Source organism: Glycomyces xiaoerkulensis (assembly GCF_002798405.1).
GTDB classification, from domain to species: Bacteria; Actinomycetota; Actinomycetes; order Mycobacteriales; family Micromonosporaceae; genus Glycomyces; species Glycomyces xiaoerkulensis.
Window position 1 is genome coordinate 111,660 of the sequence record NZ_PGGV01000004.1, and the last position, 56,423, is coordinate 168,082.

A 56,423-nucleotide genomic window follows, 5' to 3' on the forward strand; every position below is an offset into this window, starting at 1 on the left:
TGGCGATGCCGCCGATCGCCCAGCCGGCCTCGGAGGTGCGGACGGCGTTCTTGGGGACCGAGTCGGTGGTCATGATCGCGGTGGCGGCGTCCTCGCCGCCGGTCTCGGCGAGCGCGTCGGCCGCGGTGTCGACCCCCGGCAGGAGCCGGTCCATCGCGAGCCGCTCGCCGATGAGCCCGGTGGAGCAGACGGCGACCTCGACGGCGCCGCAGCCGAGGGCGGCGGCGGTCTTCTCGGCGGTGGCGTGGGTGTCCTGGAAGCCCTCGGGCCCGGTGCAGGCGTTGGCGCCGCCGGAGTTGAGGACGACCGCTTTGAGGCGGCCGTAGGTGAGGACCTGCTGGGACCACTTGACCGGGGCGGCCTTGACGCGGTTGCCGGTGAACCGGCCGGCGGCGACCTGCGAGGGGCCGTCGTTGACGACCAGGGCGAGGTCGGACTTGCCCGAGCCCTTGAGCCCGGCGGTGACGCCGGAGGCCCGGAAGCCCTTCGGAGTCGTGACGGTCATGCGTTTACTCCTGTTTGGGGCGAGGCGAGCGAAGCGAGCCGGCGGGTGGGGCGACGGGTGCGGGCGTCATGGGGCCACCCCGTTCACGGTCAGGCCGGTCGCCTCGGGCAGGCCGAGCATGAGGTTGGCGCACTGGACGACCTGCCCGGCCGCGCCCTTGCCGAGGTTGTCGACCGCGGAGACGACGATGATGCGGCCCGAGTCGAGGTCGACGCCGCCCTGGAGGTGGGCGGCGTTGGTGCCGTAGGTGGCGCCGGTGGCCGGCCAGGCGCCCTCGGGCAGGAGGTGGACGAAGTGCTCGCCGTCGTAGGCCTTGGCGAGGACGTCGCGGACGTCGGCGGCGGTGGCGGCCGCGGCGGGCTTGGCGGTGACGGTGGCGATGATGCCGCGCGGCATGGGCGCCAGCAGAGGGGTCATCGACACGCCGGTGGCGCCGGTGGCCTGCTTGATCTCGGGCACGTGCTGGTGGGCGCCGGTCTTGTAGGGGCTCATCGAGCCCATCACCTCGGTCGCCAGCAGGCGCTTCTTCGGCGAGTTGCCGGCGCCGGAGGTGCCGGAGGCGGCCACGACGACCACGTCGTCGGCCTCGGCGAGCCCCGATTCGACGAGAGGTCGCAGGGCCAGGGTGACCGACACGGCGTAGCAGCCGGTGGCGGCGACCCGGTCCGAGGCGGCGATGGCCTCGCGCTGTCCGGGCAGTTCGGGCAGCCCGTAGGTCCAGGATCCGGCGTGGGGGCCGCCGTAGTAGGCCTCCCAGGCGGCGGCGTCGTCGAGCCGGTGGTCGGCGCCGAGGTCGACGATCTTGGTCCCGGTCGGCAGTTCGGCGGCCAGCGCGGCCGACTGGCCGTGCGGGAGGGTCATGACGACCAGGTCGGCGCCGGCCAGGCGCTCCGGAGCGTTCTCGCAGAAGCGCCGGTCGGCGTAGGCGGTGAGGTGGGGGTGGACGGCGGTGATCGGTTCACCGGCCTGGCTGTGGGCGCCGGCGGCCGCCACCTCGAGCTGGGGGTGGTCTGCGAGCATCCGCAGCACCTCGCCGCCCGCGTAGCCGCTGGCTCCTGCCACGGCGACCTGGTACGTCACGGGAAACCTCCGAACTGAATGACTATGCATATCACTGTATCAGCATTCAGTCCGGGGCGAGGCGGCGATTCCGGTTTGTGGGACGAGCCACTGCCCTGCTCGTTCGCGGAGGCGGAGCGGAGACCGGCATGATGGTCCGATGGGCGGAGAGGAACGGGCGCCGCAGGCGCCGTCGTGGGAGTCGTATTCGGGTGCGATGCGCGCGTTCGTGCTGGGCAATGAGCTGCTGGCGTTCGCGCTGGAGCTGGCGGTCTTCGCGTTCGCGGCCTGGTGGGCGCTCTCGCTCGACCTCGGCTTGGGGGCCAGGCTCGCGATCGGTGTCGCGGCGTTCCTGGCGATCGCCGCGTTCTGGGGCGCCTTCGCCGCGCCGAAGGCACCGGTTCGGCTGCCGGTGTACGGCGTCCTCCTGGTCAAGGCGGTGGTCTTCGGCGCGGGCGCGCTCGCGTTGTGGGCGGTCGGTCAGCCGACCGCGGCCGCGGCTTTCGGCGTCCTGGTGGTGGCGAACACCGGACTGGTCACCGCGATACGAGCCGGACGATCTCGGTAGGTTCGGGGGTCGGCCAGGTGTCGGGGTCGGACATCTCCGAGACGAACGGGACCCAGACCGAGAGGACGAAGACCATGTACAGGATCCAGAAGACGATGGAGGCCAAGCCGATCCAGCCGAGGACGATCCCGGCCACCGCGAAGCCGCGTCCTTGCTCGCCGCGCTCCTCGATCTGGCGCTTGGCGATGTACCCGAAGATGAGGGCGAGGACGCCGATCGGGTTGCAGGCGCCGACGATGCCGACCACCAGCGCGGCGATCGACATGCCGTTGGTGGGCGGGGACGGCGGCGGGTACGGGTAGGCGTACGGCGGCGGATAGGGCGGGGGTGCGCCGGGCGGCTGCTGGGGCGGTTGCGGGGGCGGTTCGGGCGTCGACATGCGGGCTGCTCCGATCGTCGGACTGAAGTCGGTTCAACCTAGTATCCCGCTTGCGGTCCGGCTGCGTCAGTCCGTGCCGGGCCCCGGTCGGCGCGTCGGGCCCGTTCGCGTCCGAGCAGAGGGTTGAAGCCCCACCAGCAGAGCATCGCCGTGCCCACACCGACGGCGGCCCCGGCGGCGGTGTCGGTCGGCCAGTGGGCGTGGAGCCAGGTGCGCGACCACATCATCCCCAGTACGAGCAGCCCGGCGACCGGCCACCACCAGTGGGCGCCGACGGGGACGGCGATCACGGTGAAGGCCACGACGACCGCGGCCATCCAGGCCGAGTGCCCGGACGGGAACGCCAGCGAGGCGACCGCGGCGGCGTTCTCGGGCGGGCGCTCACGGCCGCCGAAGAGCTTGAGCAGGTCGATGAGGACGCCGGAGGCTGTGGCGGCGGCGACGGCGAACAGCGCCGACCACCAGCGGCGCATCGCGACCAGGAGGACGGCGAGCGCGAGTACGGCGATCGTCCCCGGCCGGGCGCCGACCCGGTCGAACAGCACGGCGGCGTTCCACAGGAGACCGTCGTGCGAGCCGTCCGTCAGGCGCAGCCAGGCGTCGTCCAGCGGTTGGAACGGCGGGTCCGGATCGTTCCGGATCCACCAGGCGACCGCGGCCGGGCCCAGGACGAGCAGCGCGGCGATCGGCAGCGTCGCCGCGGGCTTCGGGAACGGCCGGGGCACCGCGGAGGCTTCCTAGACCGCCGAGACGGCGGTGGATATGGCGACGATCGCGGCGATGATGTACAGGGCCCAGAAGATGGTGAAGCCGACCGAGACCCAGCCGAGGACGCGGCCGGCCTTGGCGAGCGGGCGGCCGATGCCCTGGCCGGCCTCGATCTGCCGCTGGGCGGTCTTGCCGAAGGCCAGACCCATGATCCCCAGCGGCGAGGTCATGAAGATCAGGCCGCACACCATGGCGGCGACGGCCTTGCCGTTGATCTCGACGCCGGTCTGGTACGGCGGGTAGGGCGGCGGCATGCCCGGTTGGGGCGGCGGGGGATACGCGCCGGGGGCGGCCTGCCCCGGCGGGGGCTGCATCGGCGGCGGTTGCGGGGCATACGGGTCCGGTGAGGACATGGCGTTCTCCGTTGGTGTCGCGGGTGTGCGGGCCTTCGCATCGTAGACGCCCGGTCCGACCGCGGCGGCGGTGCGGTCAGCACAGGAACCAGCAGTCGTCGGTGGGTTCTTCGCCGGGTTCGTCCGAGGTCTCCTCCTCGGTCGGCTCCTCGCTGGGTTCGTCGGGCGACTCGCTGGTCGCTTCGGGAGGATCGCTCGGCTCCTCCGAGGGCTCCTCGCTGGCGGGCTCTTCGGACGACGGCTCCTCGCTCGGCGACGGGGCGGGGTCCTCGCCGTCGCCGGCTGCGCCCTCCCACGGTTCGGGGCGGTAGTCCTTCACGTCGACGGCGGTGTCGACGACCCGGCGCCACACCGGTACGCCGGCGGTGTCGGCCACCTCGGAGGATCCGGCGTCGGCGACCCAAGCCGCGACGCTGAGCTGCGGAATGGCGCCAACGTACCACGACTGGGGCGGTTCCTCGGGCCAGGAGCCGGAGAGCCCGAAGAAGTCGCGGCCCGCTATCGCGTCGCCGTGGCCGAGGCCGATGTACTGGAGGTCGCGGGCGGTGTCGGTGGCGATCGCCTGCTCGGTGCGGATGCCCTCGTCGGGTTGCAGGGTGCCGCCGTCGGGGCCGAGGACCCGGTCGACCAGGTGCGGCCGGGCGCGCAGGCCGTTGCCCGCGATGGTGGCGTAGGCGGCTGCCATGTCGAGCACGCTGACGGGGTAGCGCCCGAACTCGGTGGGCTCGAACGCCTCGGGGTCGACCTCCTCGGCGAACCGGTGGACGTTGCCGTCGCCGTCGGTGAGCGCGGTGATGCCCAGGTCGATCGCGGTCTCGATGACGGCTTCGGTGCCGTAGTGCTCGGCGACGGCACCGATCGCGGCCGTGCGCGACCGGCGGACCGCGTCGGCGAGGGTGACTTCGCCGCCGCCGTCGGGCCAGGTCGAATCGATCGAGGCGCCGTGCTCGATGGCGGTGGCGGCGGTGACCATGTCGAACACCGAGGCGGGCGGATGCGGGGCGGCCTGGCCGACCTGGTCGGTGCCGGTGTCGTCGTGGGCGCCGTGGTAGACGAGGATCGCGCCGCTGCCGGGTTCCACCGCGACCACGCCCGCGGAGGAGCCGGCCTCTTCGGCGGCCCGCTGGAGGCGACGGTCGAGGGTGAGGACGACCCGGACGGCGTCCGGGTCGTCGGCGGCGTCGTAGAGCCGCTCGGGGGTGAGGCCGTATCGGCGCTCGAGTTCGGTGTGGATCCGCTCGACCAGGCCGGGGTGGCGCTCGGCGAAGTCGTCGGGCACGGTCTCGCCCCCGGCGTACCGCAGCGGCCCTTCCCGATCCCCGCCGGCTTCGGTGACCGGCTCGTCGGCGCCGAAGCGCTCGGCGCCGAGCACGATGCCGACGGCCAGGACCAGGCCGACGGCGGCTGCGACGGTGTAGTGCAGTCGCCCGACTCCGGCCGGGGCCCAGGGGAGGCCGCCGTCGGCGCGGTGGCGGCCGCCGGGGCCGACCGATCCGTGGCGGTGGCTGCGGAGTCGGCCGCCGGTGCGCCGCTGCGCTGCGCTGACGCGAGGGGTACTCCCGTATTCCACATGCGTACCTTAAAAGGCGCGTACCACCCGGCGGCACCCGGTATCCGCATTCCACCCGATTCGCTTCTAATAGGATGGGCCGGTGGGGACCCGCCCCGACCGGCCCGTACCGGATGCAATCGGTCACTCGCGGAGGGTCGCCCCGAAACGCTCAGCCGCGACCGCGACGGCGCCGTCGCGCACCGCGACGCCCTCCTCGTTGGTCAGCGTCCTGTCGGCCGCGCGCAGTTCCAGCTTGAACGCGAGCGACTTGCGGTCCGCACCGAGTTTGGCGTCGCGGTAGACGTCGAACAGCCGCAGGGACTCCAGCAGCGCCCCCGCCCCCTCGCGCAGCGCGCCCTCGACCTCGCCGGCCGGGACGGACTCGGACACGACCAGGGCCACGTCGATGAGCGTCGCCGGGTAATGCGAGATCACCGGCGCCGCGGCCGTCTCCGGCAGCGGTATCGCCGACAGGTCCAGCTCCATCGCCGCGGTCCGCTTCGGCAGCCCGAGCGCCTCGCAGACCTCCGGGTGCAGCTCCCCGGCGTGGCCGACGACCCGCTCGTCGACGGTCAGTTCGGCGCAGCGGCCCGGGTGCCACGGCGCGGACTCGCCCTGGACGACCGCGAGCGACGCCCCGGCGGCCTCGGCGACGGTCTCGGCCGCCTCGATCGCGTCGGCCCAGTCCACCGCGCGCCCGGAGCCGTCGACGCCGTCCGGCTCGGCCCGGCCGCACAGCATCGCCGCCACGTGGCGCGGCTGCTCGGGCAGGCGCCGCACGGCCTCGGCGATCGAGGCGTCGTCGGGCCGGCGGGCGACCGGCAGATCGACCACGGGCCGCTCCGCCCAGCCCTCCGGCGGCCGGAAGACCAGGCCCTCCTCGAACACCGCCAGGTCCCTCACGCCGCGGGCCAGGTTGGTCCTGACCGCACCCACCAGACTCGCCAGCACCGAGGTGCGCAGCAGCGGAGCGGCCTCGTCGAGCGGATTGAGCACCGCCACGGCGTCGCGCCGCTCGTCCTTCTCGGCATAGCCGAGCTCGTCGAACCGCTCGCGGCCGACGAACGGGAACGTGTAGGTCTCGACGTAGCCGTGGTCGGCCAGCGCGCGGGCGACGCGGCGCCGCCGCCGCTGGGAGGCGGTCAGGCCGGTCCCGGCCAGGGCGCGCGGGATGCTGGAGGGGATCCGGGCGTAGCCGTCCAACCGCGCGACCTCCTCGACCAGGTCCGCCGGGTCGGTCAGGTCCGGGCGCCAGGTGGCGGGCGTGACGGTGAGCCGCTCGGCTCCGCCCTCGACCGCGCAGCCGGCGGCCTCGAGCATCGCCACCACGGTGCCGCGGTCGTACTCGACGCCGACGGTCGCCGACGGCAGGCCCACCGGCAGCTCGATCGGTTCGACCGGTCGCCGGCGGTCGATGTCGGCGACCTCGTCGGCGAGGGTGCCGCCGCCGTATTCGACCAGCAGGTCGGCCGCGCGCTGCGCCGCGATCAGGCTCAGGGCGGGGTCGGCGCCGCGCTCGTAGCGCTTGGCGGCCTCACTGGTCAGTTTGTGGCGCCGCGAGGTCCGTGCGATCGAGACCGGATCCCAGTGGGCGGCCTCGACCAGGACGTTGCCGGTCCCGGGTCCGACCTCGGAGGTCTGGCCGCCCATGACGCCGGCCAGGGAGATCGGGCCGGTGTCGTCGCAGATGACCATGTCCTCGGCGTCGAGGGTGCGCTCGACGCCGTCGAGCGTGGTCAGCTTCTCGGCGGCCGCCGCCCGGCGCACGACCAGGCCGCCTTCGAGGCGGTCGAGGTCGAACGCGTGGAGCGGGTGGCCCAGTTCGAGCATCAGGTAGTTGGTGACGTCGACCGCCAGGCCGAGCGGGCGCATCCCGGCGTGGGTGAGCCGGCGGGCCATCCACTCCGGGGCGGGCGCGTTCGCGTCGACGCCGCGGACGGCGCGGAGGGTGAAGCGGGTGCAGCCGTCGGTGTCGACCCGGATCGGGTGCGGCTCCTTCGCCGTGGCCGCCGGCTCGGCGGCCTTCCCGGCCGGGTCGGTGAAGGCGGTGCCGAGCCGGTGGGCGACCTCGCGGGCGACGCCGCGGATCGAGAAGCAGTAGCCCATGTCGGGGGTGATCGCCAGCTCGAACACGACGTCGTCGAGGCCGACCGCGGGCCGGGCGTCGGCGCCGACGGTGCCCTCGGTCAGGACCATGATGCCCTCGTGGTCGTCGGAGACGCCCAGTTCGCGGGCCGAGCAGATCATGCCGTCCGACAGCCGCCCGTAGGTCTTGCGGGAGCCGATGGCGAACCCGCCGGGCAGGACCGCTCCGGGCAGTGCGACGGCGACGAGGTCGCCCTCGGCGAAGTTGGTGGCGCCGCAGATGATCGAGCGGGGCTCGTCCTCGCCGACCTCCACGTGGCAGTGGCGGATCGGCTTTTTGAATTCGGTGAGTTCCTCGACCGAGGCGACCTTGCCGACCACGAGCGGGCCTTCGACCTGCTCGCGCAGGTCGTGGACCTCCTCGACTTCGAGTCCGGCGTCGACCAGGGCCTGGTCGAGCCGCTCGACGGTCACGTCCTCGGGTAGGGCGGCGTATTCGCCGAGCCAGGAGACTGGGATCCGCATCCGTTTATTCCTCCACTCGCAGTCCGGCGGGGAAGCGGACGTCCCCGTCGGTCATGTCCCGCATGTCGGTGATGCCGTGGCGCAGCATCAGCGCGCGCTCGACGCCCATGCCGAAGGCGAAGCCCGAGTAGACCTCGGGGTCGATGCCGCAGGCGCGCAGCACCCGCGGGTTGACCATGCCGCAGCCGCCCCACTCGATCCAGCGGGCCCCGTCCTTGTGGGCCGAGAACCAGACGTCGACCTCGGCGCTCGGCTCGGTGAACGGGAAGTAGGACGGGCGCAGCCGGGTGACCGCGTCGGGGCCGAACACCGACTTGGCGAAGTGGTCGAGGGTGCCTTTGAGGTCGGCCATGGTGATGCCCCGGTCGACCACCAGGCCCTCGGTCTGGTGGAACACCGGCGAGTGGGTGGCGTCGAGCTCGTCGGTGCGGTAGACGCGGCCGGGCGCGACGGTGTAGATGGGCGGCTCCCGGCGGAGCATGGTGTGGATCTGGACGGTCGAGGTGTGGGTGCGCAGCACCATGCCCGAGCCGCCGCCCCCGTCGCCGCCGGCCAGGTGGAAGGTGTCCATCATGGTCCGGGCCGGGTGGTCGGGGTGGATGTTGAGCGCATCGAAGTTGAACCATTCCAGTTCGACCTCGGGGCCCTCGCCGATCTCGTAGCCCATCGCGACGAACAGGTCGGCGATGCGGTCCATCTGGACGCTGATCGGGTGGCGGGCGCCGACGCGGCGGCGGGGCGTGCGGGCGGTGACGTCGACGGTCTCCTCGCGGAGGATCCGCGCGGCCTCCTCGGCCTCCAGCGCGGCCCTGCGGGCCTCGAAGACGGCGGTGATCTCGGCGCGGGCGGCGTTGACGTTGCGGCCGGCCTCACCGCGCTCGGGGCCCGGCAGCGATCCGATCGCGCGGCGGGCCAAGGAGACCGGCGCCTTGTCGCCGAGGCAGGCGGACTTGGCCGCGGCCAGCTCCGCCGGCGTGGAGGCGCCCTCGATGGCGCTGGTCGCTTCTTTGACGGCCCTGGTCAGGGCCTCGGGCTGGAGCAGGCCAGCCGGACTGTCGTTCTCGTTGCTCATTCGTTCTCTCCTGGCGGGACCGTAAGGAGTGTAGGGAAGCCGTGCGGCTCTGCCGCAGCCCGCCAGGGAGTGTGTGGGCCTCTAGCGCCACAGCCCGCACCCGGCGGGCCGGCTAAATGCGCGAAGACCGTGGGACATGCCCCGATCATAGCGACCGTCCGCGGGCGGCCGCACCCCGCTCACGGGGCGGACCGCCGACGCGCGGCGCTCGCGTACAGGCACACACCGGCGGCCACGGCGAGGTTCAGGCTCTCGGCCCGGCCCCACATGGGGACGCCGACCCGGCGGTGCGCCCGGACCTGGGTCGGCTCGTCCAGGCCGTGGGCCTCGGAGCCGAACAGCCACACCGTCGGCGCGTCGAGATCCCCGGCCGCGCTCAGCGCGAACAGGTCCTCCCCGCCTGCGGCGGCCGCGAGGATCTGGGCGTGGTCGAACACGTCCAGCAGCTCGGCGGTGTCGGCGCCGCGGACGACCGGCAGATGGAACAGGCTCCCGGACGAGGCGCGCACGCACTTGCCGTTGTACGGGTCGACCGAGCCGGTGCCGAACACCACGCAGTCGGCCCCGGCCGCGTCGGCGGCGCGCAGCACGGTCCCGGCGTTGCCGGGGTCGGTGACGCCGTGGAGCACCGCCACCAGGTTCGCCTCCGGCGGGAGCCGCTGGTCGCCGAACCGGCAGGCGGCGACCAGGCCCTGCGGGGTGACCGTCTCGGCCAGCGCGGCGAGCGCGTCGTCGGCGACCGGGTGGACGTGGGCGCCGGCGGCGATCGCGTCGTCGATCAGGTCGCTGTGCCGGGTGTCGGCCTCGATGTCGTAGAACAGGTCCTCCACCGCGCCCGCGCCGACCGCCTCGCGGACGGCCTGCGGGCCTTCGGCGAGGAAGCGGCGGGCTTTGTCGCGGCCGCGGCGGCGCTGGAGCTTCCTGGCAGCGACAACCCGGGACGATCGCGGTGTGAGCGCGTCCGTCCCGGGTGCCTCGGATGCCATCTAGCGCTCGGCGGGAGCGTTGACGTCCTCGGGGAGGGCCGACTTGGCGACCTCGACCAGGGAGGTGAACGCCCCCGGGTCGTTGACGGCGAGGTCGGCGAGGATCTTGCGGTCCACCTCTACCTCGGCGAGCTTCAGGCCCTGCATGAACCGGTTGTAGCTGATGCCGTTGGTGCGGGCGGCCGCGTTGATGCGGGTGATCCACAGCTTGCGGAACTCGCGCTTGCGGGTCTTGCGGTCCCGGTAGGAGTAGGTGTACGAGTGCAGTAGCTGCTCTTTGGCCTTGCGGTACAGGCGGGAGCGCTGGCCCCGGTACCCCTTGGCTTCTTCGAGTATGGTGCGACGCTTCTTCTTGGCGTTCACCGAACGCTTGACGCGTGCCACAGTTATGTCTCCTTGCGGTTAAGCGGTCTGGGTCAACGAACGGCGCCTAGCGGCCGAGCAGCTTCCGGGTCTGCTTCTGGTCGGCCTTGGCCACCTCGGTGCGGCCTTCGATGCTGCGCTTGCGCTTGGAGCTCTTGTGCTCCAGGAGGTGGTTCTTGTTGGCCTGCCGGCGCATCAGCTTGCCGGAGCCGGTGACCTTGAACCGCTTCTTGGCTCCGCTGTGGGACTTCATCTTCGACATAGTGGTTCTCCTAGTTGTCAATGCCGCACTTCCAGCGGGCGCTCCTGCGCCCGCTCGAACGCGGTGTACGGGCGGTCCGGGCCTACTCCGCGGTCGCCTGTTCGGCGGCTCGGTCGCGGCCGCCCTTGCGGCCGCCGCCCTTGGCATCGCCCTTCGGGCGATGGGGCGCCACCACCATGACCATGTTGCGGCCGTCCTGCTTCGGGGCCGATTCCACCGACCCGAGGTCGGCGATCTCCTCGGCGAGCTTGTCGAGCAGGCGCCGGCCCAGTTCGGGGCGGGACTGCTCGCGGCCGCGGAACATGATGGTGACCTTGACCTTGTCCCCGGCCTTGAGGAACCGCACGATGTGACCCTTCTTGGTCTCGTAGTCGTGCGTGTCGATCTTCGGCCGGAGCTTCATTTCCTTGATGACCGTCTGCTGCTGGTTGCGGCGCGAAGCACGGGCCTTCTGAGCCGACTCGTACTTGAACTTGCCGTAGTCCATGAGCTTGCAGACCGGCGGTCGGGCGGTGGGCGCAACCTCGACCAGATCCATGTCGACGTCGGCGGCCAGCTGCTGGGCCTTGTCGATCGGAACGATGCCGACCTGCTCGCCCTGCGGGCCGACCAGGCGCACTTCGCGTGCCCGGATCTGGTCGTTAACGCGCAAATCGCTGATGGGGCCTCCTTGATTGCGATTCTCGCCGGTGCTGGAGAGCATCGGCGCCCCTAGTTGGTTCCTTGTTCTCAACGCGGCGGCGCCTTCGGCGCTTCCACGATGCGGGGCCCCAGTTCCCAATAAAAAAGCCTCGGCTGCAGCAGCCAAGGCCCATTCCATGACACGACGGACTCCGGGGAGCGCCGTGTGCGACCCGTTCGCCGGTGAGGCTGCGGGTGGGAGCTGGGCTCCGCTTTCGGTGCGCCGCTCTGGGCGCGCACACCCGGCAAGTATAGCCGCACGCATCGGGCGGGGTCGAATCCAGGCCCCTTTTATGACCTGCGCGACTGCTCCAGCAGTGCGCGCAGGTGCCTGATCGCCTCGGCGGCCCGCTCCTTGTCGGTGATCTGGACGGCCATGATCGAGATCTCGTCGTCGTCGGCCAGCTCCATGATCGCCCACTGCATCCGGTCCGGCAGGGAGAGGTCGACCACGACCTCCCAGGGCAGCCGGTGGGTCGACACCACGTTGCGGACCTCGATGCCGTCGGCGTCGGCGCGGACCCGCAGGCGCAGGAAACTCAGGATGACGCCGGCCCCGACCAGGCCGATCCCGACCATCGCGACCTGGTCGGCCACGGTGAGCGTGCCGCCTTCGGGACTCCGGGTGCCGAGGGTGAACGACAGGCCGAAGGTGGTCCCGGCGAACAGGACCGCACCGACCCAGGCCCCGATGCGTGATTTGCGCGGTTTGTAGTCGATCGGGCCGACCTCGGTCATGGGCTTCTCCCGTACGGCGTTCATGCATCTCCCCTATGGCAGCTGGTCGATCTCGAGACCCGAGTCGAATGCCAGCAGAGTCTTGGGTTCCCCGGTGACGATGGGCCACCCGGGGCGCTTCAGGCCGCACCAGGCGACGTGCCCGGCGGCGACGTTGCCGTGCTGCCGGGAGCGCGACAGCATCAGGCCCACGTCCCGGGCGGTCTTCTTGTCCAGGTCCATGATCACCGTCACCGGGAGCCCGAGCAGCACCAGCAGGGCGTCGCGGTCGCGGCGGCGGGCCTGGGCCCACGCCTCGGCCAGCGCGCCCGAAGGGATGGCGAGCACCACGTTCTGCTCCAGCGCTGTGAACACCACGGCCTGCGGGTAGGGCATGGAGGTGGCGAACCCGACGATGGCCGACACGTCCAGTATCCGGCCACCGATCACCGCTTGGCCTCCCCTTGGTCGTCGGGCACGCCGAGGACCTCGCGGGCCCACGCCAGGTGCTCGGCGCTGGGGGCCTGGCCCTTGCGTTCGAACAGGTCCTGGAGCTCGGTGAGGGATCGGTCGCGCTCGAGCCGCTCGGCGACCGCTTCGACGACGTAGTCGGACACCGAGTCGGCCCGGCCGATGGCGACCAGGCGGCGGATCTGCTCGACCTGCTCGGACGGGAGGGAGACGCTCGAACGCCCCGGGCCCGGCTCCGCGCCGGGAGGCGGGTTGAGCGAGGAATTGGCGCGGTCGGTCACGGTCCCAGATTAACGGCACCGGGCGGCCGCCCGGCAGCCGACATGACCGTCCGGGGCCCCCGGCGCTCGCGGTACCGTCGTGGGAAAGCTTGCAACCCGAGCCGGAGAGAAGGACTTGCGATGGCCCAGAAGAAGTCGGGCGAGCGGCCGCACGACCCCCAGTTCCCGCAGAAGTTCCTGGAGTTCATGCGCTCGGGTTGGGGTCCGTCGCATCTGGAGGTCGCGGAACTGGAGCAGGCCCCCTACCACGCTCGCCGGCGCGAGGCGCTCTCGGCGGCTTTCCCCGGCGAGACGGTCGTGGTGCCCACCGGCGAGGAGAAGGTGCGCGCCAACGACACGTTCTTCCGCTTCCGGGCCGGCTCGGACTTCGCCTGGCTGACCGGCGACCTCGACCCCGAAGGGGTGCTGGTGCTGCACCCGAGCGGGTCGGGCCACGAGGCGGTCCTCTACCGGCGACCCCGCAAGGGCGCCGAGTCCGACGAGTACTTCCGCTCGGCCAAGTACGGCGAGCTGTGGATCGGGCGCCAGCGCTCGCTCGAGGAGACGGCCGTCCGGTTGGGGATCGAGTGCCGCGACATCGACCGGCTCGAGGCCGCGCTCGCGGGCGTGGGGCGCTCCAAGGTGCGCCTGCTGCGCGGGTTCTCGGCGGCGATGGACGCCCGCTTCGAGGCCGAGGAGGCCCAGGCCGGCGAGGACGGCCGGCCGCTCCTCACCCGCGACCGGGAACTGGCCGCCGTGCTGGCGGAACTGCGCCTGACCAAGGACGCCTGGGAGCTGGCCCAGCTTCAGGGGGCGGTCGACTCGACCGTGCGCGGGTTCGAAGACGTCGCGCGGATCCTGCCGGCGGGCGGTTCGATCCCCGAGCGGCTGATCGAGGGCGTGTTCGGCACCCGGGCGCGGGTGGAGGGCAACGGGATCGGCTACGACTCCATCGTGGGCGCCGGTTCCCACGCGACCACCCTGCACTGGATCACCAACGACGGGCGCACCACGCCGGGCGAGCTGATCCTGATGGACATGGGCGTGGAGAACGACCAGCTCTACACCGCCGACGTCACCCGCACGCTGCCGGTGTCCGGCTCGTTCACACCGCTGCAGCGCCAGGTCTACGACATCGTGCACGCCTCCCAGCAGGCGGGCATGGACGTCGTCAAGCCGGGCGTGGAGTTCCGGGAGATCCACCAGACCTGCATGCGGGTGCTGGCCGAGGGCCTGCGGGACCTCGGTGTACTGCCGGTGCCGGTCGAGGAGGCGCTGGCGAAGGACTCGCTGGTCTACCGGCGCTGGACGCTGCACGGCTTCGGTCACATGCTGGGGCTCGACGTGCACGACTGCGCCGCCTCCCGGCCCGAGCACTACTACCGGGGCCGGGTCGAGGAGGACTACGTCCTGACCGTCGAGCCGGGGCTGTACTTCCAGGCGAACGACGAGCTGGTGCCCGAGGAGCTGCGCGGGGTGGGCGTCCGCATCGAGGACGACGTGCGGGTGACCGCCGAAGGATGCGAGAATCTCTCGGCAGGGCTGCCGCGCTCGGCCGAGGAGGTCGAAACCTGGCTGGCCGCCCAGCGCGAGGCCGGTCCGCGGCCGGCCACGGAGTCCTGACGGCGCTGCGCCTGGCCGGGTCCGGCCGCTCGCACCGCCCCGGTGCAGGGCGGGCGGAGCCTACGCGTATAGTCCGATTTAAGGCTTATATCCACCGCACCGGGCCGGCGGCGGCGATCAACACCGCACACCAACCGCCCGCCGCCGCCGGCCGCTAAATCCGAAGTTCGCGCGCACCCGAACGATATAGGCCGACCAGTCCCGCCCTCCTGGAACAAAGTGGTACGCTGAGAAGCATTAACAAGACGGACGTACTGTTTATTTGTTGGAATCTCGGTCGCGGCCTGTGCCGCCGCTCCCCTCTCGGCCGACCTCCGGCGCCGACCGCCGGCATTGCGGCAGACTGAGTCCGACAGACGAATTCAGAACCGGGAGTTACACAAGTGGTGAGTACGGACTCCTTCGGCGCCCGCGAGACACTGCGGGTCGGCGATGACGAATACGACATCTACCGCATCGACAAGGTCGACGGCCACGACCGCCTGCCTTACAGCCTCAAGGTCCTGCTGGAGAACCTGCTGCGCAACGAGGACGGCGCCAACATCACCGCCGACCACATCCGCGCCCTCGGCGCCTGGGACGCGGCCGCCAAACCCAGCACCGAGATCCAGTTCACGCCCGCGCGCGTCATCATGCAGGACTTCACCGGAGTCCCGTGCGTGGTCGACCTGGCCACCATGCGCGAGGCCGTCCGCGACCTCGGCGGCGACCCGGCCAAGGTCAACCCGCTAGCTCCCGCCGAACTGGTCATCGACCACTCGGTGATCGTCGACTACTTCGGCCACCCCGACTCCTTCAAACGCAACGTCGAACGCGAGTACCAGCGCAACCGCGAGCGCTACCAGTTCCTGCGCTGGGGCCAGACCGCCTTCGACGAATTCAAGGTCGTCCCGCCCGGCACCGGCATCGTCCACCAGGTCAACATCGAGCACCTGGCGCGCGTGGTCATGGTCCGCGACGGGGCCGCCTACCCCGACACCTGCGTGGGCACCGACTCCCACACCACCATGGAGAACGGCATCGGCGTCCTCGGATGGGGCGTCGGCGGCATCGAGGCCGAGGCGGCCATGCTCGGCCAGCCGATCTCGATGCTCATCCCCCGCGTACTCGGCTTCAAGCTCACCGGCGACCTGCCCGCCGGGGCCACCGCCACCGACCTGGTCCTCACCATCACCGAAACGCTCCGCGAACACGGCGTCGTCGGCAAGTTCGTCGAGTTCTACGGCGACGGCGTCGCCAGCGTCCCCGTCGCCGACCGCGCCACGCTCGGCAACATGAGCCCCGAATTCGGCTCCACCTGCGCGATCTTCCCGATCGACGAGCGCACCATCGAGTACCTGCGCCTCACCGGCCGCAGCGAAGAGCAGATCTCCCTGGTCGAGACCTACGCCAAGACCCAGGGCATCTGGCACGACCCGAGCCGCGAGGCCGCCTACTCCGAATACCTCGAACTCGACCTGTCGACCGTGGTGCCCTCCATCGCCGGCCCCAAGCGCCCGCAGGACCGCATCAAGCTCGACGAGGCCGACTACCGGTGGCGCCGCGACGTGGCCAACTACGTCACCACCGACGAAGGCAGCGTCGAGTCCTTCCCGGCCTCCGACTCGCCCGCCGAAACGCCCAACGGCGCCCGGCCGCACAACCCGCAACCGGTCAAGAGCGAAACCGGCGACTTCGAGGTCGACCACGGCGCGGTCGTCATCGCCGCGATCACCTCCTGCACCAACACCTCCAACCCGTACGTCATGGTCGGCGCCGCCATGCTGGCCAAGAACGCCGTCGAGGCCGGACTGGACGTCAAGCCGTGGGTCAAGACCTCCCTCGCGCCCGGCTCGCAGGTCGTCACCGGCTACCTCCAGCGCGCCGGGCTGACCAGCTACCTCGACAAACTCGGATTCAACCTGGTCGGCTACGGCTGCACCACCTGCATCGGCAACTCCGGCCCGCTCCCCGACGAGATCTCCCGGGCCGTCCACGACGGCGACCTGGCCGTCACCAGCGTCCTGTCGGGCAACCGCAACTTCGAGGGCCGCATCAACCCCGAAGTCAAGATGAACTACCTGGCCAGCCCGCCGCTGGTGGTCGCCTACGCGCTGGCCGGCACCATGGACCTCAACCTCACCACCGATCCGCTCGGCAAGGGCCACGACGGCCGCGACGTGTACATGCGCGACATCTGGCCCGACCAGGAGGACATCCGCAGCGTCGTCGACTCCAACATCGGCCGGGAGATGTTCCTGGAGGAGTACGCCTCGGTCTTCGAAGGCGACGACACCTGGAAGAGCCTGCCGATCCCGACCGGCGACACCTTCGAATGGGACGACGCCTCCACCTACGCGCGCAAGGCCCCGTACTTCGACGGGATGCCGGCCCGCCCGGCCCCGGTCGAGGACGTCCAGGGCGCGCGCGTGCTGGCCAAGCTCGGGGACTCGGTCACGACCGACCACATCTCCCCCGCCGGCGCGATCAAGGCCGACTCCCCCGCCGGCGACTACCTGAAGTCCCAGGGCGTGGGCCCTGCCGACTTCAACTCCTACGGCTCGCGGCGCGGCAACCACGAGGTCATGGTGCGCGGCACCTTCGCCAACATCCGGCTGCGCAACCAGCTCGCCCCCGGCACCGAGGGCGGCTGGACCCGCGACTTCACCCGGCCCGACGGCCCGGTGACGACCATCTACGACGCCGCCCAGCACTACGCCGCGGAGGGCACGCCGCTGGTGGTCCTGGCGGGCACCGAGTACGGCACCGGATCCAGCCGGGACTGGGCCGCCAAGGGCACGCGCCTGCTGGGCGTCAAGGCCGTCATCGCCGAGTCCTACGAGCGCATCCACCGCTCGAACCTGATCGGCATGGGCGTGCTGCCGCTCCAGTTCCCCGAGGGCGAGTCGCACCAGAGCCTGGCCCTGACCGGCGAGGAGACGATCTCGATCAGCGGCATCGCCGCGATCAACGACGGCATCCCCGAGACGGTGAGCGTCACCGCCACCGCTCCGGACGGGACCGAGACGGCCTTCCAGGCCGTCGTCCGCCTGGACACCCCGGGCGAAGCCGAGTACTACCGCAACGGCGGCATCCTCCAGTACGTCCTGCGGGGCCTGCTCGCCGATTGACCGACGAGCGGAGAGGGGCGGGCCGCGGCCCGCCCCTCTCCGCACCCGGACGGCGACCGGTTCGGGCCGCCCTCCGATGATGCGAGAATTCCGCAATGACGAACGAACCGAGCGAAGCGGAGACGGCGCATCGCGCGGGCCTGGCCGCCGATCTTCGGAGACTGGGGCTCGAACCGGGCGACGCCGTGATGATCCATGCGGCGTTCAGCGGCGTCGGAACGGTCTTGGGCGGACCCGACGCTCTGGTCGACGCCGTGTTCGACGTGATCGGGACCGAGGGCACGCTGCTGAGCTACCAGGACTGGGAGCTCAACGTGGACGTCTGGGACGAGCGCGGCCGGGTGCGCGAGGCCTACCGTCCCCATATGCCGCCGTTCGATCCGGCGACGGCCCGCCCCTCGCGCGACCACGGCATCCTCGCGGCCACGATCGGCACGCGGCCGGGCGTGCGCCGGAGTGGCAATCCCGGGGCGTGCGTCGCGGCCGTCGGCGCCCGCGCCGAAGCGTTCACCGCCGACCACCCGCTCGATTTCGGCTACGGCGAGGACTCCCCGTTCGCCCGCCTCGTCGCGTCCGGCGGGCGCGTCCTGATGGTGGGTGCGCCGCTCGACACGATGACGCTGCTGCACCACGCCGAGCACCTGGCCGACCTGCCCGGCAAGCGGCGGATCCGTATCGAGTATCCGCTGGCCGCGCCAACCGGCACCGAATGGCGGCTGGTCGAGGAGTTCGACACCGGCGCACCGGTGGTGGACGGACCGCCGGAGGACTACTTCGGACTGATCGTGCGCGACCACCTCGCAACGGGAGCCGGACACCAGGGCACGGTCGGCCGGGCCGAGTCGGTGCTCGTCGACGCGGCCGCGATTACCGGATTCGCAGTCTCCTGGCTCGAGGAGCGGTACGGACGATTACGGACCGCGGTGAACGGGCTCACCGCCCGGAATCGGCACGGCGACGCGGTGGTTGAACGTGGCATGGTGCGCGAGGTCGAGGTGGTCGTGGTCGGGGCCGGTCAGTCCGGACTCTCGGCCGCCCACTTCCTGCGCAAGCACTTCGAGCCGCTGACCGGGTTCGTCGTGCTCGACCACGCGCCGCGACCCGGCGGCGCCTGGCAGTTCCGCTGGCCGACGCTGACCTTCGAGACGGTCAACGGCGTCTACCGGCTTCCCGGCCTGGCGGTGCCCGAGCCCGACCGGGCCACTCCGGTCGCCGAGGTCATCCCCGACTACTTCGCCGACTACGAACGGGCCTTCGACCTGCGGGTCCAGCGTCCGGTGTCGGTGCGGGCGGTGCGGCCGCTGCCCGACAAGCGCCTCGAGGTCGAGACCGACCGGGGCGCGTGGGTCGCGCGGGCCCTGGTCAACGCCACCGGGACCTGGGAGCGGCCGTTCCGGCCGCGCTACCCCGGACAGGAGACGTTCCGGGGCCGCCAGTTGCACACCGCCCGGTACCGGGGCCCGTGGGAGTTCGAGGGCCGCCGCGTCGTGGTCGTCGGCGGCGGCGTCTCCGGCTTCCAGCACGTGATGGAGATCGACCCGTTCGCGGCCGAGACGCACTGGGTGACCCGGCGTCCGCCCGAATGGCGCGAGGGCACGTTCACTCCCGAATACGGCCGCGAGGTGGTCGCGAGGGTCGAGGAGCGCGTGCGGCAGGGGAAGCGGCCCGAGAGCGTCATCAGCGCCACCGGCATCCCGCTCACCCCGGAGATCCGGGCCGCCCGCGAAGCCGGGGTCCTGGACCGGCTGCCGATGTTCGACCGGATCGAGCCCGACGGCGTGGCCTGGGACGACGGACGGTTCGTCGCCGCCGACGCCATCGTGTGGGCGACGGGCTTCCGCGCCGCGCTCGACCACCTGGCGCCGCTGCGACTGCGCGGTCCGGGCGGCGGCATCGCCATGGACGGGACCGAGGTGGCCGCCGATCCGCGGATCCACCTGGTCGGCTACGGCCCCTCGGCGAGCACCATCGGCGCCAACCGCGCCGGGCGGTCCGCGGTGCGCCGGATCCGGGAGCTGCTGGCTACCTGAATCCGACCAGGGCCTGGACCGGCCAATGGTCCGAGGGGACCCTGCCGTCCTTGCTGTAGGTGTTGACCGCAGCCCGGTAGGCCTTGACGCGCGGGCCGACGAGGATCCAGTCGATGCGCCCGGTGCCCGCGACCGGGTCGGGCCGCCAGTGGTTGAACGTCCCCCAGGCGGGGGTGAGCCGTTCGTCCGCGGTGTTCCAGGCGTCGGACAGCCCGGCGTCGGTGAAGATGCGGTGGACCCGCGACCCCTCGCTGCGGTTGAAGTCGCCGGCCACGATCACCGGATCTCCGAAGCCGCCGATGACGCCGAGGTTGAGCTTCGCGCCCTTGCGCCGGGACCGCTCGGAGCGGTGGTCGAGGTGGTTGTCGACCACGTAGAAGGTGCGCCCGGTGCGGAGGTCGACGAAGCGGACCCAGGTGAGCATCCGGACGGTGCGGTTGCCCCAGCTTCGGGAGCCGATCAGGTACGGGCGGCGCGAGAGCCACAGGTGGTCGTACTCGAGCGGGGACAGGCGGCGCGCGTCCCAGTACACGGCGGTCGATTCGCTGCGGCTGCCGCCCCTGCGTCCAAGGTGGACCCAGTCGTAGCCGTCCAGGTCGGATTTGAGCTCGAGGAGTTGGCGGAAGCGGCCCTCCTGCGTGCACAGCACGGTCGGCCGCTCGCGATCGAGGAGCGCGGCGACGAGCGGGCGGCGCTCGGCCCACGAGTGCGGCCCCCTGCCCGAGGCCGAACGGAGGTTGTAGGTCATCACGTGGATCCGCGGCCCGCGGGCCGCACCGATGAGCGGCATGTCGCGGTCCGGTTCGGGTTGACCGTCCAAGGCGACCATGGTGCGACGATAGCCGCTGCGGGGCCGTGCGCGGGTCCGAACGGCGGCGAGGGCCGCGGGAGGTGAGAAGCCCGCGGCCCCATCGGTGTACTGCCGGATTCAAATTAGCATAGGCTAACCTAACCTATGCGCGGGGGTCACCAGCGCAGGAAACCGCCGACGCCTTCGGCCTTCTCCGGCAGGCGCACCCCGTCACAGAGGATCGACACCGCCGCGTCCGAGGCCAGCCCCATCTCGATCATCTGCTCCCCCAGCTCGGCCTCGGACAGTGCCGTGGCCACCTCGGGTTCGCTCTGCGGCACCCCGTCGGCGAGGACCGAGCCCGGCGGGATGCGCTCGCCGCTCCACACCGAGTCGCGTTCCAGCACCAGCCGGTCGACCCGCCCGGCCTGGAGCGCCTCGACGGTCGGGGTCGAGCCGAACGAGGCCTTCGGCGGGGCCTCGGCGAATTCGGCGGCGAGCCGCTCGTCGCGGCGGCGCCGGGCGGCGGCCATCTCCGGCTTCAGGGTCTGCTGGATCTGGGCCGGCGTGGCCTGGCCCAGCACCCGCTGGGAGGGGACGACCTCGTTCTTGAGGGAGTTGCTGAGTGATTTGGAGGTGGCGTCGACCAGTTCGGGCTCGCCGGCGACGAGCAGCATCTCCCAGCCGAACGTCGCGACGTGCGTCTCCAGAGTGGTGTGCGCGGCGGCCAGGAAGCGGTTGAGGTGCTCGGCGAGGCGGAAGTCGAACAGGTCCCGCTGCGAGGACGAGGACTGCCCTTCCCGCTTGCCCCAGGCGCTCTTCTGCGTGGCCGGGCCGGCGAACTCGCGCCACTCCTCGGTTCGCGGCTCGAAGGCGAGGCCCGATATCTCCTCGCAGAGGCCGAAGCGGGAGTCGAGGATGCGCATCCCGTGGCCGTCGACGACGGCGATCCCGGTGGGCGAGCCCTCGGCCCAGGCGGCGAACATGGGCGCGATGTGCGAGCGGGGCGCGAGCGCGACCCGGTCGGTCAGCGGCGTCTGCATCTCGACGCTGAAGGTCTCGCCGTCGCTGAGAGGGACGAACAGTGCGCGGCCGACGCCCGGCGAACCGGGGCGGACGAGATGTTCGATCTCGAGGGCGAGCTCGTGGAGCCGACGCTCCAGAATGCTCCGCGTGCGGCCGTCGACCGATTCGAGCAGCAGGCGGAGCCCCTGTTCGAGCCGTTTCTTCCACGGGGGCTGCGATCCCGTCTGCCGAGGGTCGGCGTTGACGTACAGGGAGAGCACGCCGGTTTCGTCACGCAGGTTGACCAGGCGGATCTGCGTCTCGCGGTCCATCGGCATGGCGGCCTCCTCCCATCGATGAGCGGCATTCGACCCAGGATAAGTCCGCCGGAGGCCGCTCGGGAAGGATTCGGCCGCTCGCCCGGTTACGGGGTGCAGCCGTCGGGACCGCAGGCCTCGGACCCGGCGTCGCCGGCGATCGAGGTGAGCTTGGGTTCCCTTTCGCCCCAAGCCGTTTCGAGGATCTCTGCGAACAGTTCGGTGGGTTGGGCGCCGGAGATGCCGTACTTGCCGTCGACGACGAAGAACGGGACGCCGCGGGCCCCGAGCCGGGCGGCCTCGGCCTCGTCGCCGCGGACGGCGTCGGCGTAGGCATCGGGATCGTCGAGCACGGCGACCACATCGGCCTGTTCGAGCCCGGCTCCGACGGCGACCCGGACGATCCGGTCCCGTTCGAACAGCGAGGTCTCCTCGGCGAAGTTGGCGGCATAGAAGGCGCGCCAGACCTCGGCCTCGAGGCCCTTGTCGGCCGCCAGGTGGAGCAGGCGGTGCAGGTCGAAGGTGTTGCCGGTGTCGCGGCCCTCGGTCCGGTAGTCGAGGCCCTCAGCGGCGGCGAGTTCGCCGAGCCGCCGCTCGTTGGCCTGGGCGTTCTCGGCGGTGATGCCGTACTTGGAAGCGAGCATGGAGATGACGTCGGTGGTCTCCCCCGGCGGGGCGGTGGGGTCGAGCTCGAAGGAGCGGTGCCGCACCTCGATGTCGTCTGCATGGGCGAACGCCTGCGCGGCCTTGTCGAAGCGGGCCTTGCCGACGTAGCACCAGGGGCAGGCGACGTCCGACCAGATGTCGATGCGCATTTTCTCAGTCACGCGTCATGCAACGCATGAACGCTCAATTGAATTCCGGGGCTCATCGCGTGGCGATCAGGCGCCGGACCGGGACGGCGAAATCGACGCCGAACCGAGCGCAGAGCCGGAGCCACCGCCGCGCCGCCCGCAGGCGGCCTCCCGATATCCCGGGCAGGTAGAGCGACCACAGGAACAGATCGGCTTCCTCCGGGCCGCGCAGCCGGAACGAGAAGCGCCGCCGCTCGTCGGCGACCAGCGTGAGACCCGCCAGCCCGAATACCGTCGAAGCCTGCCGCAGGATGCGGTCGTTCGGGTACGAAAGCGACCGCCCGAGCGCGGCCACGAGCCCGCCGACCGGCACCCGATCGGTCCACCGCAGTGGTCCGGCGGCGGGCACGATCGCCGCGAAGCGCCCACCGGTCCGCAGGACCCGGGCGACTTCCATCAGGACCGACTCCAACTGCTCGACCACCTGCAGCGCCATGGAGCACACCACCGACCCGGCGGAGGCGTCCTCCAGCGGCAGTTTCTGAGCCGGTGCCAGGGTGGCCGAGGCGCCGCGCTTGCGGGCCAGCGCCAGTTCGGCCTCGGAAACATCGAACCCGAGATATCCTCTTGTGCTGGCATGGGTCCGCATCGGTGCGCTGCCGCAGGCCACATCCACGATCGGCCCGTCCCCCACACTCCCGCCGAGCCACTCGTACGGGTTCTGCCCGCCGTCGAAGCAGCGCGCGAGCACCCGCTCGGTGACCCCGGGCCGCTCCGAATGGAACCGGCCCAGATACCCGGACCAATCTCCCACCATCCCGCCAGGTTACGGCCACCCCTCGCAGCCCAACCCCCTGGACTCGCACCAAAGCCAACGTTCGGGTACCCTTTTTGACGCTCGGCGCGCCCACCGGCGCGCCCCGGGGTGCTTAGCTCAGCGGTAGAGCGCTGCCCTTACAAGGCAGATGTCACTGGTTCGAACCCAGTAGCGCCCACCAGCATAGAGACCCCGGGCGGAAAATCCGCCAGGGTCTTCGGTCGCCATATCAGGGCCGTGACTGGTGCAACTCGCCTTCAGGAGGTCCTCCCCGAACGCCCTCTCGAGTAGTCATGCCGGTGGGCGTCGGCGATACTGTGAGCGTGGAGTACGTGTCCAAAGCGCCGCGACAGCCGTTGGACGGACTGATCGACGACCTTTACTACCTGGAGGGTGCGCCGCCGTACGCCCGGCTGACGCTGCCTCCGGCACCGTCGGCGCTGCTCATCGTCAACCTCGGGGCACCGTTTCTCATCCGCGCCGGCACCGGTATCGAGGCCGCCGAGTACGCCGACGGCTGCGTGGCCACCATGCCCACCCGCGCATGGGAGTTCGGCTACCCACTCCGGACCCGGTCGGTCGGTGTGCACTTCAAGCCGTGGGGGCTGGCGCCGTTCCTGCCGACGCCCGCGGCGGAGCTGCGAGACCGGCCGGTGTCGGTAGAGCAGGTCTGGGGTCGGTCCGCCATTGCTGAGCTGCGAGACCGGCTGGCCACGGCGGGCGGACCGCACGAGATGCTGACCCTGATCGAGGAGGAGCTCAGGCGACGGCTGTGCGAGACCGCCGATCTGGGGCTGGTCCGCCATACGAGCAGTGTCATCGCGGCGACCAGCGGGGCGGTGGCGATCGGCCACCTGAGAGCGGCAGCCGGTGTCAGCAGCACTCGTCTGGCACGACGGTTCAAGGAACTCATCGGCGTCACGCCGAAGCGGCTGGCCCGCACCTACCGATTCGCCACCACCGTGTTCTCGATCGACCCCGCCGGACCGATCGACTGGGGCGGCCTCGCCGCCGACGCAGGCTATTTTGACCAGGCCCACTTCGGACACGAGTTCCGGGCGTTCACCGGGCTCACGCCGACCCGGTACATCGAAGTCCGGCGGCGGTTCCTGCGCGAGCATCCCGGCCATGTGCTGGACAGCTGGCCACTGCCGACCGATTGATTTTTTACAAGACCGACCGCTCACGACCCCCTAGTTTGTGAGGGCAACCCAAAGCAAAGGAGCACCTCGTGGGCAAGGTAGTCATGTACAGCTCGGTATCGGTGGACGGATTCGTCGCGGACGACAATGACCAGCCCGGACCTCTGTTCGACTGGTTGCTCAGCGGTGACGTGCCGCTGGACGAGAGCGACGAGTTGAAGGTGTCCCAGGCGTCCTACGACTACACCCGGCCGTACTGGAACCGGATCGGGGCGACGGTCGTCGGCCGCCACGTCTTCGACCTGACGGACGGCTGGGGCGGGAAGCCCCCGGGCGGGGTCGACCACGTGGTCGTCGTGACGCACCGGCCGGAGCCGGAGGGCTGGAACCCCGAGGCGCCGTACCACTTCGTCGACGGCGTCGAGGCGGCCGTGGCCAAGGCGCAGAAGCTGGCGGGCGACCGCATGGTCGAGGTCGCCGCCGGCGACGTCGGTGGCCAGGTGCTTGCGGCGGGCCTCGTCGACGAGGTGCGCATGGACGTCGTACCCGTCGTGTTCGGGTCCGGCAAGCGCTACTTCGGGTCGGTCCGCGCGCAGCACCTGTTGGAGGATCCCGACGTAGTGATTCAAGGCAACCGGGTGCTTCACCTGTGCTACCGGGTGCGCCGTTGACCGATCAGAGCGGGTACGCGAAGAAGTCCGCTGCGAACGGGGTCGCAAGGTCGCGCCGCCTCCGGCGGCGTTAGCGCATCGCTGCCCCTGGCCGGGCAGCCCACGCCGATCCGCCCCAGCACCTCCCCTGCGGCAGATCCAACTCACGATCACTGGTTGCCGATATCCGTCGTATCCCGGCCGCTCCCAGGCAGAGCGGCTCTTGCACACAGGGACCGATGACTTTCGGCTCCGCGCCTCGTCCGTACGAGTGCGGCCGCCGTGCCGCCGGATCGGAGGGAGTGGAGCATGTACCGGAACGTCAAGCTCGGGATCGAGCACTTCGGCGATACGGCGGCGCCTCTCGTGCTGCTCGCGGGCGGTACGACCATGCTCTCCTGGCCCGACCCGCTCTGCCGCGCACTGGCACGCGGAGGACGTCACGTAGTGCGCTACGACCTGCGCGACTGTGGCGCGTCGACGACCGTCGACCCCGAGGCGCCCGCATATACGCTGCGCGACCTCGCCGACGACGCCGCCGCGCTCGCCCGCGGACTCGACGACCGACCCGCGCACCTGGCGGGCATCGGCGTCGGAGGCATGGTCGCCCAGGTCGCCGCGCTCGATCATCCGGAGGCGTTCTCGGCCCTCACGCTCGCCGGGACGCGGCCGGTCGCGCCGGGCCCGGTCGACCACGACCTGCCCGACCACGACGCCGCGGCGATGGACCGGCTGTTCGGGCGCTCAATGCCCGACTGGTCCGACCGCACCGCAGTAGCCGAGTTCGCCGCCGCCGGCGCGGAGATCCTCGGCGACGACCCCGAGTCGGCGCGCGCGAAGGCCGCACGCATCTTCGACCGCACCCCGAGCACCGAGCCCGCGGTCCAGATGGCCAACCAGCTCGGCATGGTCTTCGCCCAACTCGACTGCGAGCCGCGCTGGCGCGAGCGACTGCCCGAGCTCGCGATACCGACCCTGGTGGTGCACGGCCTGCGCGACCGGTTCTTCCCGGTCGGCAACGGCGAGGCGCTCGCACGCGAGATCCCCGGTGCTCGGCTGCTCGTGCTCGAACAGGCCGCGACCGCCCTCCCAGAGGCGGCCGCCGACGACGTCGCTGCGGCGATGCTCGCACTGTAGGTGACGACGATGACGCACACCCGATCGTTCGGAGGGCATCAAGACAGCGGAGCAGGGTGGACTGAACTCAAACTCTGTAGGTCTCCGCCAGTTCGACGGCGATCTGGATCGCCCGTTCGGCGAGCGGGGACTGCGTACGTCCGGCCTGCCAGAGCAGGTAAAGCTCGCGCGGCGCCACCTCGGGCACGAGTTCGTGGACCGTGAGCGCTTCGTCGGAGGCCGAGGAGGCGACGTCGACGACGAGCCGCGGCAGCACCGCCGATCCGATCCCGGCCCGCACCATCGACAGCACGGTCTCGTTCCCTGCGGCGCGGAAGACGATCCGGGGCTCGGCACCGTTGCTCGCGAAGGCCTGTTCCACTCGCGGCTGATCGCACGTCGGCGGCCACGCCACCATCGGAGCGCCGTCGAGTCGACCGAACCGCACCGGCCCTTCGGGAAAGGCTCCGCGCGGTGCGACCAGGACGTACGGGTCGTCGAACAGTTTGCGATGCTCGACGTCGCCGCCGACGGGGGAGTCGAAGAACATCAGATCGACCTCGCCGATCGGCGGCTCGTCGGATTCGTCCTCGACGAGCCTGATGTCGCAACCGGGATGTTCTTGCCGCAACCGGCGCACGAGCTGCGGCAAGAGCACATTGGAGAGGCTCTGGAACGTGCCGATGTCGATCCGTCCCTCGCCCGCGTTGAAGCGCTCGACGGCGCTCTGCATCGCCTGCGCCTTCGCCAGCAGGTCGCGGCCGTGGGTGAGCACGACTCGGCCGAGCGGCGTGAGCCGTACCGGCCTCGGTCCGCCCGGACGGTCGAAGACCGCTCCGCCGACCGCTTTCTCCAGCAGGGAGATCTGCTGGCTCACCGTTGACTGCGTGTATCCCAGTCGAGCGGCCGCCCGACCGAAGGAGCCCTCGTCGACCACCGCGGACATGGCGGCGATGTGTCGCAGCTCGGTCTCGGTCATGGCCCGAGGTTACTCGGTTAGATCGGATATGGCGATCGGTTCGATCATTTATTATCGCTTTTCATGATGTTGATTTCAGTCTAGCGTCATCGGCATGACCACACCAGCGCAAAACGAGCCGCTCTCCGCCCGACGCCTCGGAAGGCGGTGAGGGCGGTGGCCACCGGCCTGCAACCGCCCACCCGGGCGACCGCCGACCGAACGGGCGCGCCACTCCTCTTCATCGGGTTCGCGCTCGGCATCGTCTACCTCGTCTGGGGCTCGACCTACCTCGGCATCGGCGTGATGGTCGAAGACATGCCGCCGCTGGTCGGCGCAGGCACCCGGTTCCTGCTCGCCGGTGTCCTTCTCGGAGCGTTCCTGACCGCACGCGGCGGATTGCGGCGGTTGAAAGTCGACCGTGCCGGGCTGGCATCCTGCGCACTCCTCGGCCTACTGCTGCCGGTCCTCGGACAGGGCATGGTGACGGTGGCCGAACACGGCGGAGCCCCATCGGGCCTGGCGGCACTGCTCATCGCCGGAGCCCCTCACTCTGGGTGCTGCACTCCGCACCCGTCTCACTGGTCGCCACCTACGCCTACATCAATCCGGTGGTCGCGGTGCTCCTCGGGTGGCTGGTCCTGGACGAGGAGCTGACGGTGCCGATCGCCGCCGGTGGCGCCGTCGTCCTCCTCGCCGTGGCGATCGTCCTGAAGTCAGAACGTCCGCGCAGCGGCGCTCCCGCGGCAGAACCCGCCGACGGGTGAGAACGAACCGAAACGAGGGAGAAGACACCATGGGAACCGACATCGAACCGGCCACCTTCGTCCTTATCCACGGTGGAGGAGGCAGCTCCTGGGACTGGCACCTGGTGGAACCGGAGCTGCGCGGGCTCGGCCACGAAGTGCTCGCGGTCGACCTGCCGATCGAGGACGCGGACAACGGGATCACCGAATACGCCGACGCGGTCGTCGCCGAATGCGCCGGCGTTCGGCGACCGGTCATCGTCGCCCACTCCTGGGGCGGCTTGGTCGCGCCGGTGGTCTGCACCCGCATCGAGGCCGAACTGCTAGTGCTCCTCGCCGGGATGATCCCCGCGCCGGGTGAGAGCCCGAACGAGTGGTGGAGCGCCACCGGCTACACCGAGCTGGGCATCTCCTTCGGGACCCGCGAGGAGGAGATCGACATCTTCTTCAACGGCGTGCCCGAAGCGTTGATCACCGCCGCATACGAGCACGAGCGCGACCATGCGAGCGGATGGGACTCACCGTCCCCGCTCCAGGCCTGGCCCGACGTGCCGACCCGGTATCTGTCGTGCCGCGACGACCGGTGCTTCCCGCCGGATTTCACCAGGACTCACGTAGCCGAACGCCTCGGCATCACCCCCGACGAGATCGACGGCGGCCACATGGTCGCTCTCGCCCGCCCTCGCGCGCTGGCGGAGCGCCTGCACCGCCTCTGGAACGAAACGCGAGATGGGGGATGATCGCTGTAGGCTCCGATGCACGGGGCATCGGGGGTCGAGAAGAGCCGAATTCAGGGCACAAGCCAGAGTCAGCCGTCGTCGAAGAAGTCTTCGGCGAAGACCTCGGCCAGCAGTTCCGCGCCTTCGGTGATCACCGGGCGAAGCTGGTGCCGGTAGACCGTCCGGGTCGTCGTGTTCCTGTGTCCGACCGGGTCGGCTATCAGTTCCTCACGCGCGCCCTGGTCAGACGTCCACGAGACGAACGTGGTGCCGTTGCGCTCGGCAATCTGTTGGGTTTGGTGATCGGCGAGGATCGTCACCGCGAACGCTAGGATCGACGCATGATGACTTCGCGAGCTTTCCTCAAGCGGCACCTGGCGACCGGTGCGCTGCTCGTGGTCTGGGCCGCGGTCGGCTGCGGCACCACGGCAGAGTCGGCCGCCGACGCCTCGGCGTCGAACCCCGACCCCAGCGCGTCCACTACCACTTCCAGCTCCCCGAGCTCCGACGCTACGTCCACCCCTGCTCCCCCCTCCCCCAGCGCGGGAGCATCGGAGACGTCGGGCACGGAAAGCACCGCCTACGAGTCTTGCAGCGACGGCGAATGCGAGGTGTCCTTCTCCGATTCGGTCGAGTTCCCCCTCGGCGGGTCCGATGGCCAGTGGACCGTGGAGGCCGCCGTCGAAGACGACGGTGTCAGAGTGAACCTGACCAAACCGAGCGGCCTGGGCGGCGGTGGCGGTCTGCTGTACCACCCCGCCTGCACCTTGGCGACCAACGCCGGGGGCGGCGGGAGTCTTTCCTGCGCCGAGGAAGGTGAGGAACTGCCCGAACCCGAGGCCGGAGGGATCGTGGTGCATCTGCTGGAACTGACCAAGGACACTGCGGTCGTCCAGGCGGTCCTGGGCTGACGGTACGGGCCCGGACACTGGTGTTCTCCACCTGGAATTCGCTGATGTCGGCTCATCCGCCGCGGTAGAGCACCACCAAAGGTCCCGTCTCGTGCGGGCCGCGGACCTGGGCACCGAGCGAGTCGGGATCAGACGTCCTTGACCTGTCGGCCTGGATCCGCTGTGGCCACGGCGGCGATGCGTCATGCCAGGTCAAAGGGTCGTCCCACATGAATCAATTATCCGGACCGTCCCGTGAGCACGGGACGATGGAAGAACTCCCCACCTCATCCGTTCAGCTCTGGGATGATGTTCGACCTCCCGTTCCACGAGCCGTGTTCGGACAGTGGCCGGAATCGCAGCGTGGTGAACTCGTGGTGGAAGTCCCGCCGGTCCCGCTCCCCCATCGCCGCGTTGTGGCGGTGGGCGGTGTCGCCGCCGTCGCGTCCGAAGACCATGCTCGTCATGGCGCGGGAGCTGGTCCAGACCGAGAAGGTCGATACCGTTCGAACCGGCCGCATCGCCGCGAGCGCCAGCGTCGTCTCGGGGTGGTCCCGGACCTGGCGTTCGACGGGCCTGCCCCAGCGGATGAATCGCGGCACCTCCGGCAGTCGCATTCGGGCGAGGGTCACCGCGACCACGGGTTCGCGCGGATCGGTGCGGCCCGCCTCGGCGGGGAGGTGCGCCAGTTCCCGAACCGCGCCCCAGCGGCGCAGGAACTCCAGCCGCACATGCCATCCGTCCCCGAGCAGACGGCCGAACGGATGCCGGGCGAGGAATGACTCGAGTGCCGCCTCGTCGGCCCACTCGGCGAACACGGCGAGGCGTCGGAGCTGCATCCGGCGCGGGGACACCACCGGCGCGCCCAGTTCCATCACGGCGAGGACCTCGACGTGGTTCAGCCCCGATGCCGCGGGCGGACGCAGGAACGCGCCGATCGTGCTGCGGAGCGGCACGTGTGCGAGGTGGAAGGAGTGAATGCCCATGGACCGATTCAACCTCACGCCGCTTCGGACCGCGACGTCCATGCCTTCCGGTTCACCGGTCGTCGCGGTCCGGTGGCGGTTCTCCGGACGGTTCGGAGCGGGCACGGCCGGTCTCGTAGGCCCACATGGCGGCCTCGACCCGGTTGCGGAGGTCCAGTTTGGTCAGGATGCCGCCGATGTGGGTCTTGACGGTGCCGAGTGAAAGGTACAGCCGCCTGCCGATCTCGAGGTTCGTCAGGCCGACGGCCAGCAGCGCGAGTACGTCTTCTTCGCGGTCGGTCAGCGGCTCGACCGGCTCGCGCACGCGCCGGGCCGGGCGCGAGAACTCCTCCAGCAGCCGGAGCGTGACCCGGGGTGAGATGAGGGCGTCGCCGTTGGCGGCGGCGCGTACTCCTTCGCCGATCAGTCGCGGGCCGGCGTCCTTGAGCAGGAATCCTTTGGCGCCTGCGCGAAGCGCGCCGTGCACGTATTCGTCGAGGTCGAAGGTCGTGATGACGACGACCGCGACCGGATCGACGACGTGCGGGCCCGCGAGCAGCGAGGTCGCCTCGATACCGTCGAGTCGGGGCATCCTGATGTCCAGCAGGGCGACGTCGGGCCGGAGCCTCCGCACCAGTTCGACCGCCTCCATGCCGTCGGCGGCCTCGCCGACGACTTCGAGGTCGGGTTGCGTCTCGAGCAGCATGCGCAGACCCGTGCGCACGTGCTCCTGGTCGTCGGCGACGACGACGCGGATCACGCGGAGTCTCCTATCGGGAGTGTTGCGCGCATCGTCCAACCGCCGCCGGGATCGGGGCCCGCGGTGACCTCCCCGCCGAGCAGCGCCGCGCGTTCCGACATGCCCCGGAGGCCGTGTCCGTCTCCGGCGGCGGGACGGGCGGCAGCACCGTCGTCGTGGACGATGACGCTCGCGGAGTCGGCGTCGACGGTGACGGCGACGTCGATCGAGGTGGCGGCGCGCGCATGGCGGCGCGCGTTCGTGACCCCTTCCTGCGCAATCCGGTACAGGGTCGAGGCGACCGCGGCCGACGGCGCCACCGGGGCGTCGAGGCTGACGGTCACCGGCGGCGGACCGAGACCGGCGAGGCCCGCCAGCTCGGCGAGGCCTGCGGAGGGGGCGTAGTCGGCGGGCGCGCGAAGGGCCTGCACGAGCGCGCGCATGTCGGCGAGCACCGCCTGCGCCTCGTCCTCGATGACGCCGAGCGACTCGGCCACGCGGGTCGTGTCCCGCGGATCGGCGGCCGCCACCTGAGCGCGGATGACGATGGCCGAGGCATGGTGCGCCACGGTGTCGTGCAGGTCACGGGCGAGGGCTTCGCGCTCGGATGCGCGGACGGCCTCGATCTCCCGCATGCGCGACTCGACCCGGGCCCGCCGCAGCGCCCCGATCAGGCACACGCTGCCCACGAGCGCGATCCCTGCGACGACTCCGGTGAACCCCTCGCTTCCGAGCACGAGCGAGAGCGCCAGGCCCGTCGCGAGCACCGCGCCTCCCGCGATCCGATCCCGCCCCGAGCCCCAGCGGAACACCGCGTAGGGCACCGCAAGGAGCGCGAGGCTGGTCACCAGCGCGTTCGGCTCGACTCCCCCGACGGTCTGGGCGATCTCGAATGCCGAGGTCGCGAGCGTCATGGCCGCCATGACCGCGAGCGGCCGCGACCGTCGCCACGGCAGTCCCGCGAGGATCGCGAGCGTCAGGACGGTGGTGGCCGTCGGCCAGGGCAGGTCGGACCGGATGGCTCCTTCGAGCACCGCCGCCGCGGACAGCGCGATCACGACCACGGCGTCGCGCGGTCTCGGGCCTTCCGCGCCCGCGGCGGGCGGGCGGTGCCATGCGGCCCCGGCGAACCCTCGCACGCTCGGCATGTTGCTCATACCGCAATCATCGCCGGTCCGCGCCGGCGCGTAGCGGCGCGCCGACGCGCTATCACCCACTCCGCCACGACGATGTTGATGAGCCACCCGGCGTCCATCTGCACGAGGCGCCAGAAGACGTCGGGCTCGCCGAACATCAGCAGGAACGGGACCGAGGTGAGCACCTGGGTGCCCGCGCCCATGGCCAGAGCGTAGGCGCGGAGCATCCACGCCCCGTGGGCAACGGTGTCGCGGCGGGCGATCGCGGCGATCCCCAGCGCGATGAAGGCGAGCATCGATCCGCCGACGATATAGCGCGAGACGGCGAGTGCGCCGCCGTCGACGGCGGGCACCTCGTAGAAAGCGGTCATCCACAACCCGGTCGCGGCGACGATGATCCCGGTCGGGACGAGCAGATACCGGCCTGCGAACCGGTGCCACGCCGTGCGTCGCGAGCGCAGCCGGGGCAGGAACTGGAACGCGCCGACGATCGAGTAGACGAGCGCTCCGACGATGTGCAGGACGACCGGCAGCGGCGCCCGCAGGAATCGGGCGTTGGCGGCCGTCTCCGCGGCTCCGGTGGCGATCTCGCCGATGCGCACTGCTCCGGCGAGCACGGGAACCAGGGCGAGCGCGATGAGTCCGGCCGCTATCGGCCACTGGCGTCCAGAGGAATTCCGAGGGTTGTCCATGCAGGCATCGTGCTCGTCGCGCCTGCTGGGGCGCTTCGGCCATGTGGCCTAACCTCGGTGGCGGGGACTGCGAGGTCCCGGCCGTCCTCGGACCGGGAAATTGGCTTTCGCGCCGGATGCGGAGCTGAGATGGTCGCGCCAAAGTCCTCCGACCGAATGGAACCCTCATGGACACCCGATCGACGGCGATGACGCTCTGGCGGCCCTGCGGACCGGCCGAGCTCGACCTGGTCCGCCGGTCGAACTGGACCGCCTGGCCGCCCCGCCTCCCCGAGCAGCCGATCTTCTACCCGGTGCTGAACGAGGAGTACGCGACCAAGATCGCCCGCGACTGGAACGCGCCCCGTTCCGGCACCGGATACGTCACCCGGTTCCGACTGGAGCGGCCCTTCGCCGACCGCTATGCCGTCCACCGGGTCGGCGGCGGCACCATCCTCGAACTGTGGGTCCCGGCCGAGGAGCTCGACGAGTTCAACGGCCACATCGTCGGCCCTATCGAGGTCACCGCCGAGTACCGCGCCGAGTCCTCGGCGGCGACGCGCTGACGGCGGGTCAGCCCGGCGGCGTGCGTGCGAGCCGCCGGGCGCGGAGCGCGGTGAACATCGGTTTCCGGGACGGCGATTCGGCCAGGCCGTTGTGGAGGACCGCGGTGATCGCGACTGACGCAGCGTCGTCGTCGGCCGCGGCGACCCCGGCGGTGACCAGGTCCAGGAGCTCATCGGCCGCCGCCGCCACGAGTTCGGGATCGGCCCGCTTGGCGGCGCGGGAGAATCCGAACGCGAGGTCTTTGTCCCGGGTGACGTTGCGGGCCGCGCAGGTGTGCAGCCGTCTCCGGAACCCGGTGTTCTCGATCCAGGAGTCGACCAGATGCACGAGCGTCCCGGTCGGCTCGTCCCACAGCAGTTCACTCTCGAGCAGGGCCGACAGCGCGGGTAGCCGCCGCGCTTGAGGGTGCTGGGATTCAAGGACGGCCGTGGCGTCGTTCTCGGAGAGATAGCGGTAGGTCATGCTCAACGGTAACCGGCCGGGGCGGCGCTGTTACGGCGCCCGGAGCCGGAATACCGCCTCGAACCGCGGGAGGCGGTGGATCTCAGCCTCGCCGCGGCCGTAGGTTCCGGACTCATGTACGAAGTTCGGGGCGGAGGCGGCCCACCGGTGAACTATCCCGAGGTCGGGCGCAGCGCCTCCGGGACGCTGCCGAGCGGCTACCGCCACCTCCGCGAGTCCGCCGTGATCACCTCCCCGCTCGCCGAAGCGGCCGATTTCCTCCTGGGCTGGCATCTGCACCGGGCGATGGGCCTCAAGCCTCGGGCGGACGCCGCGCGGGCGGAGCCGGGGGCGGCGGTGACGCTGCACTTCGCCGGGCTCGCCGCTCCCTGCCGCGTCGTGTGGGCGGTACGGAACCCGCAGCGGGCTGGGTTCGCCTACGGCTCGACCGACGGGCACCCCGAATGCGGCGAGGCCTGCTTCATGCTCGAGCGGATCGACGACCGGCGCACTCGGTTCTCCGTCACCTCCTTCAGCAGGCCGGGCCGGTGGTACACGCGCCTCGGCGCTCCAGTGGCCCGAGTTCTCCAGGCCAGGGCCACCAGGCATTTCGTGGACCGGATGGCGTTGCGGTTTCAGGTTGGAACGGACGCGGCGGCCTCCTAAGTGGTCGAGAGGAGCGCGAGTAGCTGGTCGGTGTGGCCGGGGATCTCGGATTCGGCCATACCGGTGATCAGGTCGCGCAGCCGGACGGGCTGGTCCAGCATGACCGCCCCTCCCGATAGCAGCCGGGCCGGAACCGTGGTGTCGAGCTCGGACTCGCTCAGGGCGGGCCCACCGAGTGCGCAGAGGGCTTCGCCTTGGACGGCGACGCGCTCGCGGAGCGCGGCGGAGGAGCCGGTGAGCTCGATCAGGCGGTCGATGGTCCAGGTGTCGCCGGCGATGCGGTTGTCGTAGGTGGCGTTCGCCCCCGCGGCGATCGCCGAGGCCGTCGTGACGGTGGTGGCGGTGACGAGGGAGACGTGGGCCAGGATCTGGTCGGCGTTCCACTCGCCGGGTGGTGCGGTGCCGCCGCCGGCTTCTTCGACGGTGGCGGCGGCGTCCAGCAGGGCGCGGTAGGCGTCCTGGAGCCGGGTGGTGTCCATTGCGGTCCTTTCTCAGGCGTTGTGTTCGGGCACGTCCCACGGAGCCTGGGGAAGTGCCTTGCCGGTCTCCAAAAGCGATTTGAGGTTCGCCAGCACTGCCGGCCACCCCTTCGAGATCCCGCCCAGCATCTCGGCGTTGGGCAGGCGATCGTGGGTCACCGTCAGGCGCACTATGTCCTCGTGCGGCTCGACCAGGAAGGTCACCCTCGACGGCTCCCGATCGGAGTCGGGGCTGTCTTCGAAGGTGATGACCAGCTTGGTCGGGGGCTCGGCTTCGAGGACCCGGCCGGTAACGTCGACCTTGCCCGAGCCGTCGACGCGGCGGTGCTCCCAGGTCGAGCCGGGCTGCCAGTCGGAGACGTTGGCGTGCCCCCAGTACTGGGCGGTCAGGTCGGCGTCGGTGAGCGCCTTCCAGACCTGGTCGGGGTCGGCGTGGATGTAGGTGACGTAGACGTAGTCCGGTATGGATTCGGTGGTCATGGCGTGCTCCTCTGCTCGGTGCTTGATGACGCTGATGGTTCGCAGTCTCGGTGCGTCGAACTCCGAGATCCAGCGCTGGTCGATCTGGTGGATCGGGGTCGGGTCGAGGTAATGGAGCCGTTCGCGGCCTCGCCGCACGACGTTGACCAGACCGGCCCGTACCAGCAGGTCGAGGTGCTGCGTGGCCGACTGCCGGGCCATGTCGAGCTGCTCGCACAGCTCGCGCAGCGTCTGACCGTTCCGCTCCCGCAGGCGGTCGAGGAGCAGCCGCCTGGTGGGGTCGGCCAGCGCCTTGAAGACCGCGTTCGTCGGATCGGGTTCGGATCTCACCCCGACATTATGCAGGTAATTGCCTGCCTTTTCAAGCGGTCTGCGGGAACGGATGGTTTTCGCAGGTCAGGCGGGGGACTGCCGCGCACGGGGTGGACGCGGCGGCGTGCGCAGCGGCGCCGCTATCGCGGCAGGAGCGGCCGCACCGAGCCGCGGACCACCAGGTGGGTGCCGAGGACGGTGTGCGGTGGCGGGCCGCCCTGCTTCGCGTGCTCCACCGCGAGCCGCACCGCGGTGCGTCCGAGCTCCTCGTGCGGCTGGTAGACGGTGGTCAGGTCGATGTCCATCGCCGGCGGCAGGTCGTCGAAGCCCACCATCGACACGTCCTCGGGGATGCGCAGCCCGTGCTCGAGCAGTGCCCGCCGGGCTCCGGCGGCGATCTGGTCGTTGCAGGCGAACAGGGCGGTGAAGTTCCGCTCCTCCGAGGCCAGCCGCTCCTTCATCATCCGGTAGCCCTCGTACCGCTCGAAGGTGCCCTCGACCTCCAGGTCCGGGTCGTGGGGCACGCCGTGCGCGGCCAGGGCGTCGCGGTAGCCCGCGATGCGGGCCTCGGCGGTGGTGTAGCCGGGGCGGTTGCCGAGGAAGAGGATCCGCTTGTGGCCGGCCGAGAGCAGGTGGCTGGTGGCCGCGAACGCGCCGCCGGTGTAGTCGCACTCCACCACCACCGCGGGCGCGTCGGGGCCCAACGGCGGCCGACCGCACAGCACCAGTCGCGAACCGATGCCCGCCAGCGCGTGCGCGTACTTGCTCATCCTGGCGCGGTAGGCCTCGTCGGGAGCGACGTTGCCGACCAGGATCACCGCTTCGGGGTGCTGCTCGCGCATGAACTTCACCATGTCGAGTTCGCGTTCGGCGTCGCCGCCGGTGGTGCCGATCTGGCACAGCCAGCCGGCCTCGGCGGCCTGCGTCTGGACGCCCTGGGCCACGTGCGCGTAGTGCGGTGAGATCACCGAGTTGACGATGATGGCGATGCTCTTGCGGGGGGTGCCGGCGAGGGCCCGGGCGTGGACGTTGGCGACGTAGTCGAGCTCCTTCACCGCCTGCATGACGCGGGAGCGGGTGTTCGGTGAGGCCGGATACGTGCCGGTCAGGATCCGGGAGACGGTGGCAACGGACACGCCCGCCCGTTCGGCCACCTCGCGGATGGTGGATTGACGCGCTCCGTCCCCGGACTTGTTCGCCTTCCGCGCCAACCTATCCACCCAATGTAAAACTGCCTAATAACGTTTACGGAAATCATGATTCCCGGTCGCCGCGGGCGTGTCAAGTCAGGGGCGGCGGGTGCGACGGCCGTTGCGGCGCCCGCCCTCGGTGGTCGGCCTTCGGCGCCTGCTTCCGCTGCCGGGCCGGAGTCCGGCCCGGCAGCGGAAGCAGGCGCCGGCACGGGGACTTCGCGCTACTGCTCGGCGCTGAACAGCGTTTCGGCCTCGCCGAAGTACAGCTCAGCGGCCTCGGCCGGGGTGTACTCCTCGAACCGGACCTGCTCGAAGTACTGGGCGAATTTGGCTTCGACGGCGCCCGCGGCGGCCGGTGGGGGCGGCGGGGCGTCGATCATGTGCTCGGAGACGCTGTCCTCGTAGTCGAGGATCTGCTGGGAGTGCTCGTCGACCTCGATGTTCTCCAGTCCCGCGTTGGTGGCCGGGATGCCGCGGTTGGTGCCGAGGATCGCGATGGCCTCCGGATCATTGAGCAGGAAGTCGATCAGCTTGCCGGCTTCCTCCGGGTGCTCCGAGTTGGCCGCGATGACGAACTGCATCGACGGTTTGAAGTAGATGCCGAGGTTGTCCGGGTCGACCGTGGGCGGGGCCGCGAGCGCCAGTTCGCCGCCGATCTCGGACACCGTCGGCGCCAGGCCGGTGAGTATGTTGTCCCAGCGGATCATCGAGGCGACCGCGCCTTCGGTCATCCCGTCGTCCCACTCGGCCGAGGTGCTCGGCGGGGGCAGCGCTCCGGACTCCAGGAGCGGCACGGTCATGTTCCACCACTCCACGAGCTGCTCCTGGGTGAAGCCGAGCCCGGAACCGTCCTCGGCGTAGAAGCGGCTGCCCTGCTGGAGCAGCCACATCTCCAGGAAGATGTAGGAGAGGGTCCAGTCTTCTCCGCCCCACGTGCCCTCTCCGAGGGCGTCGGTCAGGTTCGTGATGATCCGCCCGTAGTCGTCCCAGGAGTAACCCGGCTCGGGCACCCGGACGTCGTGTTCGGCGAACAGGTCGGCACGGTAGACCAGGCCGTTGGTGTTGGCCCCGACGGGCACGGCGAGCAGTTCACCGTCGACTTTGCCGGTCTCCAGCAGGCTCCCGCGGAAGTCGGAGGTGTCCACCAGGCCGTCGAGGGGAGTGAGCATTCCGCTGCCGCCGAACTGCCGCAGCCGCGGGTAGTCCATCTGGAAGACGTCGGGCAGGTCCTGGGAGGCGCTGCGGGTCGTCAGCCCCTCCCAGTAGGGCGGATAGTCGGCGAAGTTGGGCTGGACGGTGATGCCCTCGTTCTTCTGCTCGAACAGGTCGATCGCCTGCTGCGTGATATCGGCGCGGTTCTCGTCGCCCCACCACTCGAAACCGATCTCGACCGGGTCGTCGGCGGTGCCGGAGGGGCCGTCGTCGCCGCAGGCGGAGGAGGCACCCAGTGCGGCGGCCGCCGAGGCGCCGGTGAGCACCGTACGCCGCCTGGCGCGGGCTTGGTTGCGGATCATCGTCGATCTTCTCCTTTTTCGTGAGGGGTCCCGCTCGCGCGGGCTTTCAAGGTCTCGACAGGCCCGGTCGGGGGCGGCGATTCCGTCGGTCGAGCGGTGTCGTGCTGCGGGGTTCGCGGCACCGCCTCTTGCGCGACCACCTTGAACCGCGTCCCGGTGGCCCGAACGCCGGCACCGCCTTCGCGGAGCTCATGCGGTCGCCTGCATTTGGGTACTTAAATCGTTTTAACAATCGATTTCGACACGATAGAACGCGCTTTCCAGCAGTGTCAAGACCCGCCCCCGCACCTTTTCGGCGGCTGGGCTTCGATTCACCTGTGCCCCTTCACCTGCCGGGCGCGAACGCGGTCACTCGCGTCCTACGAACACCCGGGCCCGGTACAGGTGCCGTCCCGGCGCGAGCACGCCCTCGAGAACCGGAAGCACCGTGGCCGGCCAGTAGACGTGCGTGCCGGGCATCGGCGTGACGACCGCGGCGTCGCGGTTCCCTCCGGTGTCGACGATCTCGCTGCGCATCCCCTGGGAGGTCACCGCGGCCCGGCCCTCGGCGACGTCGTCGACGTGTCCGACGCCGGGGACGCACCAGCCGCCTTCGCCGCTGTACAGGGCGCGCTCGGTGTCGATCACATGGACTCGGGCGTGCCAGCCGTCGACCGCCGCCTCCACCGAGGTGGTGACGGTGACGTCCTCCCACGGCCGCCAGGTGACGGTGAGGACGCCGTCCTCGTCGATGTTCCCCTCCTCGGAGTCCTCCCGGCCGCGCCAATGACGTCCGTCCTCTGAGAACACCAGCGCCCCGTCGGGCGCGGCCGATTCCAGACCGGGCCCCGCCATCGCACGCGAGAAGCCGGCGAGCGTCGAGTAGGCGAACTTCCCGTAGGTGTCCTGGCCGCCGCGCATCTTCGGTCGCCAGGCCTGCCCGTTGAGCCGGGTCACGTTGCCGCCGCGGTCCCGGACGTGGACCGCGCGCGCGGCCCGGTGCGGCTCGACCCCCGGCCCCGGCACCGCGGGTTCGGCCGTCCAGAACGCGTGATCGGCTCCGGCCGGCAGCCCCACGAAGACCTTCGAGGCCCACCAGGGCGATCCGGCGGTCAGGTACTGCTCGACCAGCGCGTCGTTCGGGTAGCGGTAACCGATGGTCAGGCGCCCTTCGGGGTCGAGTATCGGCTGGTCCCACCACCAAGCCAGGTGCCGGCGAGCGAACCCGGCGGCCTCGGACCAGGGGACGGCTTCGACGTCGGCCGCGGCCAGTGCGCCCCACAGTGAACCCTGCGCGAAGCGGTAGCCGAGGCTGCGACCGTAGGGGACGGCGGCGCCGTCGGCGGCGAACCAGGATCGGAACCGGCGGGCGAATTCGGCGGCGGGTTCGACGAAGCGGCCGTCGCCGCTCAGGCGGTAGTGGAGCAGCGCGTACGTGTGGAACGCGAACGGGTTGTAGTAGTCGACGCGGCCTCCGGGGCCGTCTTCGAACGCGCCCTCGCCGAGGACGAACGCGCCGATGCGCCGGAGGTGCGCGTCCGCGACCGCCGGATCGTGTTCGACGCCGACGCGTTCGAGGCCGTGCCCGGCGAACACCGGGAAGTAGTGCCAGTTCGAGTCGACCACGCCGGTGGCGTAGGCCGAACCGAGCCAGGCGGCGATCCTGTCCTTGGCCTTCGGAGGCAGGGGGTCCCAGAGGCGGTCGGGCACGAGCGCCAGGGCCCAGCCGACGGCGGCCGCTTCGACGCAGCGCTGATTCGCGTCGTGCAGGTCGCCGACGTACCAGGCGTCCTCCGGGTCGAGCGCCCGGGCGATGGTCTCGGCCAGGACGGCCCAGAGTTCGCCGGGCACCCGGTCCCCGGCGGGCGCCAGGCCCCACAGTGGGCGTGTGAGGAGTTCGAACCAGTTCTCGGTGTGCGAGTGGTTCGACATGGTCACCGGCATCGAGCCGGGGCCCTTGGCGGCCAGGTCGACCGCTGGTTTTCCGATCTCCACGGCGGCGGCGGCCCATCCGTCGTGAGTCTGATCGAGTGGTCCGAAGCAGTGCCGGGGAGAAGTCACGCTGCGAAACGCTACCAATGCGGCCCCGGCATGGCAATCCCTTGCCAAGCGGGGTTCCGCCCGTCAGAGCCCCTGGGACGGGCGGAACCCCTGTTCGAGTGCCGGCGCTCATCGCGTCGGCATCGGGTCGCGCCGGCTTCCGCCGGTCAGTAGGTGATGCCGGGCCGGGGCGGGGCGTTCATCCCCCAGCCGAGGAAGTAGTCGACATGGTGGGACTGCATGTAGCCCTTGACGGTCATGTCGTTGCGGTAGGCCGGGTTGTGCGCCAGCGTGTACAACCGGTGGTCGGAGGGCCGATCGGTGGTGAACACGAGCAGCTCGTCCGAGGCGCCGTTGGGCATGATGACCTCCTCGCGCCAGTCGCCGTGAACGTCGGCGATGAGGGCCGGCTGGCCCCGCGGCCCGGTCGCCGCCCCGTAGTTCCAAGTCGACTCCAGCCGCGGCAGACTGTTGGTCGGGGCCGGGTTGTTCCAGTCCCACTCCTCGATCTTGCCGTCGTTGAACAACTCGGCGCCCAGATCGCCGTCCCACCACAGCCCCATCTGCGGCCACGGCTGCAGACTGGTGTCGGACTCGGTCAACTGGTCGGTCGGGGCGTTGTACAACCCGTCGAACGCCCAGGTCTCCATGCCGTCGAAGCGCGGGTCGACGTCGGCGGCCATGCCCCGGCCCACATCGGCACCGGACCCGTAGTGCTCCCAGATCATCTGGCCGGTGGCCGCATCGTAGTAGTACTCATGCAGCCCCGACGGGTTTCGCTGCTGCACCCCGTAGCCCTCCAGGCCCGGCCGGTTCGGGTCGATGTCGGCGATGTGGAACCGGTCGCCGTGCACCAGCCCCTGATCACCCATGGAGTACTTCAGCGACCCGTCGCCCTCGAGTACGAACCCGATCTCGGCGAACTCATCAGCCCCGTCACCGTCGACATCCAGGCAGCGGCTGTTGTGTCCATCGGGCAGATTCTGATTCCCGCGCAGGAACTTCCACTCCATATCGATATTCGACCCGTCGAAGCTCCAAGCGGTCACCATCAGGTTGAACCCGCCCGAGCCGATGCGGTTCTTCATGTACGCCACCAGATTCGCCTCGACCCCGTCGAGGTGGCAGGCGGCGAAGCGGGCGTACATGGGGCCGTCCGATACATAGTCGGTCGGTACCATCGCCGCGTCCCGCATCGCTCCGGTCGCCCCGTCCAGGATCGCGATGAACTGCTCGGTGTCATTGGTGTGGTTGAACGTCTGCCCGTCGCCGAAGGTGACCCCGTTGGCGATGCGGACGGCCACCTCGGAGCGGCCGTCGCCGTCGAAGTCGTAGACGGTCACCCCGTCGTTGTGGCCGACGTCGATGGTGGACGAGCCGCCCTCGATGTTGTTCTGATCGGTGCTGTTGTGGCCCAGGTCGACTTCCCACAGGAACCGACCGGTGCTGGAGTAGGCCTCGATCGACTGCGGGGAGGTCTGCCGGTCGACCACGTAGTCGTATTCGCCGTCGCCGGTCAGGTCGCCGACCCACACGAACTGGATCGTGCCGCCGCCGCGAATCGGGACCCGCACCACCGGTTCATCGGCCGGATCGGCGTCCAACGTGAACGCCTCGCTCGGGTCCTGCTCGGCACCGTCGACCACCGGGGCCACCCGGTACCGGTTCGACTGCGACAGATCGACCGAGTCGTCGAGGTAGTTGGTGCCCCCGGTCAACGGGCTCCCGTTGAGCCGGTCCCACGAACCGCCGCCGGTCGAGCGGTAGACGTTGAATCCGACCCCGTCGGGGTCCAGGCCCAGCAGCCGCCACGACACCAGGACGTCGCCGCCGTCTCGCACGGCCACCACGCCGCGTCCCAGGTCCTCCATCGGACGCGACCCCTCCTGCGGCGGGTTGTCGTCGTCATCATCGTCGTCGCCGCCGACCTCGACCAACCGCCACTGCTGGTTGTCGCCTCCGGTGTCGTCGTACTGCGAGATGCGGCCTCCGTCGGCAGTGGACCACTCCCAGACGTCGAGGGCCTTGCCGCTGCGGCGGTTGACGAACTTGACGTAGCCGCTGTCGGTGTCGATGACCTCGAATTGCTGGTTGGTGCCGCCGTTGTCGGTCCACTGCACGATGTCGGCGCCGTTCTCCGTCGACAGCTCGTAGACGTCGATGACCTTGCCGCTGTGCCGGGCCTGGATCCGGTAGTAGCCGTCGCCGGAATCGAGGAACCGGAACTGCTGGTTGGTAGCGTCGTTGTCGGCCCATTGCACGATGCCGGCGCCGTTGTCGGTGGAGGCCTGGTCGACGTCGAGGACCTTACCGCTGTGCCGGGAAACGATCTGGTACCAGGCGCTCGTATCGACGTCGGCCGCGTTCGCCGTCGAGGCGCTCACTACGAAGGCCGTCGCGGCGGCCATGAGACCGATAACGGCCGCGACGACCGGCAGTCTCGTAAACGTTTTCATTGTTGCTCCATGTTTTGTCCGTTGTGCCGGGAATCGAACTGTTCGCGATACCGGACTGTTGACTTCGCGCGAACGGGTCCTCGCGCGGAGAGCGCCCCTCGCTCGAACACGACTGGACGCACTGTTCCACAGATTTAAACATAGATACTCATGTATTTCAATGGTCATCCGAACTGGGGACACGCCCTCCGAACTGTCAGCTACATGCAGCAAAGGCGCCGCTGCGGCCTCGTCGGCGGGGCCAACGGGCCCGGCCGCGGGCGGGACGGCCCGGACCGCCGGGGAACGGTTGACCAGAGATCAATCTATGGCTATATTGAGGCTCGAAAATGTTAAAACGTTTCAACCGACGATGTCGGAATCCCCCTGGAGGAACCATGTCCGCCCCTTCACCGGACCACGAATCCACTCCGCCCGCAGACGAATCCGCCGGCGGGCTCAGCCGCCGCAACGTACTCGCGACCGCCGCGGGGGTCGCCGCGGCCACCTCGCTCGTCCACGGCTCCCCGGCAGGCGCAGAGAACCTGGAGGGCGGCGGTGAGACCGCGCCGCAGGGCCCCGATTCGGCCGACCTGACCTGGCTCGAGGGACGACCGGCCGAATCGCCCGGCTCGACCTGGGGCGTCCCCTGGGGGCGGGGCCGGTTCGCAGCAGACCAGCGGTTCAGACTCGTCGGCGACGACGGCGCCGACGTCCCGGTGCAGACCTGGCCGCTCGCCCACTGGCCGGACGGATCGCTCAAGTGGACCGGCCACGCCATCGGCCCCGACGCCACCGCGGCGGCCTTCACCCTCGGCGCCGGCGAGCCGGCGGCACCGTCCACGCCGGTCACGGTGTCGGAGCGGAGGAACCACATCGACATCGACACCGGCGTCATCACCGCCCGAATCGCCACGCGCGGGTCCGACCTGATCAAGTACATCAAGCGCGGCGACCGCACCATCGCCAGCGGCGGGCACCTGGTCAACATCACCCAGTCCGAGGCGCCCGACCCCGAGAACACCTGGGTCACCCGCAAGCGGTACACCAGCGAGATCGACGAGGTGGCGGTCGAACAGGACGGGCCCGTTCGCGCCGTGGTGCGCGTGGAGGGCCATCACCGGAAGGTCTGGGGTTGGGGCAAGTCCTGGTTGCCGTTCACCGTCCGCCTGTACTTCTACTCCGGCGGCGAGTCCTTCCGGATGGTGCACACGTTCATCTACGACTCGGACGGCTCGGACGCGTTCATCGCCGGGCTCGGCGTCCGGTTCAAGGTCGCGCTGACCGATGAGCTGTACGACCGGCACGTCCGCTTCGTCGGCGAGGGCCACGGGCAGTTGACCGAGGCCGTCAAGGGCCTCACCGGCCTGCGCCGCGACCCCGGTGAGGCGGTGCGCACCGCGCAGGTCGCGGGCCGGGCCGTCCCCGGCATCTCCGAATGGGACGAGCGGGTCAGCAGCCGCGTGCAGTGGATTCCGGCCTGGGGCGACTACTCGCTGTCGCAGCTCACCAGCGAGGGCTTCGCGATCCGCAAGCGCACCAAGACCGGACACGGATGGGTGCCGGTCGACCAGGGCCGGCGGGCCTCGGGCTTCGCCTACCTCGGCGGGCCTTCCGGCGGGTTCGGGTTCGGTATGAAGGACTTCTGGCAGCGCCACCCCACCGGGCTCGACATCCGCGACGCCCACACCGACCAGGCCACTGTGACGCTATGGATGTGGTCGCCCGAGGCCCAGCCGATGGACACCCGCTTCTACCACGACGGCATGGGCCTGGACAACTACGAGGACCAGCTCGACGCCCTGAACGTCACCTACGAGGACTACGAGCCCGGTTTCGGCACGCCCGAAGGCGTCGCGCGCACCACCGAGCTCCAGTTCTGGGCCACTGAGTCCACCCCGTCCCGGGAGCGCCTGGGCCGCATGGCCGACGTGGTGCGTGCTCAGCCGCAGGTGATCGCCCCGACCGAGCACATGGCCGCGGCCGGCGCCTTCGGCGGGCTCTTCGGTCCGGTTGACCGCTCGCACCCGGTCAAGGAGGAGGTCGAGGACAACCTGGACTTCTACTTCGACTACTACCGGGCACAGGTCGACGAGCGGCACTGGTACGGCTTCTGGGACTTCGGCGACGTCATGCACTCCCAGGACGGCGACCGGATGGCCTGGCGGTACGACGTGGGCGGCTATGCCTGGGACAACTCCGAGATATCGCCGGACATGTGGCTGTGGCAGGCGTACCTCCACAACAACCGGGCCGACGTCTTCCGTTTCGCCGAGGCGATGACGCGGAAGACCAGCGATGTCAACACCTACCACCTGGGCGAGTGGGCGGGCCTGGGCACACGCCACGGCGTGCAGCACTGGGGCGACTCGGCCAAGCAGGTGCGCATCTCCAACGCCAACTACCGCCGGTACTACTACTACCTGACCGCCGACGAGCGGACCGGTGACCTGCTGCACCTGCTGGCGAACAGCGAGGAGACCTTCCTGGCGCTCGACCCGATCCGGAAGATCCGCGACCCCGAGGACGACTACGTCCCCGACCGCAACGCGCTCAGTATCGGTTTCGGCACCGACTGGGGCGCCCTCGTGAGCGCCTGGCTGACCGAATGGGAGCGGCGCGGCCCGGACTGGGAGGCGTGCCGACAGAAGGTGCTGGGAACGATGGAGACCATCGCGGCCCAGCCCAGCGGTTTCGCCCAAGGCAGTGGACTGTACGACATGGACGCCGGTCGATTCGCCATCGCCGAGGAGCCGGAGGTCGAGCGCAGCAACCTCAGCAACGCCTTCGGCCGGATCGAGATCTGCGCCGAGCTGATCCAGACGGTCGACATGCCCGCGTTCGAACAGGACTGGCTGCGCTACTCCCGCTTCTACACCGCCACCCGCGAAGAGCAGGAGGAGGAGTACGGCGGCCGGTTCGCGGACCTGTTCCTGTACTGCTACGCGCGCGCCAACGCGTTCGTGTATGCGCGGACGGGCGACCGGTCGCAGGCCGAGCACGCCTGGCACCGCTTCCGCAACCCGATCAAGTCCTGGGAGATCACCCCGGGCCCGAAGGAGTCCGAGGAAGTCGAGTCGACGCTCAACCCGTCCACGTGGCATCCGATCGCGACCAACGAGATCGCCCAGTGGGGTCAGGCCGCGGTCCAGATCCTCGCTCTCGCCGGCGACTTCGCCCCCGAAGAGTGATCCCGGGCCGGCGGGGCGGGTGCCGCCCCGCCGACCGCAGGTCACAGCGCGGCCGGGTAGTCCTCCAGGGTCGCCGCATAGGCGACCGGGTCCTCGTTCCAGGAGCCGGTGCGGCCCGAGGCGGTGGTGACGACCGTGGCCCGATTCCTCCCGGGCTGAAGGCCCGGGTTTCCTCGAAGGAGATTCGATGATCGTCCCGATCACGGCCTGGCCGCCGTCCCGTCCCAGGCCCCAGGTGCCGGGTCTGCCGGTGCCGTGCCCGCGGGGCGGGGTGACGGTGTCGTCGTCGGCCGCTGCGACGGTGAGCGGGTAGTCGGCGGCCGTGTGGTCGACGTCGATGACCTCGCCGGAGAAGTACCAGCCGGTCCCGCCGAGGGCGGCGAGGGTCGGCACGAGGAGGGCGCCGAGCGTGAGCAGGGACAGGCGGAGCCACCGGCGGCGGGGAGTGCGGGCGGTGGTCGTCGCGGGTCGCCCTCGGAGGTCGCAGGGGCTGCGGGTTCGATCCTAAGTGCGGCCGCGCGGCCGGGATCCGGTTCAGGCCGACCGGTCCGGTCCGGACTCCTCGCCGAGGGCGCCGGCGAGCTGTCTGCGGGAGGTGATGTCGAGCTTGCGGTAGATCTGGCCGAGGTGCCACTCGACGGTCTTGACGCTCACGAACAGCTCCTGCGCGATCTCGCGGTTGGCGCGCCCTTCGGCGGCGAGCCGCGCCACGCGGTGCTGGCTCGGGGTGAGCGCGTGGATCCCCGAATAGACCAGCTTCCGCACCCGCGCACCGCCGGCGCGGAGCTCCTGGTAGGCGCGCTCGGCCAGCGGCACCGCGCCGATCGACCGCGCCAGCGCCATCGCCTCGCCGAGCGGGTCGCGGCACTCGCTGCGCCGGCCGTCCCGGCGCAGGGCGGCGCCCAGATCCAGCAGTGCGCGGGCCCGCTCCAGGCGGGCGGGCGATCCTTCGAGGACGCCGACGGCTCGGCGCAGGTGCTCCAGTCCGGGCCCTCCGGGTTCGACCATGCCGCGGCAGCGCAGCGCCGCGCCGAGCGCGCGCGGGGCGCCCCAGCGACCGGCGAACGCGACCTCCTCGTCGGCGAGTCCGACCGCCCGCCCGGGGTCCTCCCCCAGTCTCGCCAGGCAGAGGGCGGCGCGGGACCGCCACGGCAGCAGTGCCGGATTGGTCACCCCGATCGCGTCGAGCAGCTTCGCGCACCAGAGGCTGTCCTCGAGCGCGGCGCGGACCTCGCCCCGTTCGAGGCGCATCCGCGCTCTGGCGTCGACGTACGGGGCCCACACCCCCGAGAACGGGATCCGGGGCGGGGCGCTCACCTGCGACAGTGTCCGGGCGGCGGCGGCGTGCTCGCCCATGGCCAGTTGCGCGGTCGCCAGGTATCCGCTGCCCCAGGGGCGGCCGATCGCGATGTCGTAGGCGTCGGCGGCGGCCAGTCCTTCCTGCCCGGCCGCGACGGCGGCGGTCAGCTCGCCGCGCACCAGGTGCGCCAGGCAGGAGAAGATCTTGTTCGCCGCCCAGGCGAAGCCGTCCCCTCGTTCCCGTGCGGCCTCGAGGCCCTCGGTCAGGGTCGCCGACGCCAGCTCGGAGTCGGCCATGGCGCAGACGATCACGGCGGCGATGAAGTCGGTGCCGCCGTTGTCGTGGTGCAGTAGTCGCCTCCCGGCCAGCGCCCGCTCGATTCGCGGCATGACCTCGGCGGCGGGTACGCACGCGTGGGCGTCCACGTACGCCAGGCCCACTGCGAGCGCCTTCGCGGCGGCGTCGTCGGCCTCGAGGTCCCCGCCGGCGCGCAGCCGCGCGGTGAGGTCGTCGCGGAGTCCGATCAGCTCCGGTTCGGTCCGGGCGGCCGAGAGGATGGTCGCGGTCAGGGTGCGGCGGCGGGCGCCGTCCCGGTCACCGATGTCGGCGGCGGCGCGTTCGGCCACCGCGACGGCCTCGGTGCCGCGGCCGGCGAAGATCAGTGCCCGGGCGAGGTCGGCGGCCGCGTCCGCGCGGTCTTCCGGGCCGCCCACGACCTCCAGGGCCTCGCTCAGGTGGGCGATGGCGGCGGGGCCGTCGACGAGCATCTCGGCGCGTCCGAGGCGGAGGAGCACGTCCGCGCGCTCGGTCCGGCTCGGCGGCTCCTCGAGGGCTCGGCGGAGGCAGGCGACGGCGGTGTCGACCGCGCCCCGTCGCAGTGCCTCGGTCGCGGCGGAGGCGAGCATGGCCACGGCCTCGGGGTCGGAGCGCGGTTCGACCGCCAGCAGGTGGGCTACCAGGCGTTCGGGCGCGACGCCTTCGGTGCGCAGCAGGTCGATGGCTCGCCGGTGGAGCCCGGCCCGTTCGGTGTGGCCGATGTCGTTGTAGACGGCGTTGCGGATGATCGGGTGCGCGAAGGCCGGCCGTTCGGACCGGACCAGGACCGCCGCCTCGATCATGGCTTCGGTGGCCGCCCTGGCTTCGGCGGGGTCGACGGCGGCCAGCCGGGAGGCGCGGGCGGGGTCGGCCTCGTCGCCGAGGACCGCGAGCGCCCGGGCCATGCCGGGCGCCGCCAGTGTGAGCCGGGCGAGGCGGACGAGGATCGTCTGGGCGACGCTTCGGGGTCCGAGCCCGAGCACTCGGTCGGCGGCGGCCGATGAGGGCGTGACCGCGTCGCTCCGCAGCTCGTCGAGCATCGCGCGCAGGTAGAAGGGGTTGCCGCCGGTGGCCTGGTGGCAGGCTCGCGCGAAGGCCGGGTCGACGGGGATGTCGAACGAGGACTCGACGACCGCGGTCGTGGCGGCCTGAGAGAGCGCCTTCGGTGCCAGCGGGCGGCAGGCGGGGTCGGAGGCGGTGGCGGCGAACAGGGCCTCGAACCGGGACTCGCCCGGGCGGGCGGCCGACAGTACGGATACCGGTAGGTCGCCGAGCCGCGGGGCGAGGAATGCCAGGAACCGCAGGGTGTCGCGGTCGGCCCAGTGGATGTCGTCGAGCAGGAGCAGCAGCGGGCGCTGCTCGCCGAGCGCGGAGACCAGCCAGTAGAGGCCGTTGAGGGTCGCGAATCCGGATTCGGGGCCGCGGGGTTCGGTGCGGGCCAGTCCGAGCGCGGCGGCGGCGGGCGCGGCGGCGCCGGCGAGGGCCTCCCGGCGGCGGTGCGCGGGCATCGTCCGCAGGGGCGGTTCCAGCAGTTGCCGCAGCACGCCGAACGCGAATTCGCGGTCGAGTTCGGTCGCGCGCGCCGAGAGGACCGTCATGGTCTCGGCGGCGGTCCGGGCGGCCGCCGCCAGCAGGGCGGACTTGCCGATGCCGGGCGGTCCCTCCACCAGGAGCAGGGAACCCTCGCGTCCGGTGCGGGCCTGATCGAGCGCGGTGCCGATCCGGGCGAGTTCCTCCTCGCGTTCGAGCAGGTGGCGGCCGTCGGGCGCGGCGTCGCCTCGCGCTGGTCGGGGCTGGCGGGACTGCACCTCTCGATGATAGGCGGCGGCGCGTCCGGGCCCGGTCCGGCGGCGGTGCCGGGGGCGATGCCGGGGTGCGGCCCCTGGTGCGCTTCGGGCCCGGTCGGGGCAGATTGGAACCATGGACGCCACCAGCGAGCTCAAGTTGACCCTCGAACACGGCGCCGAGCCGATCGCCGGCCGCCTGGAACTGCCCGACGGGCGGGTGCTGCGGTTCGAGGGCTACATGCAGTTGGTCGGCATCCTCGAGAATGTGCGCGGCTCGGCACCCGCCCACGACGACGGCGGGTCGCGGGAGGAGTGACCGGAGTCGCGCACGGCTCCGGGGCGGCCGGCCGGCCGCTCCGGGTGAGACGACTAGTGAAGGAGCCCACGGCGATGACTACTCCCACCGAGCTCGAAGAGCTCAAGGCCAAGCAGCAGAAGACCTGGAGCAGCGGCGACTATGCCAAGATCGCGTGGCTGACCGTCCCGCTGGCCGACGTGCTGTGCGACGCGGTCGAGGTGCGGCCCGGGTCGGCGGTGCTGGACGTGGCCACCGGCACCGGGCACGTGGCGCTGGCGGCGGCCCGCCGCTTCTGCGACACCACCGGGATCGACTACGTCCCGGCCCTGATCGATGCGGCCCGGTCGCGCGCGGAGGCCGAGGCGCTTCCGGTGGACTTCCGGGTCGCCGACGCCGAGGACCTGCCTTTCGAGGAGTCGTCGTTCGATTTCGTGCTCTCGGCGATCGGCGTGATGTTCACCGCCGGCCACCAGCGCGCGGCCGACGAGCTGGTGCGGGTGTGCAAGCCCGGCGGCCGCGTCGGCCTGGTGAGTTGGACGCCGTCCGGGTTCGTCGGCCGCCTGCTCAAGACGGTCGGCCAGTACGCGCCGCCGCCGGCGGGGGCGCAGCCGCCGGTCCGGTGGGGCTCGGAGGACACCATGCGGCAGATGCTGGGGTCGTCGGTCTCCGAGGTGCGGTTCCGCACCGAGTCGGTCCCGCTGCGGTTCCTGTCGGCCGACCAGTTCGCCGATTTCTTCCTGACCCACTACGGGCCGACGCTGAAGGCGTCCGAACGGCTCGACGACGATGGGAAGCCCGCCTTCCGCAAGGCTCTGAGCGAGCTGGCCACCGAGTTCAACCGCGCGGCCGACGACACGGTGCTGATCGACTGGGAGTTCCTGCTCACCGTGGCCGACCGGGCCTGATCGGCGGCGGACGGGAACGGGGCGGCCCCGCGCCGGGGCCGCCCCTCGTTGGTTCCCGAACGGAGTCGTGGGGCGGTCAGAGGTCGACCGGGTCGCCTCCGAAGGTCACCACGAGGCTGCCGTCCGAGGCGAAGGACCAGTCCAGCTCCCCGGTGTAGTCGGAGCACCGGGATCCGTTCGAGCCCGACCACCACTGGTTGCCTCCGGCGTCGTCGCCGATGATCCGGTCGTTCGACCCGGAGTCGCAGGAGGTGTTGTCGCGGAACACCGAGGAGCCGCCGTCGAAGTTGAAGTTGCGCTCTTCGCTGCCGATGCTGACGTTGCCGGTGATCTCCATCGTGCCGAGGTTGCGGTTGTAGGTGAACCCGTGCTTGCCGTTGTCGTAGGCGATGTTGTTGCGGATGACGTGGTCGACGCCGATGTCCTCGCCGCCGAGCTTGTATCCGTTGCGGTCGCCGCTGGAGTTCACGGTGCCGTCCGAGAGGGACCCGTTGCCGAACGACAGGGAGTGCTCGAGCGTCACCTCGCCGATGGGTCCGGTGTCGGACTTGGTGTACATGTCGTAGCCGTCGTCGATGTTGTTGTAGGCGACGGTGTAGCGGAAGACGTTGCCGGAGCCGACGGTGAGCTTCGGGGCGAAGCCGTCGGCGTCCTCGCCGTCGGAGTCGGCGTTGTCGTGCGAGACCGCGCTGAGGATGAGGTTGTCGGACGGCCATTCGCTGCGGGGCGCCCCGGCGGTGTACCGGGACAGTTGCAGTCCGGTGTCGTGGTTGAACCGCGTCACCGTGCGCTCGATGATGTTGTTGTTCCCTCCCAGGAGGATGCCGTTGTCGCCGGCGTGCTCGACGACGATGCCGCGGATGTGCCACCAGTGGCCGCCGATGGCGAGCCCGCGGTTGGAGGAGTCCTCGCTCTGGGCCGAGAAGTCCAGCACCGGCGTCTCTCCGGGGTAGGCGAACAGCTCTTTCATCGCTCCCGAGGAGCCGTCGTTTCCAGGTTCGATGTGGACGGTGTCGGAGAGGTGGTAGGTGCCGCCCCGCATGTAGATCGTCCCGCCCGCTGCGACGCGGTCGATCGCGGAGGTGAGCGTCGTCGGGTCGGACTCGGTGCCGGAGGCGTTGTCGCCGCCGCCCGGGGCCGCGTAGAGCTCGTCGCCCGACGGCGGCGGGGTCGTCTCGTCCGGCGGGGTCGTCTCGTCGGGCGGGGTGCCGCCGATCGAGGAGTCCAGGTAGTCGATGTTCGGCAGGCCGTCGGAGCCGGTGGCCTCGAGCCGGACGGTGTTGTCGCCGGCGTTCAGCGGCACGGTGACCATCTCGGTGTCCCAGTTCGTCCACGCGCCGGTGCCGGCGAACGTCGCCGTGGTCGCCGTGGAGCCGTTGACGACCACCTCGGCCGGGCGGTCGCCCGAGCCGCCGTTGGCGAACCCGACGGTGATCTCGGCGGTGCCGCCCTCGGCGGTCTCGATCGCGAACTGCGCGGCCGCCCCGGCGGTGTTGTCGGTGTTGCAGAAGCCGCTGCCGGAGTAGCCGTCGTGCTCGGACTCGATGGCGCCGTCGCAGGTCGCGGGAGCGTCCTCGGCCTCGAACCGCGTCTGCACCTCGCCGCCGTCGTCGGCGGCCTCGACATCGATGTAGTCGACGTTCGGCAGGCCGTCGGAGCCGGTTGCAACCAGGTCGAAGGAGTTGCCGCCCGCGTTGAGCGGCACGGTGACCGTCTCGGTGTCCCAGTTCGTCCACGCGCCGGTGCCGGCGAACGTCGCCGTGGTCGCCGTGGAGCCGTTGACGACCACCTCGGCCGGGCGGTCGCCCGAGCCGCCGTTGGCGAACCGGATGGCAACGGTGGCGGTGCCGGACGCGTCGGCGTCGATGCTGAAGCTCGCGGCGACGCCGGTGGTGTTGTCGGTGTTGCAGAAGCCGCTGCCGGAGTAGCCGTCGTGCTCGGACTCGATGGCGCCGTCGCAGTCGGCGGTCGAGTCTTCGGCCTCGTAGCGGACCGGGTCTGCGTGCGCGGTGTTGAGTGCGGTCAGCGTCGCGGCGGCGGCCACCAGGCCGGTCAGTCCGGCCACGAGCGTCAGCCGCGCTCTTCTCCGTTTAGGTCGGTTCGTTCCCTCGTTCACGAGGTCTTCCCTTCTCTGCGGTGCGCTTGGGGGCTCTACCGGACGCGGGATCGGAATCCACGCGTATATCCATGAATGTCTATTAGTCTAGGAAAGGGCTTTCTGGGCGTCAAGGGTATGACTGCAACCGATTGCGGTCGGGTCATCCGGTGCGGACCGGACGCATCGCCACTCTTCCTGTGCTTTCATCTCGGGCACGATCCCGGGGCGCGACCTGCGCAGCTTCTGCGACGCAATCGGTTGTGGCATCGTGAGCTCCGCGGATGGACACCGCGTACCACTCTCATTGACAATTATCGATGTCCTGCGGATACTCGGGGCGTCGGCGCCGACGCGACCGGAGGCGGGGCAGCGGCTCGGGGTTGGGCACGTGAGGTCGGCGTCCGGCGGCACCAGCCCGTTCTCGGACCTCGGAGGCCCCATGAGACTCACTCGAACACTGCTCAGGCTCGTCACTGCCGGGACGGCCGCGCTCATCGCGACCGCGGCTTTCACCGCGCCGGCCTCGGCCGCCCACCCCGAACGGCCCCCGCAGGAATTCGCCGCCGACCAGACCGGCGAGGACCTCTGCACCGACTTCCACACCTCCGGCGAGGTCGCCTTCCCCGCCTACCACCCGCCCGAGGAACCGTCGGCCGCCTTCCGGGGCGAGACCGCCGTCGGAACCGCGGCCGGCCCGTGCGTGCCCAGGGAGAACCACCCCCGCCGGGTCGAGTTCACCGCCTACTCCGGGGACGACCCGGTCGCGTCCCGCACCGTTCCGGCCGAGCCGGGCGGCCGCTACGAATTCGACCTGGTCTCGGCGAGCGGCATCGACCACGTGACCGTCGCCGTCTGCATCGATCCCGACGCCGAATCGGTCGAGGACCGCTGCGGTGAGGCGGCCGTCATCGGCCCGGGCGGCACACCCGAGCCCGAGTCCGAGCCGTCCTACTGCGAGTACAGCCTCGAGGTGGTCAACGACTGGGGCACCGGCTGGCAAGCCGTGGTGGCGTTCACGCCGCTGGTCGAGGACGCCGTCGACTGGGAGGTGATCATCTCAGGCCCGGGCATTGCGGTCCAGACGGTCTGGAACGCCGAGATGACCGTGGTCGGCGACACCGTGTACCTGCGTCCCGCCCCGTGGAGCGGCGTCATACCGGTCGGCGCGACCTTCACCGTCGGGTTCGTCGGATCGGGAGACTTCCCCCCGGCGGAGGTCGAGGTCTACGTCAACGGCCGACCCTGCGACCCGGCCGCCTAGCGGTCCTCAGCGGCGGACGAAGGTCTCCAGCTCCTCGCGCGGCACCCGGCGCCCGGAGCGGATCAGCCGCTCGAGGTCGTCCATCCGGTCCCAGGTGTTGACCGCCATGCCGGCCAGGACCCGCCCCTGGTCGGTCCAGAAGACCACGAATTCGAGGTCCTCGGTGGACCCGCTGACTACCGTCTCGCGGTCTTCCGGGTCGGGCACGAAGCCGAGGTACTCCATGCCCAGGTCGTACTGGTCGGTGAAGAAGTAGGGCAGGCGGTCGTAGGAATCGGTCGCGCCGAGCATCGCCCGCGCCGCGTGCGAGCCGGTCTCGAGCGCCGTCGCCCAGTGCTCGATCCGCAGTGGACGCCCGTACTGCGCCGAGGGGACGCTCGCGATGTCGCCGGCGGCGAAGACGTCCGGATCGGCGGTGGCGAGGGTGCCGTCCACGGCGACGCCGCCGCCGAGCACCGGCTCGCGCAGTTCCAGGCCGGCCGCGGCGGCCAGGCCCACATTGGGCACCGCGCCGACCGCGAGGAGCACCAGGTCGGCCGCGACGGTCTCCTCGGCGGCGGTCCGGACGCCGGTGACCCGGCCGTGCTCGCCGGCCAGGCCGGCGACCTCGGCGCCGCCGCGCAGGATCACGCCGTGGTCGGCGTGGAGCCCGGCGAAGACCTCGCCCATCCGCGGCCCGAGGACCCGCAGCGGCCGGTCCCCGCTGCCGAAGACGGTGACCTCCAGGCCCATGCTGCGGGCGGAGGCGGCGACCTCCATGCCGATCCAACCGTCGCCGACGACCGCCAGGCGGCCGCCCTCGGGCGCCGACCGCAGAGTGGCCGCCAGCAGATCGGCGTCCTCGGCGGTGCGCAGACTCATCACCCCCCGCAGGTCGGCGCCGGGCAGCCGCGGCGAGCGCGGCGAGGAGCCGGTGGCCAGCAGGAGCTTGGCGTAGTTCAGGACCGTGCCGTCGGACAGCGCGAGCCGGTGTTCGGCGGGGTCGAGCCCGACGGCGGCGACCCCGGTGCGCAGGTCGACCGAGTTCAGGGCGTACCAGTCCGATTCGAGCGTGAACAGGGCGCCGCGCTCTGCTTCGGCCCGCAGGTAGTCCTTCGACAACGGCGGTCGCTCGTACGGTGCGTGCGGTTCGGCGGTGACGACGATCAGCTCGTCGCCGTAGCCCTCCTCCCGCAGTGTCCGGGCGGCCTGGGCGGCGGCCAGGCCGCCTCCGACGATGACGAACGGTGCCTCGGCCATGAACTCCCCCGAGGTTGGTGGGCGATCGCTACGGTCACCGTCCATTCTTGCGCATCGCCGGGTGCGAGTCGACCGATTCGGTCGCCGTAGTGCCGGCGCGGGCGTCGTCGCGTCCCCTTGCGACGGTCAACTGCAGAGGCAGAACGGGTGGCCGTGGGGGTCGAACAGGATCCGGACGTCCGCCTGCGGCTGCTGCCGGGCCGGGGCCGCGCCCGACCTGACGGCGTGCTCGACGGCGGTCTCCAGGTCGTCGACGTGGATGTCGAGGTGCTGGGTGGCGTTCTGGGTCCCGGGTTCGGCCGGCCAGACCGGGGGCTTCCATTCTTGCTCGAACTCGAAGTTCAGCGTGGTCCCGCCGCCTTCGGGGGCGCGGATCTGGGCCCAACCGGCCGATTCGGGTTCGCCGGGCCGCGGGCCGTCCGAGGTCGTGACCGGGCGGTCGAGCAGGCGCGAGTAGAAGGCGGCCAGTTTCCGCGGGTCCGGGCTGGAGATCGTCACCGACGTCACCCGCAGTCGAGGTCCTCCCATGGCCGCAGGATACCGCCCGGCGCCGTGCGGCCGGGCGTGGTCGGCACGCCCGGCCGCGGATCACGGAATGGAGATCAGTCCAGTTCCCCGGCGCCGGCCCTGGCCCGCACCAGCCACGGCACCGCCACCGTCGGGTGGATGTTGCGGTGCAGCTCGGGGTACTCCTCGAGCTCGTCGGTCATGGACGCCTCGGGGTAGGCCTCGTTGTAGGCGGCCAGCAGGTCGACCCGTTCGCCGTTGAACAGGGTCCCCTCCACGTGCATCCGGTCGCCGCCCCAGTTGCGCAGCGTGTCCTCGGGCGCGATCGAGGGCAGGTGGAAGGCGTTGTTCTCCGCGTAGATGTCGGAGTGGACGCCCGAGCCGATCGAGTAGAAGTACGGGTAGCCCGACGCCTCGTCGTAGGAGATGTAGTTGTTGTAGACGTGGTTCTGGCCGTAGCGGGTGCGCGGGGTCCGCTGGCCGGTGTTCTCGAACCAGTTGTGGTGGACGGTGACCCGCAGCTTGTCCCACTCCTCGTAGCGCTCGGAGTCGGTGTTGCCGATCAGCATCGTCTTGTCGTGGTTCCGGATGT

Annotated in this window: 53 protein-coding genes, 1 tRNA gene and 1 pseudogene (2 of these 55 cut by a window edge); 18 read left to right on the forward strand and 37 right to left on the reverse strand. The window is 70.9% G+C overall.

What is annotated here, in order from left to right; genetic code table 11:
• On the reverse strand, positions 1-505 hold the 5' portion of the coding sequence (gene argJ / locus CUT39_RS01390; protein WP_100444155.1) for a bifunctional glutamate N-acetyltransferase/amino-acid acetyltransferase ArgJ. It extends 650 nt beyond the left edge of the window; only the first 505 of its 1,155 coding nucleotides appear in the window; its start codon is at positions 503-505; its stop codon lies off the left edge, out of view.
• Positions 506-571: 66 nt separating this feature from the next.
• Entirely contained in the window at positions 572-1,585 is a 1,014-nt protein-coding gene (argC, locus tag CUT39_RS01395) for an N-acetyl-gamma-glutamyl-phosphate reductase (RefSeq protein ID WP_100444156.1), read from the reverse strand.
• A gap of 139 nt (positions 1,586-1,724) precedes the next feature.
• On the opposite strand from argC, the gene CUT39_RS01400 reads away from it, so the two are divergent.
• Positions 1,725-2,132: a YrdB family protein gene (locus tag CUT39_RS01400; protein ID WP_198586778.1), complete on the forward strand. Its 408-nt coding sequence runs from the start codon at positions 1,725-1,727 to the stop codon at positions 2,130-2,132.
• Here CUT39_RS01400 and CUT39_RS01405 read toward each other — a convergent pair.
• The 13 genes from CUT39_RS01405 to CUT39_RS01465 all read right to left on the reverse strand — a co-directional run bounded on the left by CUT39_RS01405 (position 2,101) and on the right by CUT39_RS01465 (position 12,627).
• Positions 2,101-2,511: a DUF4190 domain-containing protein gene (locus CUT39_RS01405; protein WP_100444157.1), complete on the reverse strand. Its 411-nt coding sequence runs from the start codon at positions 2,509-2,511 to the stop codon at positions 2,101-2,103. The two genes, CUT39_RS01400 and CUT39_RS01405, sit on opposite strands and share 32 nt — an antisense overlap.
• Positions 2,512-2,549: 38 nt before the next feature.
• On the reverse strand, positions 2,550-3,236 hold the full coding sequence (locus tag CUT39_RS01410; RefSeq protein ID WP_100444158.1) for a phosphatase PAP2 family protein: 687 nt from the start codon (positions 3,234-3,236) through the stop codon (positions 2,550-2,552).
• A gap of 12 nt (positions 3,237-3,248) precedes the next feature.
• Positions 3,249-3,632, reverse strand: coding sequence for a DUF4190 domain-containing protein (locus CUT39_RS01415; protein WP_100444159.1), 384 nt, complete (start codon positions 3,630-3,632; stop codon positions 3,249-3,251).
• A 76-nt stretch (positions 3,633-3,708) separates the two neighbouring features.
• Positions 3,709-5,202, reverse strand: a complete 1,494-nt coding sequence (locus CUT39_RS01420) for a penicillin-binding transpeptidase domain-containing protein (protein ID WP_100444160.1) — start codon at positions 5,200-5,202, stop codon at positions 3,709-3,711.
• 123 nt (positions 5,203-5,325) lie between these two features.
• Positions 5,326-7,794 carry a phenylalanine--tRNA ligase subunit beta gene (gene pheT, locus CUT39_RS01425; protein WP_100444161.1) on the reverse strand — a complete coding sequence of 823 codons (2,469 nt, stop codon included), beginning with the start codon at positions 7,792-7,794 and terminating at the stop codon, positions 5,326-5,328.
• 4 nt (positions 7,795-7,798) lie between these two features.
• Positions 7,799-8,866, reverse strand: a complete 1,068-nt coding sequence (gene pheS, locus CUT39_RS01430; RefSeq protein WP_100444162.1) for a phenylalanine--tRNA ligase subunit alpha — start codon at positions 8,864-8,866, stop codon at positions 7,799-7,801.
• 179 nt (positions 8,867-9,045) lie between these two features.
• Positions 9,046-9,852 carry a TrmH family RNA methyltransferase gene (locus CUT39_RS01435; protein ID WP_100444163.1) on the reverse strand — a complete coding sequence of 269 codons (807 nt, stop codon included), beginning with the start codon at positions 9,850-9,852 and terminating at the stop codon, positions 9,046-9,048.
• A complete protein-coding gene (gene rplT, locus CUT39_RS01440) occupies positions 9,853-10,236 on the reverse strand; it encodes a 50S ribosomal protein L20 (RefSeq protein ID WP_100444164.1) in 384 nt (127 codons plus the stop codon).
• Positions 10,237-10,282: 46 nt separating this feature from the next.
• Positions 10,283-10,477, reverse strand: a complete 195-nt coding sequence (gene rpmI / locus CUT39_RS01445) for a 50S ribosomal protein L35 (protein WP_100444165.1) — start codon at positions 10,475-10,477, stop codon at positions 10,283-10,285.
• 82 nt (positions 10,478-10,559) lie between these two features.
• Positions 10,560-11,180, reverse strand: coding sequence for a translation initiation factor IF-3 (gene infC / locus CUT39_RS01450; protein ID WP_100444166.1), 621 nt, complete (start codon positions 11,178-11,180; stop codon positions 10,560-10,562).
• 269 nt (positions 11,181-11,449) lie between these two features.
• Positions 11,450-11,920 carry a PH domain-containing protein gene (locus CUT39_RS01455; RefSeq protein ID WP_100444167.1) on the reverse strand — a complete coding sequence of 157 codons (471 nt, stop codon included), beginning with the start codon at positions 11,918-11,920 and terminating at the stop codon, positions 11,450-11,452.
• 9 nt (positions 11,921-11,929) lie between these two features.
• Positions 11,930-12,301: a hypothetical protein gene (locus tag CUT39_RS01460; protein ID WP_198586779.1), complete on the reverse strand. Its 372-nt coding sequence runs from the start codon at positions 12,299-12,301 to the stop codon at positions 11,930-11,932.
• 20 nt (positions 12,302-12,321) lie between these two features.
• On the reverse strand, positions 12,322-12,627 hold the full coding sequence (locus CUT39_RS01465; RefSeq protein WP_100444169.1) for a ribbon-helix-helix domain-containing protein: 306 nt from the start codon (positions 12,625-12,627) through the stop codon (positions 12,322-12,324).
• A gap of 120 nt (positions 12,628-12,747) precedes the next feature.
• Between CUT39_RS01465 and CUT39_RS01470 the strand changes: the two genes are divergently transcribed.
• The 4 genes and pseudogenes from CUT39_RS01470 (at position 12,748) to CUT39_RS21600 (ending at position 19,369) form a co-directional block, all read left to right on the forward strand.
• The gene (locus tag CUT39_RS01470; RefSeq protein ID WP_100444170.1) at positions 12,748-14,229 is read left to right on the forward strand and encodes an aminopeptidase P family protein; all 1,482 of its coding nucleotides are present in this window, start codon (positions 12,748-12,750) and stop codon (positions 14,227-14,229) included.
• A 386-nt stretch (positions 14,230-14,615) separates the two neighbouring features.
• Positions 14,616-17,339: an aconitate hydratase AcnA gene (acnA, locus tag CUT39_RS01475; RefSeq protein WP_100444283.1), complete on the forward strand. Its 2,724-nt coding sequence runs from the start codon at positions 14,616-14,618 to the stop codon at positions 17,337-17,339.
• Positions 17,340-17,434: 95 nt separating this feature from the next.
• Positions 17,435-18,229, forward strand: a pseudogene (aac(3), locus tag CUT39_RS21595) (aminoglycoside 3-N-acetyltransferase); the annotation flags it as partial.
• A gap of 87 nt (positions 18,230-18,316) precedes the next feature.
• On the forward strand, positions 18,317-19,369 hold the full coding sequence (locus CUT39_RS21600) for an NAD(P)-binding domain-containing protein (protein WP_408611083.1): 1,053 nt from the start codon (positions 18,317-18,319) through the stop codon (positions 19,367-19,369).
• Here the strand turns inward: CUT39_RS21600 and CUT39_RS01485 are convergent.
• From CUT39_RS01485 to CUT39_RS01500, 4 genes are all read right to left on the reverse strand, one after another.
• Positions 19,362-20,198 (reverse strand): endonuclease/exonuclease/phosphatase family protein, encoded by an 837-nt coding sequence (locus CUT39_RS01485; RefSeq protein WP_100444172.1) that lies wholly within the window; start codon positions 20,196-20,198, stop codon positions 19,362-19,364. The two genes, CUT39_RS21600 and CUT39_RS01485, sit on opposite strands and share 8 nt — an antisense overlap.
• A gap of 137 nt (positions 20,199-20,335) precedes the next feature.
• Positions 20,336-21,502: a VLRF1 family aeRF1-type release factor gene (locus CUT39_RS01490; protein WP_100444173.1), complete on the reverse strand. Its 1,167-nt coding sequence runs from the start codon at positions 21,500-21,502 to the stop codon at positions 20,336-20,338.
• Between the two features lie 86 nt (positions 21,503-21,588).
• Positions 21,589-22,296, reverse strand: a complete 708-nt coding sequence (locus CUT39_RS01495) for a DsbA family oxidoreductase (RefSeq protein WP_100444174.1) — start codon at positions 22,294-22,296, stop codon at positions 21,589-21,591.
• 52 nt (positions 22,297-22,348) lie between these two features.
• Positions 22,349-23,092: a class I SAM-dependent methyltransferase gene (locus tag CUT39_RS01500; RefSeq protein WP_100444175.1), complete on the reverse strand. Its 744-nt coding sequence runs from the start codon at positions 23,090-23,092 to the stop codon at positions 22,349-22,351.
• 106 nt (positions 23,093-23,198) lie between these two features.
• Between CUT39_RS01500 and CUT39_RS01505 the strand changes: the two genes are divergently transcribed.
• The 4 genes from CUT39_RS01505 (at position 23,199) to CUT39_RS01520 (ending at position 26,021) form a co-directional block, all read left to right on the forward strand.
• Positions 23,199-23,273, forward strand: a tRNA-Val gene (locus CUT39_RS01505).
• A gap of 112 nt (positions 23,274-23,385) precedes the next feature.
• Positions 23,386-24,255: a helix-turn-helix domain-containing protein gene (locus CUT39_RS01510; protein ID WP_100444176.1), complete on the forward strand. Its 870-nt coding sequence runs from the start codon at positions 23,386-23,388 to the stop codon at positions 24,253-24,255.
• A gap of 68 nt (positions 24,256-24,323) precedes the next feature.
• Positions 24,324-24,905, forward strand: a complete 582-nt coding sequence (locus tag CUT39_RS01515; RefSeq protein WP_100444177.1) for a dihydrofolate reductase family protein — start codon at positions 24,324-24,326, stop codon at positions 24,903-24,905.
• Positions 24,906-25,193: 288 nt separating this feature from the next.
• The gene (locus CUT39_RS01520; protein ID WP_100444178.1) at positions 25,194-26,021 is read left to right on the forward strand and encodes an alpha/beta fold hydrolase; all 828 of its coding nucleotides are present in this window, start codon (positions 25,194-25,196) and stop codon (positions 26,019-26,021) included.
• A 67-nt stretch (positions 26,022-26,088) separates the two neighbouring features.
• Here CUT39_RS01520 and CUT39_RS01525 read toward each other — a convergent pair whose 3' ends face one another.
• The gene (locus tag CUT39_RS01525; protein ID WP_100444179.1) at positions 26,089-26,979 is read right to left on the reverse strand and encodes a LysR family transcriptional regulator; all 891 of its coding nucleotides are present in this window, start codon (positions 26,977-26,979) and stop codon (positions 26,089-26,091) included.
• Positions 26,980-27,515: 536 nt separating this feature from the next.
• On the opposite strand from CUT39_RS01525, the gene CUT39_RS20625 reads away from it, so the two are divergent.
• Together CUT39_RS20625 and CUT39_RS01535 are read left to right on the forward strand one after the other, a co-directional pair.
• Positions 27,516-27,725 (forward strand): EamA family transporter, encoded by a 210-nt coding sequence (locus tag CUT39_RS20625; protein WP_198586799.1) that lies wholly within the window; start codon positions 27,516-27,518, stop codon positions 27,723-27,725.
• A 29-nt stretch (positions 27,726-27,754) separates the two neighbouring features.
• Entirely contained in the window at positions 27,755-28,444 is a 690-nt protein-coding gene (locus CUT39_RS01535) for an alpha/beta fold hydrolase (protein WP_100444180.1), read from the forward strand.
• 68 nt (positions 28,445-28,512) lie between these two features.
• On the opposite strand, the gene CUT39_RS01540 is transcribed toward CUT39_RS01535, so the two are convergent.
• Positions 28,513-28,743 carry a hypothetical protein gene (locus CUT39_RS01540; RefSeq protein ID WP_100444181.1) on the reverse strand — a complete coding sequence of 77 codons (231 nt, stop codon included), beginning with the start codon at positions 28,741-28,743 and terminating at the stop codon, positions 28,513-28,515.
• Positions 28,744-28,764: 21 nt separating this feature from the next.
• Here CUT39_RS01540 and CUT39_RS20095 point away from each other — a divergent pair, with 21 nt between their 5' ends.
• Complete coding sequence (locus CUT39_RS20095) at positions 28,765-29,334, forward strand: hypothetical protein (RefSeq protein WP_157930422.1); 570 nt, start codon at positions 28,765-28,767, stop codon at positions 29,332-29,334.
• A gap of 266 nt (positions 29,335-29,600) precedes the next feature.
• Here the strand turns inward: CUT39_RS20095 and CUT39_RS01555 are convergent, their stop codons facing one another.
• Genes CUT39_RS01555 through CUT39_RS01570 form a run of 4 tightly spaced genes read right to left on the reverse strand, consistent with a single transcriptional unit; the run spans position 29,601 to position 32,845 of the window.
• Positions 29,601-30,299, reverse strand: a complete 699-nt coding sequence (locus CUT39_RS01555) for a hypothetical protein (protein ID WP_100444284.1) — start codon at positions 30,297-30,299, stop codon at positions 29,601-29,603.
• Positions 30,300-30,351: 52 nt separating this feature from the next.
• A complete protein-coding gene (locus tag CUT39_RS01560) occupies positions 30,352-31,038 on the reverse strand; it encodes a response regulator (protein WP_157930423.1) in 687 nt (228 codons plus the stop codon).
• On the reverse strand, positions 31,035-32,174 hold the full coding sequence (locus CUT39_RS01565; RefSeq protein ID WP_100444184.1) for a sensor histidine kinase: 1,140 nt from the start codon (positions 32,172-32,174) through the stop codon (positions 31,035-31,037). Before CUT39_RS01565 ends, CUT39_RS01560 begins: the two co-directional genes overlap by 4 nt.
• Positions 32,171-32,845, reverse strand: coding sequence for a DUF2306 domain-containing protein (locus CUT39_RS01570; protein WP_100444185.1), 675 nt, complete (start codon positions 32,843-32,845; stop codon positions 32,171-32,173). The genes CUT39_RS01565 and CUT39_RS01570 overlap by 4 nt, the downstream gene beginning before the upstream one ends.
• A gap of 167 nt (positions 32,846-33,012) precedes the next feature.
• Between CUT39_RS01570 and CUT39_RS01575 the strand changes: the two genes are divergently transcribed.
• Positions 33,013-33,390, forward strand: a complete 378-nt coding sequence (locus CUT39_RS01575; protein WP_100444186.1) for an ADP-ribosylation/crystallin J1 — start codon at positions 33,013-33,015, stop codon at positions 33,388-33,390.
• Between the two features lie 7 nt (positions 33,391-33,397).
• Here the strand turns inward: CUT39_RS01575 and CUT39_RS01580 are convergent, their stop codons facing one another.
• Complete coding sequence (locus tag CUT39_RS01580; protein WP_100444187.1) at positions 33,398-33,853, reverse strand: hypothetical protein; 456 nt, start codon at positions 33,851-33,853, stop codon at positions 33,398-33,400.
• Positions 33,854-34,000: 147 nt separating this feature from the next.
• On the opposite strand from CUT39_RS01580, the gene CUT39_RS01585 reads away from it, so the two are divergent.
• The gene (locus CUT39_RS01585) at positions 34,001-34,498 is read left to right on the forward strand and encodes a DUF1990 family protein (RefSeq protein ID WP_198586782.1); all 498 of its coding nucleotides are present in this window, start codon (positions 34,001-34,003) and stop codon (positions 34,496-34,498) included.
• Here CUT39_RS01585 and CUT39_RS01590 read toward each other — a convergent pair.
• From CUT39_RS01590 to CUT39_RS01615, 6 genes are all read right to left on the reverse strand, one after another.
• On the reverse strand, positions 34,495-34,977 hold the full coding sequence (locus CUT39_RS01590; RefSeq protein ID WP_100444188.1) for a hypothetical protein: 483 nt from the start codon (positions 34,975-34,977) through the stop codon (positions 34,495-34,497). The two genes, CUT39_RS01585 and CUT39_RS01590, sit on opposite strands and share 4 nt — an antisense overlap.
• Positions 34,978-34,989: 12 nt before the next feature.
• On the reverse strand, positions 34,990-35,787 hold the full coding sequence (locus CUT39_RS01595) for an ArsR/SmtB family transcription factor (protein WP_198586783.1): 798 nt from the start codon (positions 35,785-35,787) through the stop codon (positions 34,990-34,992).
• A gap of 122 nt (positions 35,788-35,909) precedes the next feature.
• Entirely contained in the window at positions 35,910-36,923 is a 1,014-nt protein-coding gene (locus CUT39_RS01600; RefSeq protein WP_198586784.1) for a LacI family DNA-binding transcriptional regulator, read from the reverse strand.
• A gap of 260 nt (positions 36,924-37,183) precedes the next feature.
• Positions 37,184-38,476 carry an ABC transporter substrate-binding protein gene (locus tag CUT39_RS01605; protein WP_100444191.1) on the reverse strand — a complete coding sequence of 431 codons (1,293 nt, stop codon included), beginning with the start codon at positions 38,474-38,476 and terminating at the stop codon, positions 37,184-37,186.
• Between the two features lie 348 nt (positions 38,477-38,824).
• Complete coding sequence (locus tag CUT39_RS01610) at positions 38,825-40,516, reverse strand: DUF2264 domain-containing protein (RefSeq protein ID WP_198586785.1); 1,692 nt, start codon at positions 40,514-40,516, stop codon at positions 38,825-38,827.
• A 146-nt stretch (positions 40,517-40,662) separates the two neighbouring features.
• Positions 40,663-42,951 carry a rhamnogalacturonan lyase family protein gene (locus tag CUT39_RS01615; RefSeq protein ID WP_198586786.1) on the reverse strand — a complete coding sequence of 763 codons (2,289 nt, stop codon included), beginning with the start codon at positions 42,949-42,951 and terminating at the stop codon, positions 40,663-40,665.
• 377 nt (positions 42,952-43,328) lie between these two features.
• On the opposite strand from CUT39_RS01615, the gene CUT39_RS01620 reads away from it, so the two are divergent.
• Positions 43,329-46,121 carry an exo-rhamnogalacturonan lyase family protein gene (locus tag CUT39_RS01620; RefSeq protein WP_100444194.1) on the forward strand — a complete coding sequence of 931 codons (2,793 nt, stop codon included), beginning with the start codon at positions 43,329-43,331 and terminating at the stop codon, positions 46,119-46,121.
• 534 nt (positions 46,122-46,655) lie between these two features.
• On the opposite strand, the gene CUT39_RS01625 is transcribed toward CUT39_RS01620, so the two are convergent.
• Positions 46,656-49,544, reverse strand: a complete 2,889-nt coding sequence (locus CUT39_RS01625) for a helix-turn-helix transcriptional regulator (protein WP_198586787.1) — start codon at positions 49,542-49,544, stop codon at positions 46,656-46,658.
• Positions 49,545-49,656: 112 nt separating this feature from the next.
• Here CUT39_RS01625 and CUT39_RS01630 point away from each other — a divergent pair, with 112 nt between their 5' ends.
• Positions 49,657-49,839, forward strand: coding sequence for a hypothetical protein (locus CUT39_RS01630; protein WP_100444196.1), 183 nt, complete (start codon positions 49,657-49,659; stop codon positions 49,837-49,839).
• Between the two features lie 74 nt (positions 49,840-49,913).
• Positions 49,914-50,726, forward strand: coding sequence for a class I SAM-dependent methyltransferase (locus CUT39_RS01635; RefSeq protein WP_100444197.1), 813 nt, complete (start codon positions 49,914-49,916; stop codon positions 50,724-50,726).
• Between the two features lie 76 nt (positions 50,727-50,802).
• Here the strand turns inward: CUT39_RS01635 and CUT39_RS01640 are convergent, their stop codons facing one another.
• Positions 50,803-52,842, reverse strand: coding sequence for a carbohydrate-binding protein (locus CUT39_RS01640; RefSeq protein ID WP_198586788.1), 2,040 nt, complete (start codon positions 52,840-52,842; stop codon positions 50,803-50,805).
• A 421-nt stretch (positions 52,843-53,263) separates the two neighbouring features.
• Between CUT39_RS01640 and CUT39_RS01645 the strand changes: the two genes are divergently transcribed.
• Positions 53,264-54,085, forward strand: coding sequence for a cellulose binding domain-containing protein (locus CUT39_RS01645; RefSeq protein ID WP_100444198.1), 822 nt, complete (start codon positions 53,264-53,266; stop codon positions 54,083-54,085).
• Positions 54,086-54,091: 6 nt separating this feature from the next.
• Here CUT39_RS01645 and CUT39_RS01650 read toward each other — a convergent pair whose 3' ends face one another.
• The 3 genes from CUT39_RS01650 to CUT39_RS01660 all read right to left on the reverse strand — a co-directional run.
• Positions 54,092-55,324, reverse strand: coding sequence for an NAD(P)/FAD-dependent oxidoreductase (locus tag CUT39_RS01650; RefSeq protein WP_100444199.1), 1,233 nt, complete (start codon positions 55,322-55,324; stop codon positions 54,092-54,094).
• Positions 55,325-55,450: 126 nt separating this feature from the next.
• Positions 55,451-55,852 (reverse strand): VOC family protein, encoded by a 402-nt coding sequence (locus CUT39_RS01655; protein WP_100444200.1) that lies wholly within the window; start codon positions 55,850-55,852, stop codon positions 55,451-55,453.
• 74 nt (positions 55,853-55,926) lie between these two features.
• Positions 55,927-56,423, reverse strand: partial view of a pectate lyase family protein gene (locus CUT39_RS01660; protein ID WP_100444201.1) — the 3' portion only. Its footprint extends 808 nt past the window's final position; 497 of the gene's 1,305 nt are visible here — the last part of the coding sequence; its start codon lies off the right edge, out of view — the gene reads right to left on this strand; it ends in the stop codon at positions 55,927-55,929.

Excerpts from the sequence above, each read along its gene's own strand:
- CUT39_RS01455 (WP_100444167.1), bottom strand. The coding sequence starts at position 11,920 with ATGAACGCCGTACGGGAGAAGCCCATGACCGAGGTCGGCCCGATCGAC.
- CUT39_RS01635 (WP_100444197.1), top strand. The coding sequence starts at position 49,914 with ATGACTACTCCCACCGAGCTCGAAGAGCTCAAGGCCAAGCAGCAGAAG.
- CUT39_RS01620 (WP_100444194.1), top strand. The coding sequence starts at position 43,329 with ATGTCCGCCCCTTCACCGGACCACGAATCCACTCCGCCCGCAGACGAA.
- CUT39_RS01520 (WP_100444178.1), top strand. The coding sequence starts at position 25,194 with ATGTACCGGAACGTCAAGCTCGGGATCGAGCACTTCGGCGATACGGCG.
- CUT39_RS01605 (WP_100444191.1), bottom strand. The coding sequence starts at position 38,476 with ATGATCCGCAACCAAGCCCGCGCCAGGCGGCGTACGGTGCTCACCGGC.
- CUT39_RS01655 (WP_100444200.1), bottom strand. The coding sequence starts at position 55,852 with ATGGGAGGACCTCGACTGCGGGTGACGTCGGTGACGATCTCCAGCCCG.
- CUT39_RS01525 (WP_100444179.1), bottom strand. The coding sequence starts at position 26,979 with ATGACCGAGACCGAGCTGCGACACATCGCCGCCATGTCCGCGGTGGTC.
- CUT39_RS01590 (WP_100444188.1), bottom strand. The coding sequence starts at position 34,977 with ATGGACACCACCCGGCTCCAGGACGCCTACCGCGCCCTGCTGGACGCC.
- CUT39_RS01485 (WP_100444172.1), bottom strand. The coding sequence starts at position 20,198 with ATGGTCGCCTTGGACGGTCAACCCGAACCGGACCGCGACATGCCGCTC.
- CUT39_RS01495 (WP_100444174.1), bottom strand. The coding sequence starts at position 22,296 with ATGCGCATCGACATCTGGTCGGACGTCGCCTGCCCCTGGTGCTACGTC.
- pheS (WP_100444162.1), bottom strand. The coding sequence starts at position 8,866 with ATGAGCAACGAGAACGACAGTCCGGCTGGCCTGCTCCAGCCCGAGGCC.
- CUT39_RS01535 (WP_100444180.1), top strand. The coding sequence starts at position 27,755 with ATGGGAACCGACATCGAACCGGCCACCTTCGTCCTTATCCACGGTGGA.
- CUT39_RS01615 (WP_198586786.1), bottom strand. The coding sequence starts at position 42,951 with ATGAAAACGTTTACGAGACTGCCGGTCGTCGCGGCCGTTATCGGTCTC.
- CUT39_RS01570 (WP_100444185.1), bottom strand. The coding sequence starts at position 32,845 with ATGGACAACCCTCGGAATTCCTCTGGACGCCAGTGGCCGATAGCGGCC.
- pheT (WP_100444161.1), bottom strand. The coding sequence starts at position 7,794 with ATGCGGATCCCAGTCTCCTGGCTCGGCGAATACGCCGCCCTACCCGAG.
- CUT39_RS01555 (WP_100444284.1), bottom strand. The coding sequence starts at position 30,299 with ATGGGCATTCACTCCTTCCACCTCGCACACGTGCCGCTCCGCAGCACG.
- CUT39_RS01645 (WP_100444198.1), top strand. The coding sequence starts at position 53,264 with ATGAGACTCACTCGAACACTGCTCAGGCTCGTCACTGCCGGGACGGCC.
- infC (WP_100444166.1), bottom strand. The coding sequence starts at position 11,180 with ATGCTCTCCAGCACCGGCGAGAATCGCAATCAAGGAGGCCCCATCAGC.
- CUT39_RS01415 (WP_100444159.1), bottom strand. The coding sequence starts at position 3,632 with ATGTCCTCACCGGACCCGTATGCCCCGCAACCGCCGCCGATGCAGCCC.
- CUT39_RS01490 (WP_100444173.1), bottom strand. The coding sequence starts at position 21,502 with ATGCCGATGGACCGCGAGACGCAGATCCGCCTGGTCAACCTGCGTGAC.
- CUT39_RS01630 (WP_100444196.1), top strand. The coding sequence starts at position 49,657 with ATGGACGCCACCAGCGAGCTCAAGTTGACCCTCGAACACGGCGCCGAG.
- CUT39_RS01575 (WP_100444186.1), top strand. The coding sequence starts at position 33,013 with ATGGACACCCGATCGACGGCGATGACGCTCTGGCGGCCCTGCGGACCG.
- CUT39_RS01500 (WP_100444175.1), bottom strand. The coding sequence starts at position 23,092 with ATGGTGGGAGATTGGTCCGGGTATCTGGGCCGGTTCCATTCGGAGCGG.
- CUT39_RS01470 (WP_100444170.1), top strand. The coding sequence starts at position 12,748 with ATGGCCCAGAAGAAGTCGGGCGAGCGGCCGCACGACCCCCAGTTCCCG.
- CUT39_RS01510 (WP_100444176.1), top strand. The coding sequence starts at position 23,386 with ATGCCGGTGGGCGTCGGCGATACTGTGAGCGTGGAGTACGTGTCCAAA.
- CUT39_RS01565 (WP_100444184.1), bottom strand. The coding sequence starts at position 32,174 with ATGAGCAACATGCCGAGCGTGCGAGGGTTCGCCGGGGCCGCATGGCAC.
- CUT39_RS20095 (WP_157930422.1), top strand. The coding sequence starts at position 28,765 with ATGATGACTTCGCGAGCTTTCCTCAAGCGGCACCTGGCGACCGGTGCG.
- CUT39_RS01405 (WP_100444157.1), bottom strand. The coding sequence starts at position 2,511 with ATGTCGACGCCCGAACCGCCCCCGCAACCGCCCCAGCAGCCGCCCGGC.
- CUT39_RS01650 (WP_100444199.1), bottom strand. The coding sequence starts at position 55,324 with ATGGCCGAGGCACCGTTCGTCATCGTCGGAGGCGGCCTGGCCGCCGCC.
- CUT39_RS01435 (WP_100444163.1), bottom strand. The coding sequence starts at position 9,852 with ATGGCATCCGAGGCACCCGGGACGGACGCGCTCACACCGCGATCGTCC.
- CUT39_RS01580 (WP_100444187.1), bottom strand. The coding sequence starts at position 33,853 with ATGACCTACCGCTATCTCTCCGAGAACGACGCCACGGCCGTCCTTGAA.
- CUT39_RS21600 (WP_408611083.1), top strand. The coding sequence starts at position 18,317 with ATGGTGCGCGAGGTCGAGGTGGTCGTGGTCGGGGCCGGTCAGTCCGGA.
- CUT39_RS01400 (WP_198586778.1), top strand. The coding sequence starts at position 1,725 with ATGGGCGGAGAGGAACGGGCGCCGCAGGCGCCGTCGTGGGAGTCGTAT.
- rpmI (WP_100444165.1), bottom strand. The coding sequence starts at position 10,477 with ATGTCGAAGATGAAGTCCCACAGCGGAGCCAAGAAGCGGTTCAAGGTC.